The 57671-nt window shown below is 73.5% G+C and carries 48 protein-coding genes (2 of these 48 running past the window's edge); 21 read left to right on the top strand and 27 right to left on the bottom strand.

Annotation, left to right across the window (positions count from 1 at the left end):
- From Q2K16_RS26215 to Q2K16_RS26205, 3 genes are all read left to right on the top strand, one after another.
- On the top strand, positions 1–278 hold the 3' portion of the coding sequence (locus Q2K16_RS26215) for an Lrp/AsnC family transcriptional regulator (RefSeq protein WP_302740820.1). The gene continues 235 nt to the left of window position 1, outside the view; 278 of the gene's 513 nt are visible here — the last part of the coding sequence; its start codon lies beyond the left edge, outside the window; it ends in the stop codon at positions 276–278.
- A 278-nt stretch (positions 279–556) separates the two neighbouring features.
- Positions 557–1903: an aspartate aminotransferase family protein gene (locus tag Q2K16_RS26210; RefSeq protein WP_302740819.1), complete on the top strand. Its 1347-nt coding sequence runs from the start codon at positions 557–559 to the stop codon at positions 1901–1903.
- A gap of 29 nt (positions 1904–1932) precedes the next feature.
- A complete protein-coding gene (locus tag Q2K16_RS26205; protein ID WP_302740818.1) occupies positions 1933–3309 on the top strand; it encodes an NAD(P)/FAD-dependent oxidoreductase in 1377 nt (458 codons plus the stop codon).
- Between the two features lie 144 nt (positions 3310–3453).
- Here the strand turns inward: Q2K16_RS26205 and Q2K16_RS26200 are convergent, their stop codons facing one another.
- Complete coding sequence (locus Q2K16_RS26200; RefSeq protein ID WP_194822950.1) at positions 3454–3834, bottom strand: DUF3499 domain-containing protein; 381 nt, start codon at positions 3832–3834, stop codon at positions 3454–3456.
- Positions 3835–3988: 154 nt separating this feature from the next.
- Between Q2K16_RS26200 and Q2K16_RS26195 the strand changes: the two genes are divergently transcribed.
- The gene (locus tag Q2K16_RS26195) at positions 3989–4438 is read left to right on the top strand and encodes a metallopeptidase family protein (protein ID WP_145917997.1); all 450 of its coding nucleotides are present in this window, start codon (positions 3989–3991) and stop codon (positions 4436–4438) included.
- A gap of 182 nt (positions 4439–4620) precedes the next feature.
- Here Q2K16_RS26195 and Q2K16_RS26190 read toward each other — a convergent pair whose 3' ends face one another.
- From Q2K16_RS26190 to Q2K16_RS26165, 6 genes are all read right to left on the bottom strand, one after another.
- Complete coding sequence (locus Q2K16_RS26190) at positions 4621–4878, bottom strand: WhiB family transcriptional regulator (RefSeq protein ID WP_007455784.1); 258 nt, start codon at positions 4876–4878, stop codon at positions 4621–4623.
- Positions 4879–5353: 475 nt separating this feature from the next.
- Positions 5354–5647, bottom strand: a complete 294-nt coding sequence (locus Q2K16_RS26185) for a phospholipase (RefSeq protein WP_302746620.1) — start codon at positions 5645–5647, stop codon at positions 5354–5356.
- A gap of 70 nt (positions 5648–5717) precedes the next feature.
- Positions 5718–7115: a DUF4331 domain-containing protein gene (locus Q2K16_RS26180; protein ID WP_302740817.1), complete on the bottom strand. Its 1398-nt coding sequence runs from the start codon at positions 7113–7115 to the stop codon at positions 5718–5720.
- A 176-nt stretch (positions 7116–7291) separates the two neighbouring features.
- Complete coding sequence (locus Q2K16_RS26175; protein ID WP_088642933.1) at positions 7292–7570, bottom strand: hypothetical protein; 279 nt, start codon at positions 7568–7570, stop codon at positions 7292–7294.
- A 126-nt stretch (positions 7571–7696) separates the two neighbouring features.
- Entirely contained in the window at positions 7697–10219 is a 2523-nt protein-coding gene (locus Q2K16_RS26170; RefSeq protein ID WP_302740816.1) for a bifunctional FO biosynthesis protein CofGH, read from the bottom strand.
- Between the two features lie 132 nt (positions 10220–10351).
- Positions 10352–11407, bottom strand: coding sequence for a hypothetical protein (locus Q2K16_RS26165; RefSeq protein ID WP_302740815.1), 1056 nt, complete (start codon positions 11405–11407; stop codon positions 10352–10354).
- Between the two features lie 98 nt (positions 11408–11505).
- Between Q2K16_RS26165 and cofD the strand changes: the two genes are divergently transcribed.
- Positions 11506–12453: a 2-phospho-L-lactate transferase gene (cofD, locus tag Q2K16_RS26160; RefSeq protein WP_302740814.1), complete on the top strand. Its 948-nt coding sequence runs from the start codon at positions 11506–11508 to the stop codon at positions 12451–12453.
- Positions 12450–13643, top strand: a complete 1194-nt coding sequence (locus Q2K16_RS26155; protein ID WP_302740813.1) for a coenzyme F420-0:L-glutamate ligase — start codon at positions 12450–12452, stop codon at positions 13641–13643. The genes cofD and Q2K16_RS26155 overlap by 4 nt, the downstream gene beginning before the upstream one ends.
- A 185-nt stretch (positions 13644–13828) precedes the next feature.
- Here the strand turns inward: Q2K16_RS26155 and Q2K16_RS26150 are convergent, their stop codons facing one another.
- Complete coding sequence (locus Q2K16_RS26150) at positions 13829–14830, bottom strand: ArsR/SmtB family transcription factor (RefSeq protein ID WP_302740812.1); 1002 nt, start codon at positions 14828–14830, stop codon at positions 13829–13831.
- 279 nt (positions 14831–15109) lie between these two features.
- Positions 15110–16147, bottom strand: a complete 1038-nt coding sequence (locus Q2K16_RS26145; protein WP_302740811.1) for a hypothetical protein — start codon at positions 16145–16147, stop codon at positions 15110–15112.
- A gap of 39 nt (positions 16148–16186) precedes the next feature.
- Here Q2K16_RS26145 and Q2K16_RS26140 point away from each other — a divergent pair, with 39 nt between their 5' ends.
- Positions 16187–16828 (top strand): NUDIX hydrolase, encoded by a 642-nt coding sequence (locus Q2K16_RS26140; protein WP_302740810.1) that lies wholly within the window; start codon positions 16187–16189, stop codon positions 16826–16828.
- A gap of 83 nt (positions 16829–16911) precedes the next feature.
- Here the strand turns inward: Q2K16_RS26140 and Q2K16_RS26135 are convergent, their stop codons facing one another.
- A complete protein-coding gene (locus Q2K16_RS26135) occupies positions 16912–18003 on the bottom strand; it encodes a mannose-1-phosphate guanylyltransferase (protein WP_302740809.1) in 1092 nt (363 codons plus the stop codon).
- Between the two features lie 63 nt (positions 18004–18066).
- Positions 18067–19212, bottom strand: coding sequence for a glycosyltransferase family 4 protein (locus Q2K16_RS26130; protein WP_302740808.1), 1146 nt, complete (start codon positions 19210–19212; stop codon positions 18067–18069).
- A 151-nt stretch (positions 19213–19363) separates the two neighbouring features.
- On the opposite strand from Q2K16_RS26130, the gene Q2K16_RS26125 reads away from it, so the two are divergent.
- Positions 19364–20053: a TIGR03089 family protein gene (locus tag Q2K16_RS26125; RefSeq protein ID WP_302740807.1), complete on the top strand. Its 690-nt coding sequence runs from the start codon at positions 19364–19366 to the stop codon at positions 20051–20053.
- A gap of 156 nt (positions 20054–20209) precedes the next feature.
- Here the strand turns inward: Q2K16_RS26125 and Q2K16_RS26120 are convergent, their stop codons facing one another.
- Together Q2K16_RS26120 and Q2K16_RS26115 are read right to left on the bottom strand one after the other, a co-directional pair.
- Positions 20210–22186 carry an acetoacetate--CoA ligase gene (locus Q2K16_RS26120; RefSeq protein ID WP_302740806.1) on the bottom strand — a complete coding sequence of 659 codons (1977 nt, stop codon included), beginning with the start codon at positions 22184–22186 and terminating at the stop codon, positions 20210–20212.
- 490 nt (positions 22187–22676) lie between these two features.
- Complete coding sequence (locus Q2K16_RS26115) at positions 22677–23192, bottom strand: acyl-CoA thioesterase (protein ID WP_302740805.1); 516 nt, start codon at positions 23190–23192, stop codon at positions 22677–22679.
- Positions 23193–23215: 23 nt separating this feature from the next.
- On the opposite strand from Q2K16_RS26115, the gene Q2K16_RS26110 reads away from it, so the two are divergent.
- On the top strand, positions 23216–23890 hold the full coding sequence (locus Q2K16_RS26110; protein ID WP_302740804.1) for a hypothetical protein: 675 nt from the start codon (positions 23216–23218) through the stop codon (positions 23888–23890).
- Between the two features lie 248 nt (positions 23891–24138).
- Here Q2K16_RS26110 and Q2K16_RS26105 read toward each other — a convergent pair whose 3' ends face one another.
- Complete coding sequence (locus Q2K16_RS26105; RefSeq protein ID WP_302740803.1) at positions 24139–25302, bottom strand: acyl-CoA dehydrogenase family protein; 1164 nt, start codon at positions 25300–25302, stop codon at positions 24139–24141.
- Between the two features lie 249 nt (positions 25303–25551).
- Here Q2K16_RS26105 and Q2K16_RS26100 point away from each other — a divergent pair, with 249 nt between their 5' ends.
- Both Q2K16_RS26100 and Q2K16_RS26095 read left to right on the top strand, forming a co-directional pair.
- Positions 25552–26979, top strand: a complete 1428-nt coding sequence (locus Q2K16_RS26100) for a UDP-glucose dehydrogenase family protein (protein WP_302740802.1) — start codon at positions 25552–25554, stop codon at positions 26977–26979.
- A 155-nt stretch (positions 26980–27134) separates the two neighbouring features.
- Entirely contained in the window at positions 27135–32036 is a 4902-nt protein-coding gene (locus tag Q2K16_RS26095) for an SCO7613 C-terminal domain-containing membrane protein (RefSeq protein WP_302740801.1), read from the top strand.
- Positions 32037–32317: 281 nt separating this feature from the next.
- Here the strand turns inward: Q2K16_RS26095 and purE are convergent, their stop codons facing one another.
- From purE to Q2K16_RS26080, 3 genes are all read right to left on the bottom strand, one after another.
- A complete protein-coding gene (purE, locus tag Q2K16_RS26090) occupies positions 32318–32809 on the bottom strand; it encodes a 5-(carboxyamino)imidazole ribonucleotide mutase (protein ID WP_302740800.1) in 492 nt (163 codons plus the stop codon).
- A complete protein-coding gene (locus Q2K16_RS26085; RefSeq protein ID WP_302740799.1) occupies positions 32806–33966 on the bottom strand; it encodes a 5-(carboxyamino)imidazole ribonucleotide synthase in 1161 nt (386 codons plus the stop codon). Before Q2K16_RS26085 ends, purE begins: the two co-directional genes overlap by 4 nt.
- An 88-nt stretch (positions 33967–34054) precedes the next feature.
- The gene (locus Q2K16_RS26080; protein WP_302740798.1) at positions 34055–36139 is read right to left on the bottom strand and encodes a thioredoxin domain-containing protein; all 2085 of its coding nucleotides are present in this window, start codon (positions 36137–36139) and stop codon (positions 34055–34057) included.
- A 135-nt stretch (positions 36140–36274) separates the two neighbouring features.
- Between Q2K16_RS26080 and Q2K16_RS26075 the strand changes: the two genes are divergently transcribed.
- Positions 36275–37309: a phosphatidylinositol-specific phospholipase C domain-containing protein gene (locus Q2K16_RS26075; RefSeq protein WP_302740797.1), complete on the top strand. Its 1035-nt coding sequence runs from the start codon at positions 36275–36277 to the stop codon at positions 37307–37309.
- A gap of 110 nt (positions 37310–37419) precedes the next feature.
- Here Q2K16_RS26075 and Q2K16_RS26070 read toward each other — a convergent pair whose 3' ends face one another.
- The 3 genes from Q2K16_RS26070 to mca form a co-directional block, all read right to left on the bottom strand.
- Positions 37420–39894: a putative bifunctional diguanylate cyclase/phosphodiesterase gene (locus Q2K16_RS26070; protein WP_302746619.1), complete on the bottom strand. Its 2475-nt coding sequence runs from the start codon at positions 39892–39894 to the stop codon at positions 37420–37422.
- Positions 39895–40135: 241 nt separating this feature from the next.
- The gene (locus Q2K16_RS26065) at positions 40136–40411 is read right to left on the bottom strand and encodes a hypothetical protein (RefSeq protein ID WP_302740796.1); all 276 of its coding nucleotides are present in this window, start codon (positions 40409–40411) and stop codon (positions 40136–40138) included.
- Between the two features lie 50 nt (positions 40412–40461).
- Positions 40462–41343 carry a mycothiol conjugate amidase Mca gene (gene mca, locus Q2K16_RS26060; RefSeq protein WP_302740795.1) on the bottom strand — a complete coding sequence of 294 codons (882 nt, stop codon included), beginning with the start codon at positions 41341–41343 and terminating at the stop codon, positions 40462–40464.
- Between the two features lie 178 nt (positions 41344–41521).
- Between mca and Q2K16_RS26055 the strand changes: the two genes are divergently transcribed.
- Both Q2K16_RS26055 and greA read left to right on the top strand, forming a co-directional pair.
- The gene (locus Q2K16_RS26055; protein WP_302746618.1) at positions 41522–41956 is read left to right on the top strand and encodes a DUF4307 domain-containing protein; all 435 of its coding nucleotides are present in this window, start codon (positions 41522–41524) and stop codon (positions 41954–41956) included.
- 133 nt (positions 41957–42089) lie between these two features.
- Positions 42090–42590, top strand: coding sequence for a transcription elongation factor GreA (gene greA / locus Q2K16_RS26050; protein WP_088642909.1), 501 nt, complete (start codon positions 42090–42092; stop codon positions 42588–42590).
- 75 nt (positions 42591–42665) lie between these two features.
- Here the strand turns inward: greA and ilvA are convergent, their stop codons facing one another.
- The 5 genes from ilvA to Q2K16_RS26025 form a co-directional block, all read right to left on the bottom strand.
- Positions 42666–43886 carry a threonine ammonia-lyase gene (gene ilvA / locus Q2K16_RS26045; protein ID WP_302740794.1) on the bottom strand — a complete coding sequence of 407 codons (1221 nt, stop codon included), beginning with the start codon at positions 43884–43886 and terminating at the stop codon, positions 42666–42668.
- A complete protein-coding gene (locus Q2K16_RS26040) occupies positions 43883–45319 on the bottom strand; it encodes an amidase (RefSeq protein WP_302740793.1) in 1437 nt (478 codons plus the stop codon). The genes ilvA and Q2K16_RS26040 overlap by 4 nt, the downstream gene beginning before the upstream one ends.
- A 17-nt stretch (positions 45320–45336) precedes the next feature.
- Positions 45337–46476: a cystathionine gamma-synthase gene (locus Q2K16_RS26035; RefSeq protein WP_302740792.1), complete on the bottom strand. Its 1140-nt coding sequence runs from the start codon at positions 46474–46476 to the stop codon at positions 45337–45339.
- A 150-nt stretch (positions 46477–46626) separates the two neighbouring features.
- Positions 46627–46899, bottom strand: coding sequence for a hypothetical protein (locus Q2K16_RS26030; RefSeq protein ID WP_302740791.1), 273 nt, complete (start codon positions 46897–46899; stop codon positions 46627–46629).
- Between the two features lie 2 nt (positions 46900–46901).
- Complete coding sequence (locus tag Q2K16_RS26025; RefSeq protein ID WP_302740790.1) at positions 46902–47366, bottom strand: hypothetical protein; 465 nt, start codon at positions 47364–47366, stop codon at positions 46902–46904.
- Positions 47367–47482: 116 nt separating this feature from the next.
- Between Q2K16_RS26025 and Q2K16_RS26020 the strand changes: the two genes are divergently transcribed.
- The 5 genes from Q2K16_RS26020 (at position 47483) to Q2K16_RS26000 (ending at position 53693) form a co-directional block, all read left to right on the top strand.
- Complete coding sequence (locus tag Q2K16_RS26020; protein ID WP_302740789.1) at positions 47483–47896, top strand: HIT family protein; 414 nt, start codon at positions 47483–47485, stop codon at positions 47894–47896.
- A gap of 110 nt (positions 47897–48006) precedes the next feature.
- Positions 48007–48669, top strand: coding sequence for a peptide-methionine (S)-S-oxide reductase MsrA (msrA, locus tag Q2K16_RS26015; protein WP_302740788.1), 663 nt, complete (start codon positions 48007–48009; stop codon positions 48667–48669).
- A 229-nt stretch (positions 48670–48898) separates the two neighbouring features.
- Positions 48899–50689, top strand: coding sequence for an N-acetylglutaminylglutamine amidotransferase (locus tag Q2K16_RS26010; protein WP_302740787.1), 1791 nt, complete (start codon positions 48899–48901; stop codon positions 50687–50689).
- Between the two features lie 2 nt (positions 50690–50691).
- Complete coding sequence (gene ngg / locus Q2K16_RS26005) at positions 50692–52521, top strand: N-acetylglutaminylglutamine synthetase (RefSeq protein WP_302740786.1); 1830 nt, start codon at positions 50692–50694, stop codon at positions 52519–52521.
- The gene (locus Q2K16_RS26000; RefSeq protein ID WP_302740785.1) at positions 52518–53693 is read left to right on the top strand and encodes an osmoprotectant NAGGN system M42 family peptidase; all 1176 of its coding nucleotides are present in this window, start codon (positions 52518–52520) and stop codon (positions 53691–53693) included. Before ngg ends, Q2K16_RS26000 begins: the two co-directional genes overlap by 4 nt.
- Before the next feature lie 119 nt (positions 53694–53812).
- Here the strand turns inward: Q2K16_RS26000 and Q2K16_RS25995 are convergent, their stop codons facing one another.
- The gene (locus Q2K16_RS25995) at positions 53813–55531 is read right to left on the bottom strand and encodes an alpha/beta hydrolase domain-containing protein (RefSeq protein WP_302740784.1); all 1719 of its coding nucleotides are present in this window, start codon (positions 55529–55531) and stop codon (positions 53813–53815) included.
- 471 nt (positions 55532–56002) lie between these two features.
- On the opposite strand from Q2K16_RS25995, the gene Q2K16_RS25990 reads away from it, so the two are divergent.
- Both Q2K16_RS25990 and Q2K16_RS25985 read left to right on the top strand, forming a co-directional pair.
- A complete protein-coding gene (locus Q2K16_RS25990; protein ID WP_302740783.1) occupies positions 56003–56932 on the top strand; it encodes a ribonuclease Z in 930 nt (309 codons plus the stop codon).
- Entirely contained in the window at positions 56929–57444 is a 516-nt protein-coding gene (locus Q2K16_RS25985; RefSeq protein ID WP_302740782.1) for a GNAT family N-acetyltransferase, read from the top strand. Before Q2K16_RS25990 ends, Q2K16_RS25985 begins: the two co-directional genes overlap by 4 nt.
- Before the next feature lie 60 nt (positions 57445–57504).
- On the opposite strand, the gene Q2K16_RS25980 is transcribed toward Q2K16_RS25985, so the two are convergent.
- Positions 57505–57671 carry the 3' end of a cystathionine beta-synthase gene (locus Q2K16_RS25980; RefSeq protein ID WP_302740781.1) on the bottom strand. The gene runs 1204 nt beyond the window's last position, so the window shows 167 of its 1371 coding nt (coding positions 1205–1371); its start codon lies beyond the right edge, outside the window; it ends in the stop codon at positions 57505–57507.

Here is a 57671-nt window from a genome sequence, read left to right as displayed (position 1 = left end):
ACCCGCTCCAGCTCGGCTTCCCCCGCCAGGCCATGATCGGCCTGCGTACCGACGGCGACCTGGAGGCCGTCGCCGACCGGCTGGCCGAGTTCGACGAGATCGACTACGTGGTGATCACCGCCGGCTCGTTCGACCTGCTCGCCGAGGTGGTCTGCCGCAACGACGCCCACCTGCTGGAGATCCTGCAACGGCTGCGCTCGGTGCCCGGGGTGCTCGCCACCGAGGCGTTCGTCTACCTCAAGCTCCACAAACAGACCTACAGCTGGGGTACGGCCTGAGCCCCGTCCCTCGATCCACTCCTGGGAGCCGAAGTGGCGGCATTCCCACACCCGGACCCCGCCACGGGGTCGACATTGAGTCGATCATGCCGCCCGCCCCGGTCAGGCCACCCGCCACCCAGTGAGTACGAAATCCGTTGCCCTCGGATCTCACTCGCACTGAATCCGTTGCACCCAACATGAGTTGGGCTTGCATTTCGCGGCGAGGCTGTGGGATAACCGAGGGCAGAGCGGCCGGTTCCCCCTCCTGACCGGCCCGAGACCCGATGGGGCTGACAATGGCCGACGCCACCGACCACCTCTGGATGCACTTCACCCGGATGGCCAGCTACTCCGGCGGGGAGGTGCCGACCATCGTGCGCGGCGAGGGCGCGTACGTCTGGGACGCGCAGGGCCGCCGCTACCTGGACGGGCTCGCCGGGCTGTTCGTCGTCAACGCCGGGCACGGGCGCACCGAACTGGCCAGGGCCGCCGCGAAGCAGGCCGGCGAGCTGGCGTACTTCCCGCTGTGGTCGTACGCCCACCCGAAGGCCGTCGAGCTGGCCGAGAAGATCGCCTCGCTGACGCCCGGCGACCTCAACCGGGTCTTCTTCACCACCGGCGGCTCGGACGCCGTCGAGGCGGCGTGGAAGCTGGCCCGCGCCTACTTCAAGCGCACCGGCAGGCCGACCAAGCACAAGGTGGTCAGCCGGTACCTCGCCTACCACGGCACCTCGATGGGCGCGCTGTCGATCACCGGCCTGCCCGGCATCAAGAGCGACTTCGAGCCGTTGGTGCCCGGCGGGGTCAAGGTGCCGAACACCAACTTCTACCGGGCCCCCGAGCACGGCGACTCGCCCGAGGCGTTCGGTGCCTGGGCCGCCGACGAGATCCGCCGGGCCATCGAACGGGAGGGGCCGGACACCGTGGCGGCGGTGTTCCTGGAGCCGTTGCAGAACTCCGGCGGCTGCTTCCCGCCGCCGCCCGGCTACTTCCAGCGGGTACGCGAGATCTGCGACGCATACGACGTGCTGCTCGTCAGCGACGAGGTGATCTGTGCCTGGGGGCGGCTCGGCGAGTACTTCGGCGCCACCCGGTACGGCTACCGGCCCGACATCGTCACCACCGCCAAGGGCATCACCTCCGGCTACGCCCCGCTGGGCGCGATGATCGCCAGCGACCGGTTGATGGAGCCGTTCCTCACCGAGACCGGCATGTTCGCCCACGGGGTGACCTTCGGGGGCCACCCGGTGTCCTGCGCGGTGGCCCTGGCCAACCTGGAGTTGTTCGCCCGGGAGGACCTGGTCGGCCACGTCCGGGCCAACGAGGGCGCCTTCCGGACCACCCTGGAGAAGCTCACCGACCTGCCGATCGTCGGCGACGTCCGGGGCGACGGCTACTTCTACGGCATCGAGCTGGTCAAGGACAAGGCGACGAAGGCCACCTTCGACGAGGCCGAGTCGGAGCGGCTGCTGCTCGGCTTCCTGTCCTCGGCGCTGTTCGCGGCCGGGCTCTACTGCCGGGCCGACGACCGGGGTGACCCGGTGGTCCAGCTCGCCCCGCCGCTGATCGCCGGGCAGGAGCAGTTCGACGAGATGGAGCAGATCCTGCGCGCCGTCCTCACCGAGGCGTGGTCCCGCCTGTAGACCACCGACGCCCTCCCCCGGAGCCGCACGTGCGCTACCAGGAACTGTCCCACTGGCTGTCCACGGTGGACGAGCCGTTGACCCCGCGTCCGGCGTTGCCCGGCGACACCGACGCCGACGTGGTGGTCGTCGGCGCCGGCTACACCGGGCTGTGGACGGCGTACTACCTCGCCCGCGCCGATCCGACGCTGCGGATCGTCGTGCTGGAGGCCGAGATCGCCGGGTACGGCGCGTCCGGGCGCAACGGCGGCTGGTGCTCGGCGCTGTTCCCCACCGCGCTGCCGGCGCTGGCCCGTCGGCACGGCCCGGCGTCGGCGCTGGCGATGCAGCGGGCCATGCACGGCACCGTCGCCGAGGTCGGCCGGGTGGCCGCCGCCGAGGGCATCGACTGCGACTGGCGGCACGGCGGGACGGTGCTGCTGGCCCGCACCGACGTGCAGCTCGGCCGGGCCCGGGCCGCCGTCGCCGAGGCCCGGGAACACGGGCTCGACCCCGACGACCTGGTGCTGCTCGACGCCGCCGGGGCCGCCGCCCGGTGCGCCGCCGAGGGGGTACGCGGCGGCACGTACACCCCGCACTGCGCCGCCGTGCACCCGGCGAAACTGGTCCGGGGCCTGGCCCGCGCGGTGTGCCGGCTCGGGGTGCGCCTGCACGAGCGTTCCCCGGTCACCGCGATCCGGCCCGGCGCGGTGGTCACCCCGCACGGCACGGTACGGGCGGAGGTGGTCGTACGGGCCACCGAGGCGTACACCCCGGCGCTGCCCGGCCATCGGCGCACCGTCGCCCCGGTGTACTCGCTGATGGTGGTGACCGCGCCGCTGCCCCCACGTACGTGGGAGCGGATCGGGCTGGCCGACCGGGAGACCTTCTCCGACTACCGGCACCTCATCGTGTACGGCCAGCGCACGGCCGACGGGAGGCTCGCCTTCGGCGGGCGGGGTGCGCCGTACCATTTCGGCTCCCGGGTCTCCCCCGGGTACGACCGGGAGCCCCGGGTCTTCGCCGCGCTGCGCCGGACGCTTGGGGAGCTCTTTGCGGTGCTCGGGCCGGACGTGCCGGTCGAGCAGGCCTGGGGCGGCCCGCTCGGGGTGGCCCGGGACTGGTCCGCCTCGGTCGGGCTGGACAGGTCGACCGGGCTGGCCTGGGCCGGCGGCTACGTCGGCGACGGGGTGGGGACGAGCAACCTGGCCGGCCGTACCCTCGCCGACCTGGTCCGGGGCGTGGAGTCGGAGTTGACCGCCCTGCCGTGGGTGGGCCACCGCTCTCCCCGCTGGGAGCCGGAACCACTGCGCTGGCTGGCGATCAACGCCGGCCTCCGGGTGATGTCCTCGGCCGACGGGGTCGAACGCCGCACCGGCCGTCCCGCCCGCCGCGCCACCGCCCTCTCCCCCCTCCTGGGCCACTGACCCCACCCGGCCTCCCCTCCCCACCCGCTCACCCACCGCTGACGCCCCGGTGATCAAGAGGTTTGCGTCATAGTCGATCTTCAGACTGACGCAAACCTCTTGATCACCGGGGAAAGCGGGAGGCGGGGCGGGGGACAGCGGGGGTCAGTGGTTGGGGGGGATCACGCGGAGGTGGCCGCGGCGGCCGGTGGGAGGGGTCTGGGGGTTGGGGTGGTGGGGGTCGTGGTCGTCCTGGGGCGGGCGGGGGGCGACCGGGCGGGCCGCCTCGCGGACGGCTTCGGCCAGGGCGACCAGGTCGTCGGTGGTGGGCGGCGGCGGTTCGAACTCGCCCTCGTGCCGGACGACGTCCCAGCCCCGGGGGGCGGTCAGGCTCCGCGCGTGCTGCTCACACAGGTCGTACGTGTGCGGCTCGGCGAACGCCGCCAGCGGGCCCACCACCGCCGTCGACTCGTTGTAGACATAGGTCAATGTGGCGACCGCTTGCCGGGGGCAGCCGTTACGGGAGCAGCGCCGTGGTGACCTCACGTGCGGCAGGGTATCCCCATTACCGGGTCCGGCGCACCGGTTCGCTTTGCGACACGCCCGTCACCGTGATCACAATTCGCACCTGGTGCTCCCGCCGCGCCCGTCGACGCGCGCCGCCACGGGCCGGGGCGGGCCCAGGGCTACCCTTTGGCTCATGACGAGCCCGGAACACCGCCGCCCCGGCTCCGGCCGGCGCAACCACCGCGACCGCCACGGACGTGGCCTGCGCGGGCGGCTGGTGCCGGCGACCGTGCCGCTGGCCCGGACCAAGGCCGAGATCTTCGACGACCTGGTGCTGGACACGGTGGAGACGCTGGAGCGCCGGTTCGCCAAGGAACTGGCCGGCGTCGAGTTCGCCGTCGAGGACGTCCCCCCGGACCTGAACGTCTACGACTCCGACGTACTGGAGGACGGCGAGGTGCCGCTCGCCCGGCTGCTGCCCGGCCGGCCGGGCCGGCAGGAGGTGCCGCCCCGGATCGTGCTCTACCGCCGGCCGCTGGAGTTCCGCGCGATGGACCGTGAGGACCTGGCCGACCTGGTGCATGACGTGATCATCGAGCAGGTGGCGAACCTGCTCGGGGTCGACCCGGACGAACTGGCCTGACCTGCTCCCCGGACCACCCCACCGGCGGACCGGCGGTCGGCCGCTCCCCCGTGGACCCGACCGGTCGTCCCTCATGGAGGTGGCCGGCACCCCCGGCCATATCGGCCCGACGTCGGTCACCCCCGCGACCTCCGTCGGGCGTGAGCCGGGCGGCCCCCACCGCCCCGGCCCGACCCGTCGACTCAGGCGGCCCGCCGCTTGAGCTTGCGCCGCTCCCGCTCGGAGAGCCCACCCCAGATCCCGAACCGCTCGTCGTGCCCGAGAGCGTATTCGAGGCATTCCGTCTTGACCTCGCACCGCGAACAGATCCGCTTCGCCTCGCGGGTCGAGCCGCCCTTCTCGGGAAAGAACGCTTCCGGATCGGTCTGCGAGCACAGTGCCCGCTCCTGCCACTCCGGCGCGTTTCCGAGCAGGTCGGCCACCTCAAGCTGGCCGTCCATCAGATGCCTCCTTGTCGCGCACCGACGTCACCGCCGCTGCAACCCCCCACGCGAAAGGCGTGCTTGTCCGTCCGGTCCCTATTTGTTGCGTTCCGCGCGAACAACCCCATCGAAATTACACGCGTGTAATGCGTGCGCCGTCAAGCCGAACTTGATAATGGAGTCGTCCTCCCGACACGCCGCCGGACGGTCACCGGACCACCCGGCCCTCGCAACCTGCCCTATCGATTCAGACCCCGGGCGAGTAACGCCCTCTCCGGCGAGTTGCCCCAGATTTCTGCCGTGGCGTCGCCGCCCCGGACGACACCCGGGAACGCCGCCGGACGCTCCGTCCGACCGTCTCGTCAAGATCATGAGCATGGTGGGGGACAGGTTAACGCGGTTGGCCCCGGACCGCCCGTCCGGCCGGAAATGACGACAGCGCCCCGTCCACAATGTGGACGGGGCGCTCGGGTCGGTACGCCTGTCGCGGCGCTCAGGTCGACCAGGGTGGGCTGCTCGGCCAGACGAATTCGGCAATCGCCCCGCCGGTGACGGAGATCGTTCCGGCGGGCGTCTCCTCGTCCCACCAGACGGTATAGAGACCCGCCGTCAGATCCGGGTAGACGGCACTGTGGAACACCCCGTCCCGGACGATCCGCTCCCGGACGGCCGAGTGCGTCCGCACCGCGCCGTCCTGGTCGCTCCGACTGATCTCGATCTCCCGACCGTGTAGGTCACGCCCCGTGTAGATGATCAGGGCACCCGTCTCCCCGCCAACGTCGAGCATCACCGTGCCGCTCTCCGTCGGCCCGTACCGGTGATGGTGGTGGTGTCCGTTCACGCCGTGCTCCGTCCGCTCAGGAGTCCGCCGCGGGCGGGTTGTTGAACCCGTCGTACGGCGTGCCGAGGAAGGGGAAGTCCCGCAGGAACGGCGCGGTCACGTCGGCGGCGCTCAACCCCGGGGTCACCGCGCCGGCCGCCGCGTCCGGCTTGAACTTCTTGTCCACCAGCGGCACGGTCACCCCGGCCACCGCCCGCAGCGCGATGCTCACCACGTCGTCGACGACCCGGCGGCCGTTGGGGAAACCGGCCAGGTCCCCACCGAGCAGACCGAACTGGTTCGGCTTGCTGCTCGGCCTGATCGCGGTGTTCAACCGCAGCATGTCGGCCTGCACGTCACCGGTGAGGTTGGTGAAGCCGTCGATCAACCCGGACGGGATACCGGTCAGCAGGATGGCGAGCAGGTCGGCCCGGGGCTTCTTGGACCTGTTCAGCGCGTCCAGGTTCGGGAACACCCCCGGGTAGAGCACCGGCAGCAGCGCCGCCAGTTCCGGCTGCTCGACGAACCTGGCGAAACGCTTGTCCTCGGTCGGCGGCAGCGTGTTCCACAGGTCCTTCTTGGACATCGGCACGATGACCTCGTTGAACAGCGGGTTGCCCAGCCGGGACACCTGGGTCCACGGGCCGACCGCCGCGTCCGCCGCGACCCTGTCGCCGAGCACCCTCACCTGCTGCCGGGAGGCAGTCGTCCACACCCCGATCGTCGAGGCCCGGTCACCCACGCCGTACCGGTTGGCCCGGCGGCGCACCCTGCCCAGCGGCACCTGCACCGCGATGCTGTGCACGTTCATCCGGTCCACCGCGTTGACCGGCTCACCCTCCGCCTTGAACAGCTTCTTGCCGGCCACGTGCAACTGCTGGAACGGCCGCAGCGTGCCCAGATCGAAGATCGCGCCCAGGTCGACGAAGAAGCCGTCCGCGCGCTGCCCGGCGAACACCTTCTCCCCCGTCGACAGCTTGAACGTCGCCTGCCGGACCAGGTCGTTGTACCTGGGGATGGAGAGCGGCCCGACGTTGCACGGCGGGCAGGGCAGCTTGTGCGCAAGCACGTGCTCCTTGCCGTCGGTCACCCGGGTCAGCCTGTAGAACTGCCGCCGGTTCCAGTTCTTGCTGTCCAGCGAGTCGATCGGGCCGGTGTTGTAGAGAAAACTGTTCTGGTTCGTGATCTCGGTACGGAATTCGAACCGGTAGGTCACGTCGGGATGGCCGTCACCGTCGTTGTCGATATGGATCTCGTACCGCACGTCGTCGCCGAACTCGAAGAAGTTCGGGCCGCCCGAGGGGAGCTGCAACGGCACGTAGTTGGCGATCAACGTCACCGAGTCGGACCGGTCGGGGCTGACGAAGGCGTAGAGGTCGGAACTGTCGGCGACCGGGTCCTTGCTTATTTCCGGCGCTTCGCGGTGGGACGACATGGCGGACCAACCTTTGCGGGATCATGAGGAATCAGGGCATGACGAACCGGGCGCGGGAGCCTGCGCCTGGCGGTGAAGGGGAAGGGACGCGGCCGGTCGACGCCGCGCGGCGGAAGCGGACGGGTCAGGCCACCCGCTGACAACGGTCGGGGCGGTCCGCCCGGACGGCGGACAGGTCAGCCGCGCCCGGCGGCACGACGCAACCGGTCGGCCAGTCCCCGGTCGCGTACCTCGATGCGGGACGAACCGACGAAGACGTCCATCGTCCCGGACCTGGCGTCCCGCAGGTGGACCACGATCGGGCCGTCCGCGCCGGCCGCCGCCGGGGAGTTCTGCGCCACCGACACACCGGTGACCGTCAGGGCCGCCGCACCCAGCGTGGCGCTCGCCGCGGCGGTCAGTGTCTGCCGGCGGGTCAGTCGCGGCCAGGAACGCTTCCGCACTTCACTCGTCATGGGGAACCTTTCCTCCGGCGGCGCGTGAGCGCGCGCGGTGTGGAGCGCGAGGTTGCCGGCGGCGGCCCTCGCCTCAACCGCCGCCGGCGAACACTGGTACGGCCCGCACGCGCGAAAGGTTCGATGTCAACGCGACGGATGACCGTACGCGGTCGTCCGTTTCCGGGCCGGTCGTCCGGCGGCGGCGGCGATCGCCCGCAACTGCTCCTCGGTACGCGCCGACCCGTTGCCCGAACCCGCCATCCGGGAGATCGTCTCCTCCATCAGGGTGCCGCCCAGGTCGTTGCAGCCGCCCCGCAACATCGCCACCGTGCCCTCGTCGCCGAGCTTCACCCACGAACACTGGATGTTGTCGATCCGACCGTGCAGCAGCAGCCGGGACATCGCGTGCACCACCCGGTTCTCCCGCCAGGTCGGGCCGGGCCGGGCGATGCCGGCCAGGTAGATCGGCGCGTTGGTGTGCACGAACGGCAGCGCCACGAACTCGGTGAACCCGCCGGTGCGGTCCTGCACGCCGGCCAGCACCCGGAAGTGGGCCAGCCACTGCCCGGGGTGGTCGACGTGCCCGTACATCATCGTGGAGCTGGAGCGGATGCCCAGCTCGTGGGCGGTGGAGACCACCTCGACCCAGGCGGCGGCCGGCAGTTTGCCCTTGGTGAGCACCCAGCGCACGTCGTCGTCGAGGATCTCGGCGGCGGTGCCCGGGATGGTGTCCAGGCCGGCCTCGCGCAGCATCGACAGCCACTCCCGCACCGGCACGCCCGCCTTGGCGGCGGCGGTGACGATCTCCATCGGCGAGAAGGCGTGCACGTGCATGCCGGGCACCCGGGCCTTGATCGCCCGGACGATGTCGGCGTACCCGGTCACCGGAAGTTTCGGGTCGATGCCGCCCTGGAGGCAGACCTCGCCCGCGCCGGCCGCCCACGCCTCCTCGGCCCGGTCGGCCACCTGCTCCACCGACAGCCGGAACGCGTCGGCGTCCCGCTCCCGCTGGGCGAACGCGCAGAACCGGCAACCCACGTAGCAGACGTTGCTGAAGTTGATGTTGCGGTTGACCACGTAGGTGACGTCCTCGCCGACGGTGTCCCGCCGCACGTCGTCGGCGAGCCGGCACAGCTCGTCCAGGGCCGGGCCGTCCGCGCCGAACAGCGCCAGCGCCGCGTCGGCGTGCCGGGGCTCCAACAACGCCGCCGGATCGTCGGCCGCCAGCCGCAGCCCCGCCCGCAGGTCACCGTCGGCACCCGCCGTCGGTGCGGCCGACGCGGCCGGGTTCACCTTGCCGGCGACCTCCGCCCAGTCGCCGTAGACGCTGTCGAAGTCGCCCCGTCTGTCGTCGGTCCGGCCGGCGGTGTCGATGGTGGCGTGCAGATCCACCCGGCCGCCACCGAAGACCTCCTCCGGCTCCTGCCACGGACGGCCCACCGGCCGGGCCGCCTCGACGGCCAGCCCGGTCGCCGGGTCGGCGAGCGCGCCGACGTGCGGCGACAGCCGGGGATCGAGCCACGGGTCGCCCGCCCGGACGTACTCCGGGTAGATCGTCAGCCGCTCGCGCAGGGTGAAGCCGGACTTCTCGGTCTGCCGGGCCAGCTCGTCGAGCTGCGGCCAGGGCCGCTCCGGGTTGACGTGGTCCGGGGTGAGCGGGGAGACGCCGCCCCAGTCGTCGATGCCGGCCCGCAGCAGCAGGTCGTACTCGTCCTCGATCAGGTTGGGCGGGGCCTGCAGCCGGGCCTTCGGGCCGAGCAGCAGCCGGGCCACCGCCACGGTGGCCGCCAGGTCGTGCAGCTCGGCGTCGGGCAGGCCGCCCATCGCCGTGTCCGGCTTGGCCCGGAAGTTCTGCACGATCACCTCCTGGAGGTGGCCGTACTCCCGGTGCGCCCGGCGGATCGCGAACAGCGCGTCGACCCGCTCGGCAGGCGTCTCGCCGATGCCGATCAGGATGCCGGTGGTGAACGGCACCCCCACCCGGCCGGCGTCGTCGAGCACCCGCAGCCGCACCGCCGGCTCCTTGTCGGGCGAGCCGAAGTGCGGGCCACCCGGCTCCGACCAGAGCCGGGTGGCGGTGGTCTCCAGCATCATCCCCATGCTCGGCGCGACCGGCTTGAGTCGTTGCAGCTCAGACCAGGAGAGCACCCCCGGGTTGAGGTGCGGCAACAGGCCGGTCTCCTCCAGCACCGCCACCGCGCAGGCCCGCAGGTAGTCCACCGTGGAGTCGTAGCCCCGCTCGTCCAGCCAGGCGCGGGCCGCCGGCCAACGCTCCTCCGGCCGGTCACCGAGGGTGAACAGGGCCTCCTTACAGCCCAGCGCCGCGCCCTGCCGGGCGATCGCCAGCACCTCGTCGGTCTCCAGGAAGGCCGCCGGCAGCCGGTGCGGCACCGTGGCGAAGGTGCAGTAGTGGCACCGGTCCCGGCACAGCCGGGTCAACGGAATGAAGACCTTCTTCGAGTACGTCACCACGCCCGGCCGCCCGGCGTCGCGCAGCCCGGCGTCCCGGACCTCCCCGGCGATCCGGAGCAGCTCGTCCAGCTCGGGGCCGCGCGCGGTCAGCAGCGCGCTGGCCTCGTCGACGTCGAGCGCCCGCCCGGTGGCGGCCCGGCGCAGCGCCCGACGTACAGCCGCCGGGGTCGGGCCGGAATCGGTGCGGTCAACCATCCGCCCAGCCTAGGCGCTTCCGGTGGCGATCCGGCAGGCACGCGAGGCGGGTGTGACATCTTCCCGCCCGGCGCGGTGCCGGCCGGGTCGGCACCGCGCGCCGCAGCGCGTCGACCGACCCGGCCGGGTGGCTCAGTGCGGCGTGTTGGGGTCGTCGTGGCGGAAGGTCCGGGTGCGGTCGCCGTCGGTGTCCGCCGGACCGGTGGTCGGCTCGCCCGGCTGCCGCGGGATCGCCTGGGTCGGGTCGGCCGACGGGGGCTGCCCGAACGGCGGGGCCACCGGCGGCCCGAACTGCGGCGCACCGAACGACGGGCCCGGCTGCGGGGCGCCGAACGGCGGAGCCGACTGGGGCGCGCCGAACGGCGGAGCCGACTGGGGCGCGCCGAACGGCGGAGCCGACTGGGGCGCGCCGAACGGCGGAGCCGACTGGGGCGCGCCGAACGGCGGAGCCGACTGGGGCGCGCCGAACGGCGGAGCCGACTGCGGCGCGGCACCGGCCGGCGGGGCCGACTGCGGGGCACCGAACGGCGGAGCTGACTGCGGCGTACCGAACGGCGGAGCCGACTGCGGCGGGGCGAAGCCGGGCTGGCCGTACTGCCCGGCACCGGGCTGACCCGGGTAGCCGGCACCCGGGTAACCGCCCTGCGGCTGCCCCCAGCCCGGCTGGGGCTGCCCGTAGACGCCGGGCTGCGGCTTCGGCTTCGGCACGTGGTAGAGGGTGCGCCAGATCCGGTAGACCACGAAGGCGGCCACCCCGAACAGCGCGAACCAGGCGGCCCGGGTCAGCATGCCGAGCAGGGCGTCCAGCACCTCCGCCTCGGCCAGCCGGCCGACCAGCCAGATCAGGAAGGTCAACACGCCGAACAGGGCGGCGAAGGCGTACTCGCCGATGGCGATCTGGGTGAACTGCCGGGCCCGGCCGGAGACCGGCGAGAGGTGGGTGACCAGCAGCACGGCCAGCAGCGGCAGCACCGTCGACTCGACGCCGACGAAGGCGAAGAACTCGCTCCCCGCCCGCCCCGAGAAGGTGCTGTAGTCCGATGTCGGCACGAGCAGCCGGACGAACCCGACGAAGAGCAGCACGGCGTTCGCGCCGAGCAGGACGAGCGCGGCGAGTTCGCGCAGGGGTGCGGTGATCTGGCGGGCCTGCGACGCGTCGTGCGACGCGGGCTCGGCGGGGCTGGTCACGAACTCTCCCTCGGGGCGAAACGGACAGAGGCCGACGTGAGCCTAGTCTCCCGGGCCGCCCGGCGGCGGGACACGTCCCGTACGGGAGGATGGACGGCATGCGCATCGTGGTTCTGACCGGCGGGATCGGGGGCGCCCGATTCCTGCTCGGCGTCCGGGCGTACGCCCGCGAGGTGGGCGCCGAGGTGACCGCCGTGGTCAACGTCGGCGACGACCTCTACCTGCACGGCCTCAAGGTCTGCCCCGATCTGGACAGCGTCCTCTACACCCTCGGCGGGGGCGCCGACCCCGAACGCGGGTGGGGGCGGGTCGGCGAGAGCTGGACGATCAGGCAGGAGCTGGCCGCGTACGGGGCCGAGCCGGGCTGGTTCAACCTGGGTGACAAGGACGTCGCCACCCACCTGGTGCGCACCACCATGATCAACGCTGGCTATCCGTTGTCGCAGGTCACCGAGGCGCTGGCCGCACGCTGGCAGCCAGGCGTACGGCTGCTGCCGGCCACCGACGACCGGCTGGAGACGCACGCGGTGGTCGACCTGGACGGCGACCGGCGGGCCATCCACTTCCAGGAGTGGTGGGTCCGGTACCGGGCGGGCGTGCCCACCGACCGGTTCGTCTTCGTCGGCGCGGACAGCGCCAAACCGGCCCCCGGGGTGACCGAGGCGCTGGCCGCCGCCGACGTGGTGCTGGTCGCGCCCAGCAACCCGGTGGTGAGCGTCGCGCCGGTGCTGGCGGTCCCCGGGCTGCGCGACGCGGTCGCCACCGGCCCCGCCCCGGTCGTCGGGGTGTCCCCGATCATCGGCGGCGCACCGGTACGCGGGATGGCCGACCGCTGCCTGGAGGTCCTCGACGTCGAGTGCAGCGCGGCCGGGGTGGGCCGGCTCTACGGCGGGCGCAGCGAGGGCGGCCTGCTCGACGGCTGGCTGGTCGCGCCCGAGGACGACGGGGTGACGGTGCCCGGGGTGACCGTCCGCGCGGTTCCGCTGCGGATGACCGACGAGACGGCGACCACGGCGATGGTCCGGGCCGCGATGGAGCTGGTGTGAGACTGGAGATCCTGCCGGTGCACGGCATCGGCGACGTGACCGAGGGCGACGACCTGGCGGTGCTGATCGGCACGGCCGCGCCGTGGCTGCGCGACGGCGACGTCCTGGTGGTCACCAGCAAGATCGTGTCGAAGGCGGAGGGCCGGCTGGTGGACGTGCCGGCCGACGGGCCGGAACGGCTCGCCGCCCGGGACGAGGTGCTCGCCGCCGAAACCGCCCGGGTGGTGGCGACCCGGGGGGCGACCCGGATCGTGCAGACCCACCACGGCTTCGTGATGGCCTCCGCCGGGATCGACGCGTCGAACGTCGACAAGACCCGGCTGGTGCTGCTCCCGGTCGACCCGGACGCGTCCGCCCGGGCGCTGCGCGCCGCCCTGCGGGACCGCTACCGGCTCGACGTCGCGGTGATCGTCAGCGACACGATGGGCCGGCCCTGGCGCAACGGGCTGACCGACGTGGCGCTCGGGGTCGCCGGGATGGCCGCGATCCGGGACCACCGGGGCGAGGTCGACCCGTACGGCAACGAGCTGCAACTGACCCAGATGGCGGTGGTCGACGAACTGGCCGGCGCGGGTGAACTGATCAAGGGCAAGTGCGACCAGGTGCCGGTGGCGGTGGTCCGCGGCTACCTGCCCGCGACGTCATCGCCGGCCGACGGTGTCCGGGAGCGCCCGCCGGCCGACGGCGACGGCGTGGGCCCTCGGTCGGCCGAGGGCGACGGCCGGGACGACCGGCCGGCGGTCCGACTGGTCGACGACGGCGTCGGAGCCGCCGCCCTGGTGCGGGAGAGCGCGCTGGACCTGTTCTCGCTCGGCACCGCCGAGGCGACGGCGGCCGGCCTGCGGGCCGCCGCGACCCTCGCCGACGGACCCGGCGCGACACCCGCCGACCCCGCCGCCGTCGACCGGGCCATCGCCGCCGTGGCGACGGTCGTCGCCCCCGGCACCATCTTCACCCACGTCACCGACGACGAGGCACGCGCCGGCCTCGCCGCCACCGTCGACGGATGGCCGGCCGGGGCCACCGGACTGGTGCTCGGCGCGGCACCCACCCCGGTCGACCAGCCCGATCTGGTGCGCTTCGGTGCCGACCTGCACCGGCTGCGGATCGCGCTGGCCGCCGAGGGCGTCCCGTCCACCCTGCTGCCACCGCCGACGGGCAGCATCGCCAGCGCCTGCCTGGCTCTCTGACCGGCCGGGCCGACCCGTCGGGCCGGCCGCCCGACGGCCGGGCCGGCGGTGATCGGGCCGACGGCCGATGGCCCGGCGGTGATCGACACACGGTCACCGACGTTGCGGTATCCGCTCCACGGGACACCGCAACTTCCGCACCATTGAGCCGCCCCGCCGCCCCGCCGCCCCGCCGCCCCGCAGGGTCAGGCGTCGAGCATGGCCCGACCGAGCGGGGTCAGGGTGTGTAGGACCGTGTTGCGGTCCCGCCGGCTGACCAGCAGGCCGGCGTTGCGCAGCACGGCGGTGTGCTGGCTGGCCGCAGCGGCCGAGATGTGCAGCCGGCGGGCCACCTCGCCCGTGGTCGCGCCGTCGTCGCTGGCTTCGAGCACCGCCGCGCGGGTGCGGCCCAGCAGCGCCGCCAGCGCCTCCCGGCCGCCGCCCCCGGCGGGCCGGCCGCCCTCCCCCGGTGGCGGGTCCAACCCGCCGAGCCGGTCGGCCGGGTAGACCAGCACCGGCGGCAGCGCCGGGTCGAGCAGCGCGACCGGGGTACGCGCGCAGAAGAACGACGGCACCAGCAGCAGCCCCCGACCGTCCAGGTGCAACTCCCGCCGGTTCGGATAGTCCACGACCTGGAGCACGCCGGAATCCCAGCGCATGCCCGGCCGCAGGCTCGCCAGCAGCCCCTCCGCGCCACCGTCGAGCAGCGCCCGGGCCCGGACCGCGCGGTCGGCCTCCACGGCTGCCCTGATCCGACCCCAGTACGGGTCGATCGCCACCGACCGGTACTGCGTCATCGACTCGGTCAGGTGGCGCAGCACCTCCGGCTCGCCCCGGGCGAGCGCGGCGGCCGACGACGGCAGCGGGTTCGTCTCGGCCAGCAGGTTCAGATCGCGGCGCAGCAGCTCGGTCGGGGTGGACCGGACGGCGTCCAGGCCCGCCTCGAAACCGCCGAGGCTCTGGTAGGGGGTGAGGAAGTCGGGGAAGTAGCCCCGGGGCGGGTTCAGCGCGAACAGCAGCCGGAACTGGTCGGCTGCGGTGTCCCGGCGCAACCCGGCGGCGACCCCCTGACGCCAGCGCGCCATCAGCGGGTCGCGGGTCCGCCCCTGAAGCAGGTGCAGGCTGAGGACCAGCTCCCAGACCGGGTCGGCGGCGGGGGCGACCCGGGTCCGGAGGATGTCCTCCCGGGAGAAGTGGATGGTCAGCATGGAGCGCTCCTGGGGCGGGGCAGGGGGAGGCCCGCCGACCCACTGAACTGTACCGGGCGGCACTTATCTCCACTTTTAAGCGTGGACTGAAAGACCTCGACGCCCGTCCCGCCGGTTGGCATGCTCCTACTGCCCGGTACGACACGCGGGGTTCTTCTCGCTGCCGGTCGGGCGGGTCGGGGTCCACCGAAGGTGGCGCCCGGGAGGCACTACGAGGGTCTGCGGCCCTGGTTCCGCAGAGGTGTCACCCGGGCCCCACCGCCCCTGTGGCGGGTGGGGTCAGCCGATCCAGAGCGCCACCCGGTGGTCCTCGTCGGTGACGTAGAAGCTGCGTCCGTCCATCTCGGCCACCCCCTCGACGTGCCGGAACGGTGCCAGCTCGGCCACCACCTCGCCGGCGATCCGGCCGTCGTCGGTCGGCTCCCACCGGAACCGGACGTGCCGCGAGGTGACCTCGCCGCCGGTGGGGTGGTCGTCCAGCAGCACCGATCCCTTGCCCAGCGCGTCGATCGAGCCGACCACCGCCGCGTACCCGCCGTCGGCGGTCGGGGTGACCGCGCGGAAGCCGACAAGCGCACCGGGCGGGGTCACCCCGGTCAGCACGTACGCGCGGCCGGCACGCGGCCAGCCGCCGCCCGGGGTGAACATCTCCGGCACCCCGGCCAGCTCGACCAGGACCGGTTCCCCGTCCACGGTCACCGGGAAACGCAACCCGAGCAGCACCGTCCCCGCCGGGGTGAACGCCGCCGCCTCCACGTTCAGCGGCAGGTCGTCGTCGGCCAGCCGGCGTACCCAGGACTTGGCCCGCGCGGTGCCCCGGGCCACCGTCTCGCCGATGAACCGCTGGCGCACCCGCGCACCCGGCGGCAACGGGGTGAACGCCGCCTTCACCAGCACGTCGTTGACCGCCCGGTGCACCCGGAACCGGTTGCGGACCACCTGCACCGGCAGCGTCCCGGTGGCCGCGTCGTCCTCGCGGAAGCGGGCCACGAACGCCCGGCGGGGGCGCAGCGGGCCGGCCTTGGACCCGAAGTGCGACCCGAAGACGTACACCCAGCCGTCGTGTGCGGCAAGCGCCTCGCCGTCCTCGGTGCGGCCGTTCTCGACCCCGGCGTCGGCCTGCACGTGGTGGGCGACCCACTCGCCGTCGGTACGTTCCAGCAGCAGGGCCAGACAGTGCTCCACAGGCCCCTCGTCGAGCACCGTCCAGAAACCACGTACGGCGTCGTGCGCCCGCAGCAGCGACCGGGAGCGGACCGGCAACAGGTCGCTGGCCTCGTTGCCGGCGACCACGAACTCCAGAAGTCTCAGGCTCACCGCGCCAGGGTACGGAGCGCGCGCTCGTAGAGTGTCGGAATGCCCGACGCCTTCCCCACCGTCCCCGCCCGTCCCCCGGCCGCCGCGACCACCCCGCCCCACCCCGCCGGGCCGCCAGGTGCCGGCGGGAACGTGGCGCTGCACGCGGACGCGGTGGCGGTGCTGACCGGATGGACGCCGACCGGGCCGGCCGCCGCCGGGGCCCGGGACCGCACCCTCGACCTGCTCGCCGACGGCCCGGTCGCGCTGACCCGCCACCACCTGCCGGGTCACCTCACCGCGAGCGCGCTGATCCTGGACGCCGCCGGGGAACGGGTGCTGCTCTGCCTGCACGGAAAGCTGCACCGCTGGGTGCAGTTGGGCGGGCACTGCGAACCGGGTGACGCGACGCTGGCCGGGGCGGCACTACGCGAGGCCACCGAGGAGTCCGGCATTCCCGGGCTGGTCATCCACCCCGTACCGATCGACGTGGACATCCACCAGGTGCGCTGCCAGGGCGGTTCGCTGCACCACGACGTCCGGTTCGCGGCCTTCGCCCCGCCGGGCGCGGTCGAGCAGGTCAGCGACGAGTCGGAGGCGCTCGGCTGGTTCCCCACCGGCCGGCTCCCGGAGCCGCTCGCCGGCGGGACCGCCAAGCTCGTCGCGCCGGCCCTGGCCGTCCACGCCCGCCGGCCCCGCTGACCGCGCTCCGGCCCCGCCCGCGGTCGGGCCGCCCGGCGGTCGGAGCGTGCCGCCGCCGGGCGGGGGTCGGGCCGTCCGGTGGTTCAGACCAGGCCGTCCTCGCCCCGGGCCTTCAGCTCGTCGACCAGGGCCTTGACGTCCTGCGCCCGGTCACGCGGGCACACCAGCACCGCGTCGGGGGTGTCCACCACGATCAGGTCACGGACCCCGAGGGCGGCCACCAGCCGACCCGACTGCGGCACCACCACCAGGTCGTGGGCGTCGTGCAACAGCACCCCCGGCTTGGCGTCGGCCCCCAGCACCACGTTGCCGTCCGGGTCTGCCGGCAGCACCTCGCCGAGGGTGTGGAAGTCGCCGACGTCGTTCCAGCCGAAGTCGCCAGGCACCGTGGCGACCCGGCCGGCGGTGGCCGCGCCCTCCATCACCGCGTAGTCGACGGAGATCTTCGGCAGTGTCGGCCAGACCGTGCCGAGGACGTCGTCCTGCTCGGGGCCGCCCCAGGCCGCCGCGATCGCGGTCACCCCGGCGTGCAGGTCCGGCTGCTGGCGGGCCAGCTCGGCGAGGAAGACGTCCACCCGCCAGACGAACATGCTGGCGTTCCAGAGGTGCCGACCCGAGCGCAGGTACGCCTCGGCGACCGGCGCGGCCGGCTTCTCCTTGAACTCGGTCACCGGGCGCAGCGGCCCGTCACCGGTCGGCTCCCCGGTCTCCAGGTAGCCGTAGCCGGTCTCGGCCCGGGTCGGGGTGATCCCCACCGTCATCAGCAGACCCTGCTCGGCCCCCTGGACCGCCGCCCGGACGGTCCGCACCCAGGCGGCCGGGTCCCGGATCAGGTGGTCGGCGGCGAACGAGCCCATCACCGCCGACCCGTCGCGTCGGGCGATCACCGCCGCCGCCAGCGCGATCGCCGCGCAGGAGTCCCGGGGGGACGGCTCCACCAGGATGTTCTCCTCGGGCACCCCACGCAGTTGCCGGGCCACCGCCGCCGCGTGGGCGACGCCGGTGACCACCAGGACACGCTCCGGTGTGGTCAGCGGCGTCAGCCGGTCGACGGTCGCCTGGAGCAGCGACGCGTCGGTGCCGGTGAGCGGGTGGAGGAACTTGGGGTGCCCCGCGCGGGACAGCGGCCACAACCTCGTGCCGCTGCCACCCGCCGGGATGACGGCGTAGAGCATCAGCACATCATGCCCGAACCGTCCCAGGTCGGATGGCGGCTCGGCCGTACCGTCAGGGACCACTCAGGAACGGGCCCGGCTCCACGCGGCGATGTGCACCTCGGCGCTGGACGCCCAGGTGAACTCCTTGGCCCGGTCGAAGCCCGCCTTGGCCAGCGACAACCGGCGCTGCTCGTCGTCGAGCAGGGCGGCCAGGTCGGTGGCGATCTGGTCCGCGTCCTCGCTGGTGTAGGCGACCGCGTCGCCGCCCACCTCGGGCAGCGACAGCCGGGGCGTGGTGAGCACCGGCGCGGCGCAGGCCATCGCCTCCAGGATCGGCAGACCGAACCCCTCACCGTACGACGGGTAGGCGGCGACCAGCGCGCCGCCGAGGAATCCGGGCAGGTCGGCGTAGCGCAGGTAGCCGGGGCGTAGCAGCCGCAGGTGCGAGGGGACCTCGGCCACCGCGCGGTCGATGTCGTCGTCGTGCCCCTGGCCGCCGGCGACCACCAGGGCCGGCGGGTCCGCCCGGTCGGCCACCGCCCGCGCCCAACCCCGGATCAGATTGGGTACGTTCTTGCGCGGCTCCTTGGCCCCGAGGAAGGCGACGTAGCTGCTGCCGCCGAGCCCGAGCCGGGCCCGTACCCGGGCCTTCTCCTCCTCGCCCGGGGCGTGGAAGGCCTGCTGGTCGACCCCGTGGTAGGCCACGTCGATCCGGGTCGGGTCGGCGTCGAGCAGCCGGATCAACTCGTCGCGGGTGGCCTTGCTCGGCACGATCACCCGGTTGGCCCGGCGCAGCGACGTCTTGATCGCGCTGCGGAAGAACGTCCGGCGGGACTTGTCGTAGTGCTCCGGCTCGGTGAAGAACGTCGCATCGTGCACGGTCACCGTGACCGGGCAGCCGGCCCGCAGCGGGCAGGTGTAGAACGGCGAGTGCAGCACCTCGGCACCGACCTGCTGGGCGAGCAGCGGCAGGCCGGTCTGCTCCCAGGCGAGCCGGGCCGGGCGGTGGGCGACGGCGGCCGGGGCGGGGATCACCTCGGCCCCGGGCAGCATCCGGGCGTAGCGCTCCAGGTCGGTGCGGAGGCTCACCACGACCAGGTCGACCGTCTGACCGCACACTGTGCCCAGGGCGCCGAGCAGGCCATCGACGTATCTACCGACGCCGCCTCGGTCGGCGGGGACACTCGTGGCGTCGATGAGCACGCGGGGCGGGCGACCGGCGGTCACGGGGCGACTCCTTGCAGTGGCGGGTCTGTGGGGAACAACACTCCGGGCAAGCCTACGCCGGAGCGCGGCGCGGACGCTGACTCCGACCCGACCGTACGCCGACTTGTCATCGCCATCGGATACGGACGGCAGGGGCGTATCGTTCGCGCCGATGGCCGACAACATTGCCCGGGTGTTCGCCGCCGCGATCGCGGCCGACCCCGCCCGCCCCCTGCTGACCTGGTACGACGACGCCACCGGCGAACGCACCGAACTCTCCGGCGCGACCCTGGCGAACTGGGTGGCCAAGACCGCCAACCTGCTCGTCGACGAGCTGGCCCTGAGCCGCGGCGATTCGGCCGGGGTGCTGCTGCCGCCGCACTGGCAGACCGCCGCGGTGCTGCTCGGCTGCTGGTCCGCCGGGTTGACGGTGCGTGACGAGCCGGCTGCCGTGGACGTGCTCTTCGCCGCCGCCGACCGGGTGGCCGAGGTGGACGCCTGGCCGGCCGGCGACCGCTACGCGCTGGCGCTCGCCCCGTTCGCCGCCCCGCTGCGCGAGGTCCCCGCCGGGTTCGCCGACTACGTGGTCGAGGTACGCACCCAGGGTGACCACTTCACGCCGTCCACCCAGGGCGATCCGGCCGAGGCGGACCTGCTGGCCGAGGCGGAGGCCCGCGCCACGGCCCTCGGCATCTCCCCCGGCGACCGGCTGCTCGTCGACGCGGCGGTCCACCCCGACCCGCGCGACTGGCTGCTCGCCCCGCTGCTGCGGGGGGCGACGGTCGTGCTGACCGGCAACGCCGACCGCTCCCGTCTCCCCACCCGCGCCGAAACCGAACGCACCACCCACACCCTGCCCTGACTCCCCCTCCCCCGCCCTCCCCTCCGACGCTGAGTCGATCATGGAGTAATGGTGGGAGAAAATTAGCCTTTCGCCCCTTTTGCGGGGCACCACAACTCCATGATCGACGGGGCGGGGCGGGGCGGGGCGGGGCGGGGCGGGGCGGGGCGGGGCGGGTTACGGGGCGGGGCGGGTTTGGGCGAAGGTGGCGAAGGCGGTCAGGGACTCGGGGTTGGCAAGGGCGCCCTTCGCGGCGGCCGACTCGACCGGGGTGCCGGTGAGGATCTTCTTGACCGGAACCTCCAGCTTCTTGGACGACAGGGTGCGGGGCACCGCCCTGACCTGGTGGATCTCGTCGGGGATGTGCCGGGGCGACAGCGCGGTACGCAACTCCCGGGCGATCTTCCTACGCAGCGCGTCGTCGAGTTCCAGACCCTCGGCGAGCACCACGAACAGCAGCAGCTCCCCCGCGCCGCCCTCGTCGTCCTCCAGGTGCACCACGACCGAGTCGACCACCTCGTCGAGGCCCTCCACCACCGAGTAGAACTCGGCCGTGCCGAGCCGTACGCCGCCCCGGTTGAGGGTGGCGTCGGAGCGGCCGGTGATCACGCAGCCGCCCCGCTCGTTGATGGTGATCCAGTCACCGTGCCGCCACACACCGGGATAGACGTCGAAGTACGCCTCGGCGTAGCGGCTGCCGTCCGGGTCGTTCCAGAACCCCACCGGCATGCTCGGCATCGGCGCGGTGATCACCAACTCGCCCAGTTCGCCGAGGACCGGGGTGCCGTCGGACGAGCGGGCCTCCACCTTCGCCCCGAGCGCCCGGCAGGTGATCTCGCCGGCGTGCACCGGCAGCAGCGGCACCCCGCCGACGAAACCGGTGCAGACGTCCGTCCCACCGGACAGGGACTGGAGCTGGAGGTCGGTGCCGACCGTGTCGTACACCCAGGTGAAGCCCTCGGCGGGCAGCGGCGCGCCGGTGGAGCCGACCCCGCGCAGCGCGGACAGGTCGGCGACGTCCCTCGGCACCAGGCCGGCCTTGCGGCAGGCCAGCAGAAACGGCGCGGACGTACCGAAGTAGGTGGTGCCGGTCTCCTCGGCCAACCGCCACAGCGCACCCAGGTCGGGGTGGCCGGGGTTGCCGTCGAACAGCACGATCGTCGCCCCGACGGCCGGCCCGGAGACCAGGAAGTTCCACATCATCCAGCCGGTGGTGGTGAACCAGAAGAACCTGTCGGCCGGGCCGAGATCGTGGTGCAGGGCCAGCATCTTGAGGTGTTCCAGCAGGATGCCGCCGTGGCCGTGCACGATCGGCTTCGGCAGCCCGGTGGTGCCCGATGAGTAGAGCACGTAGAGCGGGTGGTCGAACGGGACCGGGGTGAAGGTCAACGGCTCGTCGGTCTCCGCCGCCAGCTCGGCCCAGCTCAGACCATCCTGCGGTACGTCGGCGGAGCCGGTCGGGTGCAGGTAGGGCACGTGGACGGTGTGGGTCAGCGACGGCAGGGCGGCCCGGATGGCGGCCACCTCGGCCCGCCTGTCGACCGGCTTGTCGCCGTACCGGTAGCCGTCCACGGCCACCAGGACCTTCGGGGCGATCTGCTGCCAGCGGTCGACGACACTACGGGTGCCGAACTCCGGGGCGCAGGACGAGAAGATCGCCCCGAGGCTGCTGGTCGCCAGCAACAGCACGTACGTCTCGGGGACGTTGGGCGCGTACGCGGCCACCCGGTCCCCGGCGACGACGCCGAGCCGGCGCAGCCCGGCCGCCACCCGGCGGACCTGCTCCCGCAGCTCGGCGGCGGTCAGGGTGACCGGCGGGCGGGTCTGGGAGTGCGCGACCACCACCGGATCGTCGTCGGCCCGGCCGGGCATCCGCAGCACGTTCTCGGCGTAGTTGAGCGTCGCGCCGGGGAACCACCTGGCACCGGGCATCGCCGCCTCGCCCAGGGTCGCCGTCGGCGGGGTGTGCGCCACCACCGCGAAGTAGTCCCAGATCGAACGCCAGAAGGCGTCCAGGTCGGTGACCGACCACTGCCACAGCGCGTCGTAGTCGGCGAAGTCCAACCCCCGGTGCTCCCGCAGCCACCGCAGGTAGCCCCCGATCCGGGACCGCTCGCGTACGTCCACCGGCGGCGTCCACAGCACGTCACCCACCGCTCCACCCTCCCTGAGGCCCCACACGGCACTGTGTCCGGCCATGCCGCCATCTTGCCTACCTCGCAGCGCCATCATCCACACCGGGACCCGACACGGAAACGTGCCCCGCGCACACAATCCGTCCCCACCTGCACACACAGCCCTCCACCCCAGGGGCCGGCCTCGGGCTGGAGGCCGGGCTCGGCCGGGCTGAACTGGGCGTGGGCCAGGCCGGGGCTGGGGCTGGGGCTGGGGGCCAGGGCGCAGCCTGGGACTGGGGCTAAGCCGGGCCCGAGGCCACAGCCGGGCTCGCTCGGCCGGGCTCGGTGATCAAGAGATTCGAGTCAGCTCTCAGCCTGAAGTTGACGCAAACCTCTTGATCACCGACCCACTCCCCGGTGATCAAGAGGTTTGCGTCAGTCTCGCGCCGCACACTGACGCAAACCTCTTGATCACCGGGGCGAAAGCGGGCGGGGCGAAAGCATGCGGGGTCAGGAAGCGGGCGGGGTCAGGAGGCGCGGTGGGCTTGGATGGCGCGGCGTTTGGCGAGGCGGTGGGCGCGGCGGATCTCGGCCTCCTTGTAGCGGCGTTCGTCCTCGGCGGTCTCCGTGAGCACCGGACGGACCGCCCGGGGCGCGCCGCTCACGTCCACCCCCACGAACACCAGGTACGCGGTGGCCACCCGGACCGGTTCGTCCTCGGCCGAGTCCCACCGCTCGGCGACCACCTTCACGCCCACCTCCATCGAGGTGTTGCCGGTCCAGTTGACCTGGGCGTGGGCGTGTACCAGATCGCCCACCCGGACGGGTTCGGAGAAGACGATCTCGTCGATCGAGGCGGTCACCGCCGTACCGCCGCTGTGCCGGGCCGCCGCCGCTCCGGCCACGTCGTCGACGAACTTCATCAACACCCCACCGTGCACGGTCCCGTACAGATTGACATCGACGGCGGTCATGATGCGACTCAGCGTGACCCGGGAGTACGACGTCGGCTTGCCGGCGGGGGTGGTGGGGTGCTCGGTCATGGCAGAAACGGTACGGTGCGCCAATGCGACATCTCTGGAGCTTCCTCGCCGGGTTGGTGGTGGCGCCCGTCACGTGGGTGTTGATCACTCTCGGGCAGGACGGGTCGGGCCGGACCGTGGACCGCTGGGTGGAGATCGGCACGTACAACACGGCCAACCTGATCGAGCCGGCCGTCTACCTCGGCGTCGCCGGCATCCTGCTCGGCCTGGTCGGCACGCTGCGCACCTCGCCGGTCGGCCCGCTCGTCGCCGGGCTGCTGCTGGTCACCCCGTACGTCGGGATGTTCATCGCACCGTTCACCGTGCTCGACCGGATCCCGAGCGACTGGAAGGTGCTCGGTGACCCGCTGCCGCTGCGCCAGCCGGTGCAGGACGGCACTCTGTTCCTGATCGGCCTGCTGCTGCTGATGGCCGTGTTCAGCGCCCAGCGGTGGCGGCGCTGGCCGCAGCCGGCGACCGGCGCGGAACCGGCCCCGGCCCCGGCCGACGACGCCCCGCCGCCGCCCGGTTTCGCCGCGAGCGACTGGCCGCCGCCCCCGCCGGCCCGCAGCGAGCCGGACACCGCCCCGCTCACCCTGGGCTACCCCGATCTGGACACCCCGACCGAGCCGCTGCCCCGGCGGACCAGCAGCGAGTCGCCGTGGTCCGCGCCGCCGCGCTACGGCGCGAAGCCGGAGAGCAGCACCGACAACCGTTGACCGGCACGGGGTGGGCCGGTCGACCGGCCCACCCCACACGGATCGGGCGGCGGCACCGCCGTCGTCCAGCCGCAGCCCCGGATGAGCCGACACGAGCCCGGAGGCAGCCGGCACGAGCCCGGATGGGCCGAGACGAGCCCGGATGAGCTGAGACAGGACCGGGTGTGCCGGCACGAGCCCGGATGAGCCGGCACGAGCCCGGAGCGGCAGACGAGGGACCGGAGCGGCCGACACCGGGCCGGGCGTGGTCAGTTCTTGAGGAGTTGGCGGGCCATGACGATGCGTTGGACCTGGTTGGTGCCTTCGTAGATTTGGGTGATCTTGGCGTCGCGCATCATGCGTTCGACGGGGTAGTCGCGGGTGTAGCCGTAGCCGCCGAGCAACTGCACCGCGTCGGTGGTGATCTCTATGGCGGCGTCGGAGGCGAAGCACTTGGCCGCGGCGCCGAAGTAGGTCAGGTCGGCGTCACCGCGTTCGGACTTCCCGGCCGCCGTGTACGTCAACTGCCGGGCGGCTTCGAGTTTCATGCCCATGTCGGCGAGCATGAACTGCACCCCCTGGAACTCGGCGACCGGTTTGCCGAACTGTTGGCGTTCCTGGACGTAGCCCTTGGCGTAGTCGAGGGCGCCCTGGGCGATCCCGACGGCCTGGGCGGCGATGGTGACCCGGGTGTGGTCCAAGGTCCGCATCGCCGTGCCGAACCCGGTCCCCGGCTCCCCGATGATCCGGTCGGCCGGAATCCGCACGTTGTCGAAGTACACCTCGCGGGTGGGGGAGCCCTTGATGCCGAGTTTCTTCTCGGGTGCGCCGAAGCTGACCCCGGGGTCGGACTTCTCCACCACGAACGCGGAGATGCCCCGGGAGCGGGCCGCCGGGTCGGTGACGGCGAACACGGTGTAGAACTCCGAGACTCCGGCGTTGGTGATCCACCGTTTCACGCCGTTGAGGACCCAGTGGTCCCCGTCGCGGACGGCCCGGGTGGTCATCGACGCCGCGTCGCTGCCGGCCTCGGGCTCGGACAGGCAGTACGAGAACATCGCCTCCCCCGCCGCCACCGGCGTCAGGTACCGCCGCTTCAACTCCTCCGACCCGGCCAGCAGCAACGGCATCGTGCCCAGCTTGTTCACCGCCGGGATCAGCGACGACGAGGCGCAGGCGCGGGCCACCTCCTCGATGACGATCGCGGTGGCCAGAGCGTCCGCACCCGCGCCGCCGTACTCCACGGGGACGTGCGGGGCGTGGAAATCGGCGGCACGCAACGCCTCGTACGACGACCTGGGAAACTCCCCCGTCTCGTCGGCCTCGGCCGCGTACGGGGCCACCTTGGCGGCACAGACCTCACGGACCGCCTCACGGACCGCGTCATGCTCCTCGGGCAACCGGTAGACGTCGAACGTCTGATCTGCGGCCATGTCGGCCCTCCCCTTTCACCGCTATCATGCGCAGTCTGTGTGCCGTCTTCAGGCCGCCGACTGCCGCAGACTGAAGGATAGCCATCGTGGCCCCCCACCACGTTACCGGCCGGTAGGATCGTGCCGGGCAGGCGCCGACAGCGCACAACTACGCTGACCGAACGACAGGTTTTCCATCGGTGCCCGGCCAGGCGCCGCAGCCGATTGCGACGCAGTGAAGCGCCGCCAGTGCGAGCGGAGAAGACAGGCGTGACGATCCCGTACCCGAACATCCAGCCGGCGCCGACCATCTCCCCGGTGACGCCCCCCTCGGGTGCGCCGCGTCCCCGGGTGACCTTCCTGGGCACCGGCTACCTCGGCGCGACGTACGCCATCTGCTACGCAGAACTCGGCTACGAGGTGCTCGGCTACGACGTCGACGCCGACAAGATCGCCAAGCTGAACGCGGGCGAGGTGCCGATCCACGAACCGGGCCTCGACGAGCTGCTGCGGCGTAACCTGGCCGCCGGCCGGCTGCGGTTCTCGACCGACATCGCCGAGACCGCCGACTTCGGCGACGTGCACTTCATCTGCGTCGGCACCCCCCAGCGGGCCGACGGCATGGGCGCCGACCTGTCGTACGTCGAGGCGTCGGTGACCGCCCTGGCCCAGCAGCTCACCCGCAAGGCGCTGATCGTCGGCAAGTCCACCGTGCCGGTCGGCACCGCCGAGTGGGTGGAACAGCTCGTCGGCAAGCACACCCCGACCGACCTGGCCGTCGAGGTGGCCTGGAGCCCCGAGTTCCTCCAGGAGGGCTTCGCCGTCGACGACGTGCTGCGCCCCAACCGGATCGTGGTCGGCGTCAAGACCGAGTGGGCCAACGCCATGCTCTACGCCGCCCACAAGGGCGTCTTCGACCTGGCCGCCACCGAGGACCGGGAGGTCCCCCTGGTGGTCACCGACTTCGCCACCGCCGAACTGGTCAAGGTCGCCGCGAACGCCTTCCTCGCCACCAAGATCTCCTTCATCAACGCGATGGCCGAGGTCTGCGAGGCCAGCGGCGGCGACGTCACCCAGCTCGCCCGCGCCATCGGCTACGACCCCCGGATCGGCAACCGGTTCCTCCAGGCCGGACTCGGCTTCGGCGGCGCGTGCCTGCCCAAGGACATCCGCGCCTTCCAGGCCCGCGCCCAGGAGCTGGGCGCCGGTGAGGCGCTGCGCTTCCTGCACGAGGTCGACCTGATCAACCTGCGTCGCCGTACCCGGGTCCTCCAGCTCGCCTCCGACCTGCTCGGCCGCCGCTCCGGCCCGGCCGGCCCGGACTTCTCCGGCACCCGGATCGCGGTGCTCGGCGCGACCTTCAAACCCAACACCGACGACGTCCGCGACGCCCCGGCCCTCGCCGTCGCCGCACTGCTCGCCAAGGCCGGGGCCGACGTGCACGTGTACGACCCCCAGGGCACCGAGAACGCCCGCCGGATCGCCCCCGAGCTGGTCTACGAGTCCAGCATGAACGACGCCGTCTCCGGGGCCGACCTGGTCTGCGTACTCACCGAGTGGGCGGACTTCCGCAACGCCGATCCGGTCGCCCTCGGCGAGCTGGCCGCCGGCCGTCGGGTCGTCGACGGCCGCAACTGCCTCGACGCGGCACTGTGGACGCAGGCCGGCTGGGATTACCGGGGCATGGGCCGCCCCTGACGACACCGCGACGCGCCGGCGTGGGAGGTGATCCTTCCCGCGCCGGCGCGTTTTTGTACCCCTAACGGAGCGGCAGGTGTCGAAATCCACGCCCGCTCAGGGCATGCTGCGTGGGGGCGGCGTCCACAGTGCGTCCGGCCGGGTGGAGGGATGTCGTGGAGAGCTTCCAGTGCTCCTCGTGCGGGCGGCAGATCAAGCCGGCGGCCCGCTGCCCCAACTGCGGGGCCGAGCAACCGCAGTGGCGCGAACACCTCGCCGAGATCGAACGCTCCATCGCCGAGATGAAGGCCCGCGACGCCGAGATCGCGCGGGAGCAACGGCAGATCGCCGCCAAGATGCAGGCCGCCCTCTTCCAGCGGGACATCCTCGCCCACGCCGGTGAGGAACGCATCAAGCAGGCCACCAGGCCGCGCCGGGTGCTGCGCCGCAAGGCGGACCGGCGACCGCCCACCGCCACCACCGGGGCACCGCCCCGGGTGCCCCGGCAGGGCACCGCCGCCGGACCGGCCGGCCCCGACGAACCACCGCTCCCACCGCCGTACCGGACCGCCACCTGGCTGGGCGCGGACAACCCGGAACACCCCGCCGAGGCCTCGTCCCGGGAGGTGCAGAACATCCCGCTCGGGCTGGGCGCGCTGGTGCTGGCCGTGGCCGCGGTGGTCTTCGCCGCCGTCGCGACCAGCTCGATGGACGCCCTCGCCCGGCTCGGCATCCTGCTGGTCGCCACCGTCCTGCTGCTGCTCGCCCCGCCGGTGCTGGCCCGGCGGGGGCTGACCTCCACCGCCGAGACGATCGCCACGGTCGGCCTGCTGCTGGTGCCGCTGGCCGGGTACGCGCTGTGGGCCGTGGACCGGATCGGCGCGTCCGGGGCCGTCTTCTCCGGCGTGATCTTCGCGCTGACCACCGGCGTCGCCCTCGCCTACACCCTGGGCACCGGCCTGCGGGCACCCCGGTTCGCGGCGGTGCTGGCCGCCCAACCCGTGGTGCCGCTGCTCGTCTACGGGTGGATCAGCGGCCCGAGCGGCTGGGCGGTGGTGCTCACCGTGGTGGCCGTGCTCGACCTCGCGCTGGTCCGCTCCGGCATCATGCGGGAACGGCAGGCCCCGCCGGAGTCCACCGCCGACCGGCCCGCCGGGCCGCCCCGGCAGCGGGTCGCCCCGGACGGCCGGCCGGAGGCGGCACCCGAGGAGTCGGGCGAGGTGCTCGACGGCACGGCGGCCACCCCGGCCGGCGCCCCCCGGCCGGTGCCGTGGCTGCCCCAGATGACCTGGCTGCTGCACGGGGTGGCGGTGGCCCTCGCCCTGGCGTACGCGGTCACCGCGCTGCTGCGGGCGCAGACCGTACCCGCGGCCACCGCCGCCGGCGCGGCGCTGCTGCTGGCGGCGACGGTGGGCCTGGCCGGCACCCTGCTGCTGCGCCGCCCACCGTTGCCCGACGTGGGCGCGGGCCTCCTCACCCTGGCCGTGATCGGCGCGCTGGGCCGGATCGCCTCGGTGGCCTTCCCGGGCCGGGCGCTGCTGCTGATCGCCGCGGTCATCACGCTGACCGGACTGGCCGTGCGGGCCGTACCGGAAGCCGCCCGGCGGGGGCCGCAGCTCGCCTCCGCCGCGGCGCTGACCGTCAGCGGCCTGGTGGTGGCCGGCGGCGCGCTGCGGGCGGGGCTGGCACCGGTCGAGGCAGCGCTGCCCGCCTGGCGGGCCGACCTGGCCGCGTTCCCCGGGGAGGTGGCGGCGGCAGCCGGCCCGGCCGCCGGGCAGCTCGCCGCCAGCGCCCTGCTGCTCACCATCGCGGCGGTGCTCGCCCTGCCGCCGGAGATCCGCCGCGAGTTCGCGGTGGTCGGCGCGGGACTGACCGCGCTGGCGGTGCCCGCCTCGCTGGGTCTGGGCTGGGCGACGGCCCCCTGGCCGATGGTGCTGGCGGCGGTCGCGATCGGCGTCGCCGGGCTCTGGGCCGACACCACCCGGGCGGCCGTGGTGCACGCCGGCGCCGCCACCGTGGTCGGGTTCCTCGGGGCCGGTGCCGCGCTGAGCCGACCGGCACTGACCGCCGCCGCCCTGGCGGTGCTGATGCTGGCGGGTGTACTGGTGGCGCTCGCGCCCCGGGTCCGGATCGCCCCGGCCGCCGCCGACGTCCTCTCCGGCTGGGCGGCCGGCGGCGCGGCGTTCGCGCTGCCCGGCGCGGTCGCCGCGTTCGTCGCGGCCACCGAACCGTCCGGGCCGGTGCTCACCCCGGCGGTGCTCCGGGAGCTGACGGTGCCGATTCTGGCGGCGGGTTTCCTCGCCGTCTGCGTCACCCTCGGCTACGCGGCGATGATGCAGGTGTCGCAGCGGCACCTGAGCCTGCCGCACGCCGTGGGCACCGGGCTGGGCGCGCTGGCGGTGATCGGGGCCGCCTTCTTCGCCCCGGGCCGCACGGCCGCCGACGCCTGGCTCGGCGGGCTGGTGCTGATCGCCACCGTACTGCTGCTCTTCGCCGGCCGGATCGACGCGCGTCGCCCTTCGGATCTGGCGTTCGACGGTGCCGACCTGGCCGCCGCCGCCGTCACCACGGCGCTGATCGCCACCCTGGCCCGGATCACCGCCGTGATCTCCCCCGGCGGGCAGCTCGCGGTCGCCGCCGTGCTGGTGCTGGCGGTCGCCGTCGCCGCGCGGGCGATGCCCGAGGAGTGGCGTCGTGGGCCGGTGCTCGGCATCGCCGTCGGCGCCGCCCTGATCGGCGTGCTGGCCGGCTGGTCGGCGCTGCGCGGCGGGGTGGGCGTGCTGGCCATCCCGGGCCCGATCTGGGCCGGTGACCTCACCGGTTGGCCGGCCGCGCCGACCGGCGGCTCCACCTGGCAGGCCCCTGTCGCGCTGGCGCTGCTCGCGCTGGCCGCCGCGATCCTGCTCCCCACCCCCTGGAAGTATGACGTGGCCGGGATCGGTGTGGTGCTGGCCACCGTCGGCGTCCCGGCCGCCTTCGACCTGCCGTGGTGGTCCCCCGTCCTGGTGGGGCTGACCGTCGCCACCGTCTTCGGCACGGCGGCGGTGGCCTCCGCCGACCCGCGTGCCGGGCTGTCCCGGGCGACCGTGGCCGGGGTGGTCGCGCTGCACGCCGCCGGGGCCGGGTTGGTGCGGCCGTGGACCACCGCGCTCGCCCTGGGCGGCATCGCGCTGATCGGCCTGATCGTGGCGGCGACGGCCCGTTCCCTGGCCCCCTCGCTGGTCGAGGACGTCGAAACCGAGGGAATGCCGCCGCACCTGGTGCAGATCGGCGGGGCGGCGACGGCTGCCGCGCTGCTCGCGCTCCCCGGCGCGGTGGCCGCGCTGGCCGCCGAGTTCGGCCACGGGGCGCAGGTGGTGCTGACCGCCGCGCTGGCCGCGTCCAGCTTCGGGCTCGCTGCGGTGGCCGCCGTCCGCCGGCAGGTCCCGCAGTATCTGCCGTACGCGAGCGCGGCGGTCGCCGCCGGGGCGACCGTCAGCGCCGTGGCCGCCATCTTCGTCGACCTCCCGTCCGGGGTGTTCGCCGCTGCGGCGGCGCTGCTCGGGGTCCTCGCCGAACTGGTTCGGGCGGCGACCGTGCCACCGGTCGGGTCCGCCCAGCCGACGCGCCGCTGGGCGGTCCTGCTGGACGGTGCGCTACGCCGGCTGCCTGACGACGGTACGCAGCGACGCTGGCGGATCGACCCCGCCGCCGGGGCGCTGGCCGCCGCGGCCGTGCCCACCGTGCTGGCTCTGCTGTCCCTCGCGCCGCTGCTGTTCGTGGCGCTGGTCGAGCCGCACCGGATGCTCGCCCACGTCTGGCAGGGGCCGCCGCCGCAGTTGCGGACCCCGCCACCGGAGCTGGTGGACCCGACGCACGTGCTCACCGCGCTGCTGCTCACCGGCACCGCCGCGCTGGCCGCCACCGGTCTGGCCGGTGGCCGCCGGTCCCGGGCGGTACCGGTGGTGCTGCCCGGTCTCGCGGTGACGCTGTTGATCACCCCGATCGCGTTGGGCATGGCGTGGCCGCAGAACGCCCTGGCCGCCCTCGCCGTCTTCACCATCTCGATGCTGGGGCTCGCGTTGACCCCGCCGCCCCCGCTGGCCGAGCGGGCCCGGTCGCTGCGGCTGGCCCGGGTGCTGGTCTTCCTCATCGGGCTGGCCGGTGGCGGTGCGGGGCTCGCCGGCAGCCTGGCCAGCCGGGGGTTGACGCTGTTCACCCTGGGTGGCGCGGTCGGCGTCGGGGTGGTCGCCGCGCTCTTCGGCACCACCGGGCGGGCCCGCATCCTCGGCTGGCTGTTCGCCTCGCTGATGGCGCAACTGTTCGTGCTCACCGCCGGTCTGGTGGCCGGCTTCCCGGCCGTCTGGTCGGCCTTCGGGGTGCTCGCGGTGGGCGCGGCGTTGCAGGTCTTCGCCGCGACGCTGCCCCGGCTGCGGCGACCCGAGGCGTACCGGGAGGCCGCCACGGTCGAGTGGAGCGGGTACGCCGCCGCGCTCATCGCCCTGGCGTTGGCGTTCGACTCGCCCCGGCACATCGCCGCCCTGCTCGCCGCCTGGGGTGCCGTGCTGGGGGTGGCCGCCATCCGACCGGGGCGGCGACCGGTGGAACGCCGCATCCTGTTCTGGGGGGTGGTCGCCTGCGAGATCGTCGCCTGGTGGATCATGATGCGGGTCGCCGACGTGGCGCTGCCCGAGGCGTACACGCTGCCGTTCGCGGCGCTCGCCCTGCTGGTCGGCATCCTCGAACTACGCGACCGCCCCGACCTGTCGAGCTGGGTGGCGTACGGCCCGGCGCTGATCGCGGCGTTCGTGCCGACGCTGGCGATCGTCCTGGCCACCGACTCCAGCATGCTGCGCCAGGTGCTGCTGCTGCTCGGCGCGGTCGCGGTGCTGGTGTACGGCTCGACCAGCCGACAGCAGGCCCCGGTCATCGTGGGCGCGGCGGTGACCGCGGTCGCGGCGGTGCACGCCCTGTTCAGCCTCGGCCCGTGGCTGGTGCTCATCCCGGTCGGCCTGGTGCTGCTGGTGCTCGGGGCGAGCAACGAACGCCGCCGCCGCGCCCAGGACCGGCTCCAGACCGCCCTGCGTTCCATGAGATGAGTCGGAGGGTCACGGCAGGGTCGGACGTGGTCCGGTCGAGTGAGCCCGGGTGGTCGTGGGCGGGCACGACCTGGCCGGGTGGTCGTGGGCGAGTGCATCCCGGCCAGGGGCGGACCGGGCGGTCGCGCCCCGGCCGGGGCGGCCCAAGGCCGGCCACGGCGATCGACTCGCTTGAGGCGATGGTGCGGTAACGACGCGCCCGGATGCCGCATCATCGCCCGCGTTGCGCGGACAGTCCTCCGCGCGGGCAGCTCCGCCTCGCGGTCAGCCCCGCCCCAAGGTCAGGTCAGGGAGGCGCGGAGGGCGGCGTCCTTCTCGGCGACCAGGTCCTCCAGGTCGGCCTGGAAGGCGGTCATCCGGGCGCGCAGGGCCGGGTCGGTCGCGGCCAGGATGCGGACCGCGAGCAGGCCGGCGTTGCGGGCGTTGCCGATCGACACGGTGGCCACCGGGATGCCCGCCGGCATCTGCACGATGGACAGCAGCGAGTCCATCCCGTCCAGGTGCTTCAGCGGCACCGGCACACCGATCACCGGCAGCGGGGTGACCGAGGCGACCATGCCGGGCAGCGCGGCGGCCCCGCCCGCCCCGGCGATGATGACCTTGAGTCCCCGGTCGGCGGCGTCCCGGCCGTACTCGATCATCTTGACCGGGGTGCGGTGCGCGGAGATCACCGCCACCTCGTACGGGACGTCGAACTCGTCCAGGGTGTCGGCGGCGGCCCTCATCACCGGCCAGTCCGAGTCGCTGCCCATGATCAGCCCGACGGTGCTCACCCGTGCCCCTCCCGCAGCCAACGGGCGGCCCGCGCCGCCCGCGCCCGTACGTCGTCCAGGTCATTGCCGAGCACCGTGACGTGCCCGATCTTGCGGCCGGGGCGGGCCTGCTTGCCGTACAGGTGGACCCGGGCGCCCGGTTCGGCGGCGAAGAGGTGGTGCAGCCGCTCGTCGAGGGAGATCCCGCCCGGCTCGCCGCCGAGCACGTTCGCCATCACCACCACCGGGGCGGCGAGCGAGGTGTCACCCATCGGGTAGTCGAGCACCGCCCGCAGGTGCTGCTCGAACTGGGAGGTCCGGGCCCCCTCGATGGTCCAGTGCCCGGAGTTGTGCGGGCGCATCGCCAGCTCGTTGACGACCAGCCCGGCGTCGGTCTGGAACAGCTCCACCGCCAGCAGGCCGACCACGCCGAGCGCGGTGGCCAGGTCGATGGCGAGCTGCTGGGCGGCGACGGCCGACTCCTCCGCCAGGTCGGGCGCGGGGGCGAGCACCTCGACGCAGATCCCGTCCCGCTGCACGGTCTCCACCACCGGATAGACGGCGACCTGCCCGAACGGCGAGCGGGCCACCTGCACCGCCAACTCCCGGCGCAGCGGCACCCGCTCCTCGACGAGCAGCGTGGTGCCCCCGGCGAGCAGGGTGGCGGCCAGGTCGGCGGCCTGCCCGGCGTCGTCGACCAGCCACACGCCGCGCCCGTCGTAGCCGCCCCGGGCCGCCTTGAGCACCACCGGCCAGCCGTGCTCCGCGCCGAAGGCGAGCAGGTCCGCCGGGTCGTCCACCGGCCGCCAGGCCGGGTTGGGGGCGCCCAGCGCGCCGAGCCGCTCCCGCATCACCCGCTTGTCCTGGGCGTGCAGCAACGCGTCGGCGGGCGGGAACAGCTTCACGCCCTCGGCGGCGAGGGTGCGGATGTGCTCGGTCGGGACGTGCTCGTGGTCGAAGGTGACCACGTCGCAGCCCTTGGCGAAGGTACGCAGCGCGGCGACGTCGGTGTGGTCGCCGTACTGCACGTCGGCGGCGACGAGCGCGGCGCCGTCGTCGGGGGCGAGCGCCAGCACACGCAGTGACTGGCCGAGGGCGATGGCGGCCTGGTGGGTCATCCGGGCCAGTTGGCCGCCACCCACCATGCCGACGACGGGCAGACCGGTACGGGAGTCCATAGCGCCGCCAGCCTAACCGGGCCGACCCGCCGGCCGACCCGAGGGCCACCCCGGCCCGCGGGTCGGCGTCCGCCGGGGCCGGGCCGGCTCAGCCGAGCTGGGCGACCAGGTCGTCGACCGAGGTCACCGGCCGCTGGCAGACGAACCCCCGGCAGACGTACGCGGTGGGCCGCCCGTCGACCAGCGGCCGGTCGGCGAGCAGCGGCACGCCGGGCTGGTCGGGCCGGCCGGCGACCACCACCGCGCCGGGTGGGGCGTGCCGGTGCGCGGCGGCGACCAGCGGGTCCCCGGCCGGGTCGTCGGTGACCACCGCGATCTCGTACGGCCCGGACAGCAGCGCCTCCCCGGTGGTGGCCGCGTACCCGGTGAACCGGGCGTGCCGGCCGACGATCGGCGCGACCGTGGACAGGGCCGCCTCGGCCGCCTCCCGGTAGCGGGTCTCCCCGCTCAACGCCGCGTACGCGGTCAGCGCCGCCGCGATCGCCGACCGGCCCGACGGGGTGGCGTTGTCGGTCGGGTCGGCCGGCCGGGCGACCAGCCGTTCGGCGTCGTCGGCGGTGTCGTAGAACCCGCCGTCTCCGGCGGCGAACCGGGCCAGCGCGACGTCGAGCAGGCCACCGGCCAGTTCCAGCCAGCGTCCCTCGCCGGTGAGCTGGTGCAGCGCGCAGAACGCCTCGGCGACGCAGCCGTAGTCCTCCAGCACGCCGGCCGGTTCGCCGACGACGCCGTCGCGGGAGGCCCGCCGCAGCCGGCCGTCGACCAGGTGCACGCGGGCCAGGTGCTCGGCGGTCTCCCGCAGCGTCCCGTCGGCGACGATGGCGATCCCGTCCATCAGGTTGGCGTCCTCGTCGGCGGAGGTCACCCGGATCGCGACGACCTGGAGGAACTCGACGAGCGCGGTGATCGCCAGGCCGTTCCAGGCGGCCACCACCTTGTCGTCGCGGGCCGGTTGGGGCCGGGTGTCCCGGGCGGCCAGCAGCCGGCCCACCACGCTGCGCCAGCGGTCCCGGATCTCCGGGTCGGCGTCGTCGACGTCCCGGGCCAGCCGCAGCACGCTGGTGCCGGCGGTGCCGTGCCCGGCGGCGTCCGCGTGTGACCCGGCGGCCGGGTGGGGTTCGAAGGTGCCGACCTCGGTGACGTCGAACAGGTCGGCGGCCCAGCGGCCGTCGTCCTCGCCGAGCGCCGCGACGAGTTGCGTCGGGGTCCAGACGTAGGTGAGGCCCTCCACCCCGTCGGTGTCGGCGTCGAGCGCGGAGGCGAACCCGCCACCGGGGCGGTGCAGTTCGTCGGCGAGGAACCGGGCGGTGTCCCGGGCCACCCGGCGGGCCAGCCGGTCGCCGGTGAGCCGCCACAGCTGGGTGTAGACCCGCAGCAGCAGGGCGTTGTCGTAGAGCATCTTCTCGAAGTGCGGCACCGTCCAGTTGGCGTCCACCGAGTAGCGGGCGAACCCGCCGGCGAGCTGGTCGTGCAGGCCGCCCCGGGCCATCGCCTCGGCGGTGTGCCTGACGATCTCCAGGCTGCGCGCCGAGCCGGTCCGCCGGTGGTGCCGGAGCAGGAAGAGCAGGTTCATGTGCGGGGGGAACTTCGGCGCGCCCCCGAAGCCGGCGTCGGTTTCGTCGTACTCGGCGGCGAGCTGGTCGGCGGCGGCGTCGAGCAGGTCGGCGGTGAGCGGGGCGGTGGGGCCGCCGACGGCCTGGGCGCCGCCGATCGCCTCGACCACCGCGGCGCCCTGCCGCAGCACGGCCTCCCGCTGTTCCCGCCATGCGGTGCCGACCGACTCCAGCAGCCGGACGAAGTTGGGTCTCGGGAAGTAGGTGCCGCAGAAGAACGGGGTGCCGTCGGGGGTGGCGAAGACCGTCATCGGCCACCCGCCCTGGCCGGTCATCGCCTGGGTGGCGGTCATGTAGACGGCGTCGACGTCGGGGCGCTCCTCACGGTCCACCTTGATCGCCACGAACCCGGCGTTGACCAGCGCGCCCACCGTGTCGTCCTCGAACGACTCGTGGGCCATCACGTGGCACCAGTGACAGGCGGCGTAGCCGACCGAGATGAGCACCGGGACGTCGCGCCGTCGGGCCTCGGCGAACGCCTCGTCGCACCACGGCCACCAGTCGACCGGGTTGTCGGCGTGCTGGAGCAGGTACGGCGAGGTGGCCTGGGCGAGTCGGTTCACCCGACGACCCTATCCACCCCCGGGCGCACCCGCCGGGGCCACCGTCCCGCCGAAACCGGGCCTTCCCTCGTTCACATTCATCGTCTTTGATCTGTGCGGGTGCGGTGACCGGCACCGCCCTGCGAGGAGGTACCCATGCGCGGTTCCCGTCTCCTGTCGGCGCTCACGTCGGTCGCGGTGGTCGCGGCGGTGTTCAGCACCGCCGCCCCCGCCTCGGCCGCGGTGGACCCCGCCACCCGGGTCTCGGCGACCACCGTGGTCGGTACGCACAACGCGTACGAGCGCGGGACGTACACCTATCTGGCGCAGGCGCTCGACGCCCGCCCCGGCCTGATCGAGCTGGACGTCTGGCCGGACATCATCACCAGGCAGTGGCGGGTCAGCCACTCCAACCCGCTGGGCAACGACAACAACTGCGTCGCGGCCACCACCCCCGCGCAGCTCTACACCGGCACCCGCAACAAGAACCTGGAGAACTGCCTGGACAACATCCGGCTCTGGTTCGACGCCCACCCCGACGCCGGACCGCTCCAGCTCAAACTGGAGTTGAAGACCGGCTTCAGCAGCCGTACCGGGCAGGGGCCGGTGCAGCTCGACGCCGTGCTCGCCGCCCGGCTCGGCAGCCGGGTGTTCCGCCCCGCCGACCTGCGCGGCGGGTACCCCACCCTGGATGCCGCCGCCCGCGCGAACGCCTGGCCGACCCGGGGGCAGCTCGCCGGGAAGGTGATCGTGGAGCTGATCCCCGGCACCGTCGAGGAGGGCAACCCCACCGACACCCTGTGGACCGACATCGAATACGCCCAGCACCTCGTCGGCCTGGCGGCGGCCGGCACCCTCGGTCAGGCGCAGGCGTTCCCGGCGGTGCACCGGGCCCAGTCCGGCGACCCGCGCACCAGGTACGCCGACACCGGCCTGCGCCCGTGGTTCGTGCTGTTCGACGGTGACGCCAGCGCGTACGTCACCGGCGGCATCGACACCTCCTGGTACGACACCAACCACTACCTGCTGGTGATGACCGACGCGCAGAACGTCCCCCCGGCGGTCGGCAACACCGACCCGACGGCCGCCCGCGCCCGCCTCGCCCAGCTCGCCGCCGCCCACGCCAGCGTCGCCTCCGCCGACTGGGCGGCGATGCCGGCGGTGGTCGGCGAGGTGGTCGCCCGGGGTTGACCGGGCGATTCTGCGCTGTGTCGCCGATGTGGCGGTGTCCCTTCACCGGGATGCCGCTACATCGGCGTCACTGAGTCGATCCCACTCGACGGGGACCGGCGCTCGCCCGGTCAGGAGGCGCCGTCGGCGCGCAGCGGAAAGACGTTCGACTCGGCGGAGTCGCGCAGCGAGCCGAGCACCGCGCCGATCTTGTCGGCGGGCATCGGCTTGAAGAAGTGGTAGCCCTGGGCGGCGGTGCAGCCCAACGCCACCAGCGCGGCCCGCTGCTCGGCCGTCTCCACCCCCTCGGCGACCACCCGCAACCCCAGCTCGTGGGCGAGCCCCACGGTGGCCCGGACGATCGCCGCCGCCTCCGGCGAGTCGGCCATCCGGATCACGAAGGAGCGGTCCACCTTCAGCTCGTCCACTGCGATCCGGGTCACGAACGACAGCGACGAGAAGCCGGTGCCGAAGTCGTCGACGGCCAGCTGGACGCCCATCGTGCGCAGGGTCGCCAGCACCTCGTCGATCACCTCCAGCTCGCTCATCACCACCGTCTCGGTGATCTCCAGGACCAGCCTGTGCGGCGGCACCTGGTGCCGGCGCAGCGCGTCGGCGATCTCCGCCGGCAGCCGGGGGTCGAGCAGGCTGCGCGCCGAGAGGTTCACCGAGATGGGCACGTCCAGCCCGTCCCGGGCCCACCCGGCGGCCACCGAGAGCGCCTTGTCCAGCACGTACCTGGTGAACGTGCCGAGCTGTTCGCTGTTCTCCACCGGACGGATGAAGTCGGCCGGGCCGAGCCAGCCCCGCCGGGGGTGCTGCCAGCGGATGAGCGCCTCCACCCCGGTCGGCGCTCCGGTGGCCAGGTCGACCGCCGGTTGCAGGGCCAGCACCAGCTGGTCGTCGGCCTGCAACGCCTCCCGCAGCTCGGCCAGCAGGGCCAGCTGGTCGGTGCTGGCGGCGTCCCGGGTGCTGTCGTACGCGGCGACGCTGCCGCCGCCCTCCTTCGCCTGGTACATGGCGATGTCGGCCCGGCGCAGCAGCTCGGTCAGGTCGGCGGTGCCCGCCCCGGCCACCACCACCCCCACCGAGACCTCCACCGACATCCGTACCCCGGCCACCTCGGTCGGCGCGGCCAGCCGCTCGGCGATCTCCCGGGCCTGCCGCAGCGCGTACGCCATCGGGGCGGCCCGGTCGCCGATCACCGGGACCGACGTCAGCAGCAGCGCGAACTCGTCGCCGCCGAGCCGGGCGAGCAGGTCACCGGGGCGGGCCAGGGTGCCCAGCCGGTTGCCGGTGAGCCGCAGCAACTGGTCACCGGCGGCGTGCCCGAGGGTGTCGTTGACCTCTTTGAACTGGTCGATGTCGAGCAGCAGCAGGGCCACCGGGCGGTCATGGGCGAGCTGCCGCAACGCCTGGTCGCCCTTGCTCAGCATGGCCGTACGGTTGACCAGCCCGGTCAACGCGTCGTGCACCGCGTCGTACGACGAGCGGGCACTGACCAGTCGCAGCTCCCGGTGGGTGGCCGCGTCGTGCAGGGCGGCGGCCAGGGCGTCGGAGTAGGCCGCCAGCGCGTCCCGTTCCCGGTCGTCAGGCGGCCCGGAGACGGGGAACCGGACCCGGATCTGCCCGACCTGGATGTCGCCAACGGCCAGCGGCCGGACGAGTTCGTGGGCGTCCGGGGCCGCGCCGGCCGGCGGCCCGGCCTCCCGGTCGCGTACCCGGCCCGAGGAGTCCCCCCGGTAGCGCCGCCACCGGCCGTCGCCCCGGGCCACGTCGACGTCGACCAGTTCCGCGCCGAACAGGGCCAGCGCGCCGGTCACCGCGGCGGTGGCCACCCCGCGCTCGTCGAGCTGGTTGAGGGCGGCGGTGGCCTCGGCGAACGCGCGCCAGGTGCGTTGTTCCTGGTCGGCGCGCAGCCGGTGCCGGTAGGTCTGCTGGAGCAGCCAGAGCAGCGGCGGGAGCAGCAACAGCCAGCGCGGATCGACCTCCAGCAACGCCACCACGACCAGTCCGACCATCACGTTGCCGACGAACATGAGCACCTTGCCGCGCAGCGCGACGAGCAGTGCCGGGCCGACCGCCACACCGTGCCGCAGGGCCAGGGTGGCCCCGCCCAGCCCGGCGGTGGTGAGCAGGTAGGTGACCGCACCGGCGACGAGGGCGGGCACGAGCGTCGGGGTGGGGCCGGCCAGGAACGGCTCACCCAGCGCGGTGGCGACGACGACGGCGAGCGCGGTGGCCGCGGTCAGCGAGGCGGCGATCCGGACCAGCTCCACCGGGGGACGGCGGTCGGCGGCAAGCGACATCACCGTCCAGGCCACGCCGACGCCCAGCAGCGCGGCGGCCGGCAGCCAGCCGGCCGGCGCCAGGTAGAGGCAGACGATCAGGGCGGCCTCGCCCCAGGTGATGCTCACCATGCCGGTGGCGGTGCGGAACCGCAGCCGGGCGAGCTGGGCCAGGGCGAACACGGCGGCGACGATGCCGAACCGGGCGACGGCCGGGAGCGGATCGTCGACCGGCAGGGCGGTGGGCAGGCGCAGGCCGACCAGCGCCGCCACCAGGGCGGTCACCGTCACGGCGAGGGTGAGGACGCGCACCCGCAGCGGGGTCCCCGGCGGCGTCGGCCCGTCGTCGGACGCGCCGGCCCTGCCGGAGGTCACCGCCCGGCTCCGTCCGCGGGGCCGTCGACGGCGCGACGGACGAACGCGGCTACGACGGTCATGGCACCCCCTCCCGCGCACGGCTCAGGGACTTACGTCCCCCGGCGGAAGGCTAAGCCAATCCGGGTGGCCGCAACAGGGGGCGACGACCCGGATCGGCGTGATTCACGCTCCGGTCACCCACTCAGGGCTGCTGGTGGCCGCTGGGCGGGTTCGTACGTGATTCCTGCCCCGTCGTCCCGTCCGACGGACCGGTGGCCGACGAATCGGCCCCGACCGGACCTCCCTGGTGGGGGAACCGCTCGGGCAGCCGGCGCAGCCGGGAGTTCATGTTGCGGATGAGCAGGACGGTGGCGGTGCCGAGGAGCACGATGAGGAAGAGGCCCATCGGCCCGGCCAGGCCGCCCGTGCGGGTGTCACCGAAGTTGTTCTCCGCGAGCACCTGGACAGCGTTCAGCATGGTGTTTTCTCCGATGTGCGGTGGAGTGTCAGCGTAGCCCCGTACCCCGGTCACCCGGCACGGGCGGCTTCGCGTACCCCGGCGAACAGGTCGGATTCCGGCAGCGGGGAGTCGACAGTCGAGCGGACGAGCTGGAAATCCTCCGTCGGCCAGGCGCGCTGCTGCAACTCGATCGGCACGTGGAACCAGAAGCCGTCCGGGTCGACCTGGGTGGCGTGGGCGCGCAGCGCGTCGTCGCGGACCGGGAAGTAGTCGGCGCACTCGACCCGGGTGGTGATCCGGGTGCCCTTGTCCGGCCGCTCGTCCCACCGCTTGAGCCACTCGTCGTACGGCGAGGTGAGGCCGGCGGCCAGCATGCCCTCGTGCAGGGCGGTGATCTTGCCCTTGGAGAAGCCGATGTCGTAGTAGAGCTTCAACGGCTGCCAGGGGGTGCCCAGCTCCGGGTAGCGATCGGGGTCGCCGGCCGCGTCGAACGCCGCCACGCTGACCCGGTGGCACATGATGTGGTCGGGGTGCGGGTAGCCGCCGTCCTCGTCGTAGGTGGTGACGACGTGCGGACGGAACTCCCGCATCAGCTTCACCAGCGGCCCGGCCGCCACCTCGACGTCCTGGAGGGCGAAGCACCCCTCGGGCAGCGGCGGCAGCGGGTCGCCCTCGGGCAGGCCCGAGTCGACGAAGCCCAGCCAGGCCTGCTCGACGCCGAGGATGGCCCGCGCGGCGTCCATCTCGGCCCGCCGGATCTCGCCGATGTTGGCCCACACCTCGGGGCGGTCCAGCTTGGGGTTGAGCACGCTGCCCCGCTCGCCGCCGGTGCAGGTCACGACCAGCACGTCCACCCCCTCGGCGACGTACTTCGCCATGGTGGCGGCGCCCTTGCTGGACTCGTCGTCCGGGTGTGCGTGCACGGCCATGAGACGCAGCTTCTCTGCCAACGTGGGCGCTCCTCGTCTGTGCCCGTCGGCGGCCCGCTCCGGGTCGCTCGCCCGACCTGTCGTGTGACCTGCCGGCGCGGTTGCCGACCTGCCGGGCCGGGCTCGGCCCCGGGCTGGGAAGATGGACCCTGTCATTCTTGCCGATGCCGCCGACAACAACGCCAGGAGATACCCGCCGGTGACCGAGACGCACGCCACAGTTCCCTCGGCCGCGCCGGTGTTCCCGCCCGGCCGGTACGGACGCCGGCGGGAACCCGAGCGCCGCCGCCCCCTGCTGCGCTGGGTGCTGGCGGCGACCCTGATCGCAGGTCTGGTGCTGGCCTCGACGCAGCTCTACCAGCGCTACGGCGACCCGGAGTACAAGCCCGAGGTGATCACCTACGCCGATGTCGACGACACCGGCGTCCGGGTCGACTTCCGGGTGACCGTGCCCGCGGGCGGTGCGGCGGTGTGCCTGGTGCGGGCCCGCTCGCACGCCGGGGCCGAGGTGGGCCACGAGGAGGTCACGGTGACCGCGGCCCCCGGCCAGCGGCACGTCACCACCCGGCACCGGGTCACCACCGCCGAACGCCCGTTCATCGGCGAGGTGGTCCGCTGCCGTCCGGCCGGCTGAGCGACGACGGGACCGGGTCGGGCGGGCCGCCGGACGTCCCCCGACCGAGTGATCGACGACGCCCGGAAGTGCGGGCCACTGGTAGGTTGGTAAGTCACCTGTCAGCCAGCACGCACATCCGAGGAGTACGCCTGTGTCCACCAATGACCACAAGGCGCCCGCCACCTGGCTGTCCCAGGACGCGCACGACCGCCTCCAGGCCGAGCTCGACGAGCTGATCGCCAACCGGCCGGTCATCGCCGCCGAGATCAACGCCCGGCGGGAGGAGGGCGACCTGCGGGAGAACGGTGGCTACCACGCCGCCCGCGAGGAGCAGGGCAAGGCCGAAGGCCGCATCCTCTACCTCAAGGAGCTGCTGCGCACCGCGCAGGTCGGCGAGGCGCCGTCCGCCGACGTGGTGGCGCCGGGCATGGTCGTGACGATCTACTTCGACGACGACGAGGGCGACACCGAGACGTTCCTGCTCGGGTCGCGGGAGATCGCCGCCACCACCGAGCTGACGGTCTACAGCCCGGAGTCGGCGCTCGGCAAGGCCATCCTGGGTGGCCGCCCCGGTCAGGCGTGCACCTACACCGCGCCCAGCGGCGCGGACATCAAGGTGACGATCGTCAGCTTCGAGCCGTTCTCCGGCTGAGCCGCTCCGCCGCCGGGTCCACCGGACCCGGCGGCGTCCTCAGGCACCCGCCGGGGCGTGGCGTCCGGCTCCGGCTCACGCCTCGGCCGTGAGGGCCACCTGGTAACCGCTGGCCCGCAGGGCGCTGATCAGCGTGTCGGAGTGTTCTACGCCCCGGGTCTCCACCGACAGCGCCACCTCCACCTCGCCGAGCCGCAGGTGCGGGTTGGCCCGCTGGTGCTCCACGTCGACCACGTTCGCCCGGTGCTCGGCGATCTCGGTGAGCAGTGAGGCGAGCTGACCGGGCCGGTCCGAGCAGCGGACGGTGACCCGCAGGTAGCGGCCGGCGGCGGCGAGACCGTGCTCGATCACCCGCATCATCAGCAGCGGGTCGATGTTGCCGCCGGAGAGCACCGCCACGGTCGGGGTGCGTACCTGCACCGCCCCGGCGAGCAGCGCGGCCACCCCGACCGCCCCGGCCGGCTCCACCACCTGCTTGCCCCGTTCCAGCAGCATCAGCAGCGCCCGGGAGATGTCCTCCTCGGCGACGGTGACCATCTCGTCGACCAGCTTGCGGACGTGGTTGAAGGTGATCTCGCCGGGCCGGCCGACCGCGATGCCGTCGGCGATCGTGGCGAACGCCGGCAGCCGGACGGGTTCGCCGGCGGCCAGGGAGGGCGGGAACGCGGCGGCGCTGGCCGCCTGGACGCCGACGATCCGCACGTCGGGCCGCAGTGCCTTCGCCGCCACCGCCATCCCGGAGATCAGGCCGCCACCGCCGACCCCCGTGATGATCGTCTCGACCTCGGGGCACTGTTCGAGGATCTCCAACGCGACGGTGCCCTGCCCGGCGATGACGTCCGGATGGTCGAACGGGTGGATGAACACCGCGCCGGTCCGCTCCGCGAAGGTCTGCGCGGCCACCAGCGACTCGTCGACGGTGTTGCCGATCAGCTCGATCCGCGCGCCATACCCCTTGGTGGCGGCCACCTTCGGCAGCGGCGCGTTGACCGGCATGAAGACGGTGGCGTGGGTGCCGACCAGGCCGGCGGCGAGCGCCACCCCCTGGGCATGGTTGCCGGCGCTGGCGGCGACCACGCCCCGCTCCCGCTCCCGCGCCGACAACCGGGAGATCCGCACGTACGCGCCGCGCACCTTGTACGAGCCGGCGCGTTGCAGGTTCTCGCACTTGAGCCACACCGGCCCGGCCAGCGCCGCGCTCAACGGCCGGGACGGCTCCAGCGGGGTGGTCCGGGTGACCCCGGCGAGCAGCTCCCGGGCGGCCCGTACGTCGGCGAGGTCGACCAGTTCCGTCATGCCCCGATCGTGCCACCAGCCCTCGGCCCCACGGCCGGGGAGGGCGTGTCGACCCGGGGATAGCCGGGCGCGTGCCGGGTCCACGGGGCCTGCATCTCGAACTGCCCGGCCACCCCGAGCAGCAGCAGCTCCGAGCCGGGCGGGCCGACCAGTTGCGCGGCGACCGGCAGGCCGTCCGGGCGGCGCCCCACCGGCACCACGATCGACGGCAGGCCGGCGACGTTCCACGGGGCGGCGAACGGGGCGTACCGGATGTTGGTCCGCATGTTCGCCAGCCAGGAACGGCCGGACCAGGCGGCGGCCTCCGGCGGCGGCCCGGCCAGCGCCGGGGTGAGCAGCAGGTCGATCCCGTGGTCGGTGAAGAAGCCGACGGAGCGGTCCCGCCAGGCGGCCCGGTCGGCCTCCCGCACGTACCCTCGGCGTTGCGCCCACTCCCCCAGCGCGACGTGCCGGCGGCTGCGCCGTTGCAGGCCGCGCCGGTCGATGCCGGCGACCCGCACGTCGGCCGCGGCGGCGGCGAGCCAGGTGGCGATGCCCTGGAGGCCGAGCGCGGTCGGGTAGACCGGGTCGGCGGGCACGGTGTCGTGCCCGGCGGCGGCGAGCAGGCGACCGGCGGCGGCCACCGCGTCCCGGTTGGGGGCGTCCGGTGCGACGCCGCGCACGGGGGAACGCAGCGACACGCCGACCCGCAGCCGGGACGGCGGGACGAGGGTGTCGGGGCGTCGCCCGGCGAGCACCTGGAAGCCGACGGCGGCGTCGGCGACGGTGGTGGTGAGCATGCCGTGCTCGGTCAGCCCGAACCAGTCCTCCGCGCCGAGCTGGCACGGGATCACGCCCCGGCCGGGCTTGAGCCCGACCAGGCCGCAGCAGGCGGCCGGGATGCGGATCGAGCCGAGCCCGTCGTTGCCGTGCGCGATCGGCACCAGCCCGGCCGCGACCGCCGCGGCGGCCCCGCCGGAGGACCCCCCGGGGGTGTACCGCAGGTCCCACGGGTTGCGGGTGACGGCGCTCGCGTCGTCGGTGATCGCCCAGAGTCCCAGCTCCGGCATCCGGGTCACCCCGATGATCACCGCGCCCGCGCCGCGCAGCCGGCGCACCACCTCGTGGTCGGCCTCCGCCACTGCGGTACGCGCCGCGACCGACCCGTTCCAGGTGGGCAGGCCGGCGACCGGGGTGTTCTCCTTGACCGCCACCGGCACCCCGGCGAGCGGGAGGTTCGCCAGCTCCTCCTGCTCGTCGACCTTCTCCGCCTCGGTGATCGCCTCGCCGCCCCGGACCACCCGGAACGCGCAGAGGGCGCCGTCGACCCGGCCGACGTGGTCCAGGTGGTCGGCGACGACCTGGGTGGCGGAGACGTCACCCCGGCGTACGCCCCGGGCGATCTGCTTGGCGGTCGCCCCCACCCAGGTCGGCATGATGTCCTGCACGGCCACCTCTTCCCAGCCCGCGGTCAGCCCAGCGCCTGCTCCAGATCGGCGAGCAGGTCGTCGACCGTCTCGATGCCGACAGACAGTCGCACGAGATCGCCGGGAACTTCAAGCGGCGAGCCGGCAGCACTTGCGTGTGTCATCCGGCCCGGGTGCTCGATCAGCGACTCCACCCCGCCGAGCGACTCGGCGAGGACGAACAGTCGAGCCCGGTTGCAGATCTGCACGGCGTGCTCCTCGCCGCCGGCGGCCCGGAAGGAGATCATCCCGCCGAACCGGCGCATCTGCTTGGCGGCCACCTCGTGCCCGGGGTGCGCCGGCAGGCCGGGGTAGATGACCTGGGCGACCCTGGCGTGCCCGTCGAGGAAGGCGGCGATCCGTTCGGCGTTGTCGCAGTGCCGGTCCATCCGCACCCCGAGGGTCTTGATGCCGCGCAGGGTGAGCCAGGCGTCGAACGGGCCGTTGATCGCGCCCATCGCGTTCTGGTGGTAGCGCAGCTCGTCGCCGAGGGTCTGATCGGCGACGACCAACGCGCCACCGACCACGTCGGAGTGCCCGCCGACGTACTTGGTGGTGGAGTGCACCACCACGTCCGCGCCGTGCGCGAGGGGCTGCTGAAGGTACGGCGAGGCGAACGTGTTGTCGACCACCAGCAGCGCCCCGGCCTCGTGCGCGACCCCGGCCAGGGTGGCGATGTCGGCGATGCCGAGCAGCGGGTTCGTCGGCGTCTCCACCCAGACGATCTTCGTCTCGGGGCGAATCGCCGCCCGGACGGCGTCGACGTCGGAGACCTTCGCCGGGGTGTACGTCAGCCCCCACCGCTCGGCGACCCGGGCGAACAGCCGGTACGTGCCGCCGTACGCGTCGTCGGGGATCACCACGTGGTCCCCGGGCGAGCAGACCGTCCGCAGCAGGGTGTCCTCGGCGGCCAGGCCGCTGGCGAAGGCGAGCCCGACCCGGCCCCCCTCCAGCGCGGCCAGGCACTCCTGGAGGGCGTCGCGGGTGGGGTTGCCGGAGCGGCTGTACTCGTAGCCCTGCCGGGGCGCGCCGACGGCGTCCTGGGCGTACGTGCTGGTCTGGTAGATCGGGGGGATCACCGCGCCGGTGCGGGCCTCCGGGTCCTGGCCGGCGTGGATGGCGAGCGTCTCGAAGCCGTGACTCATCCCGCAGACGTTAGTCCGCCGCGCACTCCCGGTCACCGGGAACCTGAACCGGGGGCTCGCCCTGCCCGGACTAGTCGGTCAGCTTGGGGTGGCCCGGCCCGGCTGCCACGATCCAGACGACGCGCTTGTCGGGGTCGGGGCAGCACCAGATCAGACCGCCGCCGTGACCTCGTACTGCCACTGGGCGAGGGTCCTGCCGCCGACCTGGCGAGTGGCGAGGGTGCCCCGCAGGCGATGCTGACGGGCGGAGTTCTCCGGATCGACGGGGCGCTCGGTGAGCACCACCCAGGCTTCCCAGGTGTTGGCCCGAGCCGTCTGACAGCGCTGCTCCCACCCCATGGCCGCCTCGGACGAGGCGAAACGGGCTTCCCAGCCGCCGGGACGGCCGGGCGGCGCGACCCGCTCCCCCCGTTTGGGCGCCACGGTCACGCCTCGGTCGGGCCGGGAACCGGCCCGTGATCGTCAGACAGTGGGGCGGTCAGCTCGTGGACCAGCGCCGGATCGGTGTAGACGGCGGCAGTGGCCTTCCACTCCCGGATCGTCTGGGCCAGGACCGACCACTGCCCGAGATCTGCCGAGATCCTGGCGGCATTGACGAAATCGGACACGAACTGCGGGCGATCCGCTGGGGGAAGCAACTCGATCCACGGGAACTCCTCCGCAAGAGCCTCGACGGCCACGTCTCTCGGGAGATGGGCGAGCGCGTTTCGGAGGGTTCTGGCCGCCGCCACCGCTCCCTCACCCGCCGCGAGAACGCGGTCCTCCCTGGTCAACAGCAAGGCAGCTCCGTCACGACGTCGCACCCGCACGTCGCCGGCATCTGCAAGCGCCGCCACGCTCTTGGGATCGCGCTGCAACTCACTCCACTGCACTTCCCGGGTAGTCACCACGAGACAATTCTGAACTTTTTCAGAAGAGTGTGCAACCCATCGGCCGAGCCAGCGGGCCCGCCCCGGCGGCCAGGCGTCCCGCTGCCGTTGTCGTACGAGGGCTTTAGGCTGCGCGGGTGAGCGGGTGTGTGTTCTGTCAGATCGTGGCCGGGGAGGTGCCGGCGTTCCGGGTGGCCGACGAGCCGGACGGCGTGGCGTTCCTGGACACCCGGCCGGTGTTCAAGGGGCACGTCCTGGTGGTGCCCCGCGCCCACCTGGTCACCCTGACCGACCTGCCGGTGGCCGACCTGCCCGGCTACTTCGGGCTGGTGCAGCGCCTGGCGGCGGCTGTTGAATCCGGTCTGGGGGCCGGCGGGACGTTCGTGGCGATGAACAACCGGGTGTCCCAGTCGGTGGCGCACCTGCACACCCACGTGGTGCCGAGGACCAGGGGCGACGGCCTACGGGGCTTCTTCTGGCCGCGTACCCGCTACGCCGACGACGCCGAGGCAACCTCCTACGCCGATCGGGTCGCCGCCGCCCTGGCCTGAGACCAGCCGACATTCGGCGGGGCCCGGCGGGCGAGAGCCGGGGCCCAGCGGGTAAGGAAGGTGTGCCCGCCGGCGTTGCATGCGGGGAGAGGTACGAGAGGAGTTCCACCGTGTTCCTTCGCCGCATGAAGGCCGAGATGATCAGCCCCGACCAGGCCCTGCCCGGCCGCCCGATCGCGATGCCGATCGGGGACCGGCACGAGGTGCTGGCGTCGTCGCTGAAGGGCCCGTTCCCGGAGGGCGCCCAGGTCGCCGTGTTCGGCATGGGGTGCTTCTGGGGCGCCGAGCGGCTGTTCTGGACCCTGCCGGGGGTGCTCACCACCTCGGCCGGTTACGCGGGCGGCTACACCGCCAACCCCACGTACGAGGAGGTGTGTTCGGGGATGACCGGGCACGCCGAGGTGGTCCAGGTGGTCTACGACCCCGCCGTGATCAGCTACGAGGACCTGCTCAAGGTGTTCTGGGAGAACCACGACCCGACCCAGGGCATGCGCCAGGGCAACGACGTCGGCAGCCAGTACCGCTCGACGATCTACACCACCACCGACGCGCAGTTGGCCACCGCGCAGGCGTCCCGGGACGCGTTCGCGCCGATCGTGGCGCGGGCCGGCAAGGGCGAGATCACCACCGAGATCGCCCCGCTGGGCGACTACTTCTTCGCCGAGGACTACCACCAGCAGTACCTGGCCCCGACGAAGAACCCGAACGGCTACTGCAACCACGGCCCGAACGGGTTGAGCTGCCCGGTCGGGGTGGCCCGCACCGCCGGCTGACCCGCCGACGTCCGGCCGTCGGGCGACCCGCCCGGCGGCCGTTTTCCGGGCCTGCGGTGTTTGTCACATCGTGGGCCCGGGGCGAATCGGGCACCGGCCGGGCCCCGGGCAGGAACGTCGGCCCGCGCGGGGCCGTCACGGTGAGTGGCGCACATCCTAGCAATCCCGTAACACGGCCGACATCAGCTCAACAGGCGAAGTGCAACAACCTCTGGCAGCATTGGCTGGCATGTGCGGACTTGCGGGAGAGTTCCGCCGTGACGGTTCCCGGGCCGACGTGTCGGCGGTGGAACGCATGGCGGCCACGATGAGTGACCGGGGGCCCGACGACAGCGGAGTGTGGTCGCAGGGAGCCACCGCCCTCGGGCACCGCCGCCTCAAGATCATCGACCTCTCCGCCGCCAGCGGGCAACCGATCGTCGACCCGGCCGCCGGTCTCACCGGCGTGTTCAACGGCTGCATCTACAACTACCGCGAGCTGCGCCAGGAGTTGCAGGGCAAGGGGCACCGCTTCTTCTCCTCCGGGGACAGCGAAGTGGTGGTCAAGGCGTACGCCGAGTGGGGGCTCGACTTCGTCGACCACCTGATCGGCATGTTCGCCGTCGCGATCAGCGAACGGGACACCGGCCGGCTGGTGCTGGCCCGGGACCGGCTCGGCATCAAGCCGCTCTACCTGGCCGAGACGCCGGGCGTGGTGCGGTTCGCCAGCACCCTGCCCGCCCTGCTGGCCGGCGGCGGGATCGACACCGGCATCGACCCGGTGGCGCTGGCCCACTACCTCAGCTTCCACAGCATCGTGCCGCCGCCGCGCACCATCCTGCGCGGCGTCGCGAAGCTCCCCCCGGCCACCGTGCGGGTCTACGAGCCGGACGGCCGTACCCACGAACGGGTCTACTGGGACCCGTCGTTCACCCGGGACACCGCGCGCGCCGACTGGTCGGAACGCGACTGGCAGGACGCCCTGCTGGAGTCGCTGACCACCGCGGTACGCCGACGGATGGTCGCCGACGTGCCGGTGGGGGTGCTGCTCTCCGGCGGCCTGGATTCCAGCCTGGTGGTGGCCCTGTTGGCCGGCGAGGGGCAGACCCGGTCCGGGCTGTCCACCTTCTCCATCGGCTTCGACGCCGTCGGCGGGCGCGAGGGCGACGAGTTCGTCTACTCCGACCTGGTGGCGCAGACCTTCGGCACCGACCACCACCAGCTCAAGGTGGCCGCCGGTGACCTGGTGCCGCCGCTGGAGGCGGCGGTGGCCGCGATGAGCGAGCCGATGGTCAGCCACGACTGCGTCGCGTTCTACCTGCTCAGCCAGGAGGTGTCCCGGCACGTCAAGGTGGTCCAGTCCGGCCAGGGCGCGGACGAGATCCTCGGCGGCTACCACTGGTACCCGCCGCTTGCCGGCATCGACCGGGAGCAGGCGCTCGACACGTACGCGCAGGCGTTCTTCGACCGGGACGCGGCCGGACTGGCCCGGGTGCTCAACCCGGCGTGGCTGGCCGACGGCGACCCGGCGCGCGAGTTCGTCGCCGCCCACCTGGGCCGGGCCGGCGCGCAGACCGCCGTCGACGCCGGCCTGCGGATCGACACCCAGATCATGCTCACCGACGACCCGGTGAAGCGGGTCGACAACATGACCATGGCGCACGGCCTGGAGGCCCGGGTGCCGTTCCTCGACCACGAGTTCGTGGAGCTGGCGGCGAGCTGCCCGCCCGAGCTGAAGCTGGCCCAGGGCGGCAAGGGCGTGCTCAAGGAGATCGGCCGCCGGGTCCTGCCGCCCGAGGTGATCGACCGCCCCAAGGGCTACTTCCCGGTGCCTGGCCTGACCCACCTGGAGGGCAAGCTCCTCGACCGGGTCCGCGACGCGCTCACCGCGCCGCAGGCCCGCCGCCGCGACCTGTTCCGTGCCGACTACGTCAATGCGCTGCTCGCCGAACCGAACGTCGAACTGACCCCGTTGAACGGAAACAAACTGTGGCAACTGGGACTTCTGGAAATGTGGCTCCAGAGCCACGGAATCGACTGACCGTGAACGAGACCCTCGCGACCGGCACGGCCCGTACCGACCGGGAGCGGGTGCTCGGCCGCCGCCGGGAACGGATCGGTCCCGGCGGTGACCCGGTCGCCCCGGGGGCCGCCCCGGAGCCGCGCCGGGAGCCGGCCGGGCCGTCCGACGTGGTCCTGGACTGCGGCTGGGGGCGGCTGGTGTTCGGCCAGACCTTCCACGAGCAGGTCGCGGTGGCCCACGTGCTGCGGTCCGAGGCGGCCGGGGCCCGGGACATCTGCATCTACCTGCGGGACCCGCACGTGCTGGTGTCCCGGCTGCCCGACGAGCTGTTCATCGACCCGTCGCTGACCTACCGGCTGCCGCTGGGCGAGCGCCGCCCGGAGGCCACCGAACGGATGGAGATCCCCGGGCTGGTCGTCCGGCCGCTGCGCGACGCCGACGACGCCGACGCCGTGAACCGGATCTACGCCCGCAACGGCATGGTCACCGCGCCGGTGGAGGTGCTCGTCGACAACGCCGGCACCGACCGGTTCCTGCACCTGGTGGCCGAGGCGAGCACCGGGGAGATCGTCGGCACCATCACCGGCGTCGACCACGTGGCGGTCTTCGGCGACCGGGAGAACGGCGCGAGCCTGTGGTGCCTGACCGTGGACTTCAACACCGCCCCGCCCGGCACCGGCCAGGCCCTGCTCACCGAGCTGGCCGACCGGCTCGACGAGCGGGGCCGGGCGTTCGTCGACCTGTCGGTGCTGGCCGAGAACTCCGGCGCGATCCGGCTCTACGAACGGTTGGGCTTCCACCGCACCGGGACGCTCTGCGTCAAGCGGAAGAACCCGATCAACGAACGGCTGTTCCTGCCGTCCGCCCCGGCGGGCTACGACGAGCTGAACCCGTACGCGAAGATCGTCGCCGACGAGGCGATGCGACGCGGCATCCGGGTCGAGGTCACCGACGCGCACTGGGGTGAGCTGCGGCTGACCAACGGCGGCCGGACGATCGTCACCCGCGAGTCGCTGTCCGAGCTGACCTCGGCGGTGGCGATGAGCCGCTGCGACGACAAGCGGGTCACCAGACGCATCCTCACCGAGGCGGGCCTGTCGGTGCCGCGCGGCCGGACCGCCACCGGAGACCCCGACGACCTGGCCTTCCTCACCGACGTCGGCCCGGTGGTGGTCAAGCCGGCCCGGGGCGAGCAGGGCAACGGCATCACCGTCGGGGTACGCACCGCCGAGGCGCTGGCCGCCGCCGTCGAGCTGGCCCGCCGGTTCTGCCCCGACGTGCTGATCGAGGAGCTGCGCGCGGGCGAGGACCTGCGGGTGATCGTGATCGACCACGAGGTGGTGGCCGCCGCCGTCCGCCGGCCGGCGCAGATCACCGGCGACGGGGTGCACGACGTCACCGAGCTGATCGAGCGGCAGAGCCGACGCCGGGCCGCCGCCACCGGTGGCGAATCCCGCATCCCCATCGACGACATGACCCGCGAGGTGGTGGCCGAGGCCGGGCACCGGATGCACGACGTGCTGCCCGAGGGGCAGGTGTTGGCGGTGCGCCGGACGGCCAACCTCCACACCGGTGGCACAATCCACGACGTGACGGCCGAACTGCACCCGGCGATCGCCACTGCCTGCGTGGCGGCGAGCCGGGCCCTGGACATTCCGGTGACCGGGCTGGACCTGTTGGTCCCCGCCCCCGACCAGCCCGAGCACGTGTTCATCGAGGCGAACGAGCGGCCGGGGCTGGCCAACCACGAGCCCCAGCCGACCGCCGAGCGCTTCGTGGACCTGCTCTTCCCGGGCACCCGGGCCCCGCAGCGCCTCTGGAGCCCGGCCGGGCCCGGAGGGGTCGCGTGAGCCTCAAGCCCCTCGACATCGATCTGGACTACCTCCGTCAGGTGCTGGTGGAGCTGCTGGACATCCCCAGCCCGTCGGGGCGTACCGACCACGTGCAGCAGTACGTGGGGGAACGGCTCTCCGCGCTGGGCATCCCGTCCACGCTGACCCGGCGGGGGGCGCTCAGCGCCTGCCTGCCCGGCCCCCGGCAGACCGGGGCCGACCGGGCCATCGTGGTGCATACCGACACCATCGGCGGGATGGTCAAACGGCTGAAGGAGAACGGCCGGCTGGAGCTGAAGACCATCGGCACCCACTCGGCCCGGTTCGCCGAGGGCGCGCACGTACGGATCTTCACCGACGACCTGGACCGGGTGGTCACCGGGCAGGTGCTGCCGTTGAAGGCCAGCGGGCACCGCTACAACGACGACGTCGACCTGCAGGGCGTCGGCTGGGAACACGTCGAGGTCCGGGTCGACGAGCCGGTCGAGGACATCGCCGGCCTGCGGGCGCTCGGCATCGACGCGGGCGACTTCGTGGCGTTCCTGCCCAACCCGATCGTCACCCCGTCCGGCTACGTGAAGTCCCGGCACCTGGACGACAAGGCCGGGGTGGCGGCGGTGCTGACCGCGTTCAAGGCGGTGGTGGACGCCGGCATCACCCCCACCGTCACCGCGCACCTGTTGGTCACCGTCACCGAGGAGATCGGCCACGGGGCCAGCCACGGCCTGGACCCGGACGTCGCCGAGATCGTCTCGGTGGACGCGGCGGTGGTCGCGCCGGGCCAGCAGTCCCGGGAGAACGCGGCGACCCTGGCGATGGGCGACGGGGTCGGCCCGTTCGACTACCACCTGACCCGCAACCTGGCCGCCATCGCCCGGGAACACGGGGTGGACCTGGTGCGCGACGTCTTCGACTACTACCGCTCGGACGTGGCGGCGGCGGTCGAGGCGGGCGCGCACGCCCGGGTGGCGCTGCTCGGTTTCGGGGTGGACGCCACCCACGGTCACGAGCGCACCCACCTCGACGGGCTGCGCCACCTGACCCAACTGCTCTGCCTCTATCTCCAGAGTGATCTGGTCTTCCCCGAGTGGGACGCCGAGCCGGAGGGTGACCTGGCCGACTTTCCGTCGCTGGCGGTGCAGCCGGCGGGCGGGGACGGCCCCCGCGAGGGCCCGATCGGCATCGACTGACCGGCTGGTGGCCGCACTGCCCGAGCAACAGGTGAACGGCGGGCACGACAGCGCGCGTCGCGCCCGCCGTTCACCGAACGCCCCGGCCCCTCACCGTGGCGTCGGTCCGTGCGGTCAGGTCACCGGTTGCGGCGTTCCGCCGCGTCGAGCAGGGCGATCAGCGCCTCGGTCACCCGCAGCACGGCGTCCCGGGCGGCCGGGTCACCGGTGATCCGCTGCCGCGCCCGGTCGGCCAACTGCCCCAGTAGTTCACCGGCGCGGGCCGCGTTCCCGGCGGTGCCGGCCTGCTCGGCCCGCTGGAGCCGGTCCTCCAGCCGGGCCGCCACGTACTCGGTGATCCGGCCGGCGGCGACGTACTCGGTGACGAGGTCACGCAGGTCGGAGTACCAGGCGGGATCGCGGGTGAACGACGCGGGCAGGTAGCCGGCGTCGGCGGCGGCGAGGGTCGCCGCGACGCTGGCGTCCACGTACGACGCGACGGTCGGGTAGCGGGCGGCGACCTGCGCGTCGGTCAACGGCACCGAACTGCCGTCGAGGAAGCAGAAGCCGGGCCCGGTGTTGCTGCCGCTGTTGACCCGCAGCGGCACCTCGTGCTGGGCGAGCCGGATGCCCCCGAGGGCGAGTCCCAGCTCGTCGCGGGCGACGGCCGGCGGGGTCGTCGTGGTCGTCCGGATCGGCGGGGCGCCGGGCGGGGCCACCTGCTGGGCGACCCAGGCGACGGTGTGGTCGTAGACGGCGTTCTGCACCATGTGCTGCGGGACCCGCGACAGCGAGGGCAGCGTGCAGGTCTGCGGTTCGCCCGGGTAGCCGCCCGGGTAGCTGCCGATGTCCCGCTTGCGCAGCGGCCCGTAGTCGGTGATCAGCTTCCAGTCGCCGTGCGACGCGCCGGCGACCTCCCAGGAGCGCAGGACCGGCGAGTCGGCCTGGGCGCGGGCCGCCGCCGGCAGGATGCCACTGGCCACGTCCCCCTCGGAGTTGATCCGGAACACCGGCGTCGTCAGGTCGGTGCGCAGCACCCCGCCGCCACCGTGCAGGACGACCGCGTCGAGCACGTTCGCCGACTGCTGGACGCCGTTGTAGTAGTTGGCGAGGCGGCCGGCCGACTGCGAGTGGCCGGTGGCGATCACGTACTGCGGGGCGGGCAGCTTGCCCAGCGGGTCGACCCCGGTCGGGTTGCGGACCGCCTTCACCGCCTGGCTGAAGATGTCGTACGAGAGGCTGTCGTCGGTGACCGTGCCGCCCACCGTGACGTCCAGCGGGCCGTACCGGCTCGGGCTCCACGCCTTGAGCCCGGTGGCCGAGTGCAGCCCGGCCCGCTGGGCGGAGACCCCGACCCAGGCGTAGCCCGAGCGGATCAGGTGCTCGTGCGACTGGAACCAGTCGACCTCCTGGTCCCACTGGTTGCTGACGTTGTTCCACTCGGCGATCACCACGCCGTTGAACTTCTTGGTGTTGGCCGGCCGGCGGACCACCAGCCGGGTGCCGTACGGCTGGTCGGTGGCGATGGTCGTCGCGTTCTGGGTGCCCTGCACGGCGTACCGGGTGGCGGTGCCGAACAGGAAGAACTCCTCCTCGACGTAGCCGGCGGCGGCCAGGTTGACGTCGGTGGCGAGGAACGGGTAGCCGTGGCCGGGGTCGCCGACCGGGGTGGTCCGGGCGATCGGCCCGGCGACCACCGGGTTCGCCACGTTCGCGCCGGTGGCGGTGGACGGCCGGGTGGTGGCCGGCGCGGCGGCGTCCGCCGGGGCGGCCGGACCGGCGGCGACGGCCAGTGCGCCGACCAGGCCGAGGGTCAGGGATCGTCGGGTGTTCCTGCGGGTGGTGGACGGTACGGGCACGGTTCACCTCACGGGGGAGCGACCGAGGGGACGACTCGGGCGGGCAGCGGCGGGAGGTGGCCACTGTGGGGCAGAGAGTAATGCTCACTTCAGGCGAAAGATAGGCCAGATGAGCACGAACTTTCGCTTCGTTCAGCAAAAGTTGCCCCCGATCTCCCGACCGGCTACCGACGACACCCGGCCGCAGGACCGCGCGAAAAATCACTACCGGCACCCGGGGTGCAGTGGGTAGCGTGGCGGTACACGGGAAAGGAGGTGGTCCAGACTTGTATAGCAATCGGACTCGTGAGGTGGCTGTCCGCTAGCCGCTGTCCTCGACAGTGAACGACCTGCATGATCGTCGAGACCGTGTGGCAGCGGTGCGGCGAATCCACGACAGCCACCCGACCCCCGGGGTGCCGACCCAGTCCAGTCGGCCCGTGCGCGAGCACGGAAGCCCCGGGGGTCGCTTCGTCTCCGGGGAGGCCGGCGGTGTCCATGCGGGAGCTGACGGTGCTCGGCACGGCCAGCCAGACCCCCACCCGGCTGCGCAACCACAACGGCTACGTGCTGCGCTGGGACGACGAGGTGATCCTCTTCGACCCGGGCGAGGGCAGCCAGCGGCAGCTCCTGCACACCGGGACCACCGCCACCGACCTGACCCGGATCTGCGTCACCCACTTCCACGGCGACCACTGCCTCGGCCTGCCCGGCACCATCCAGCGGCTCTCCCTGGACCGGGTGCCGCACCCGGTGGCGGTGCACTTCCCCGCCGGTGGCACGGAATACTTCGCCCGGTTACGGCACGCCAGCAGCTTCCACGAGACCGCCGAACTGGCCGTCGAGCCGATCACCGCCGACGGGCAGCGGATCATCCTGGGCGTCGGCACGTTGGAGGCCCGCCGGCTGCGGCACCCGATCGAGACGTACGGCTACCGGCTGGTCGAGCCGGACGGCTGCCGGATGCTGCCGGAGCGGCTGTCCGCGTACGGCATCGCCGGGCCGGCCGTCGGCGAGCTGCAACGCGCCGGCCACCTGGACGTCGGCGGACGCCGCGTCACCCGGGACGAGGTGAGCGTCGTCCGGCCCGGGCAGCGGTTCGCCTTCGTGATGGACACCGGCCTCTGCGACGGGGTGTACGCCCTCGCCGAGCACGCCGACCTGCTGGTCATCGAGTCGACGTTCCTGGCCTCGGAAGCCGCCCTCGCCGCCGAGGTCGGCCACCTGACCGCCGGCCAGGCCGCCCGGGTCGCCGCCGAGTCCGGGGTACGCACCCTGGTGCTCACCCACTTCTCCCAGCGGTACGCCGACCCGCGCCGCTTCCACGACGAGGCCCGCGAACACTTCACCGGTGAACTGGTGATCGCCGAGGATCTGACCACCGTGCCGGTCCCGCCCCGGCGGGTAGCCTCGGCCGGGTGACCGTCACGCTCCGTCCCGCCGTCGCCGACGACCTGATGCCGGTGGGCGCCCTGCACCAGCGGTCCCGGGTCGCGGCGTACTCGTCGTTCCTGCCACCCGGGGCGTTGGCCGACCCGACGCCCGAGGCGATGGGCAGCTACTGGGTCGAGCGGTGGACGTGGGAACGCGACGAGCACCTGATGACCGTGGCCGAACGGGACGGCCGGCTGGTCGGGTTCAGCTATCTCGGCCCGGACGACGCGGGCGACCCGGCGACCGGCCTGCTCAACGCCATCCACCTCGACCCGGCCGAACGGGGCCGGGGGACCGGCCGGGCGTTGATGGTCGACGCGTTGGACACCATGCGCGCCCGGGGCTGGCGTCGCGGGGTGTTGTGGGTGCTGGAACGCAACCTCGCCGCCCGGCACTTCTACGAGCGCGGCGGCTGGCGGGCGACAGGCGAACGCCGGGAGGAGCGGATCGGGCGCGCCCCCACCGCACAGCTCCGCTACACCCGGCAGCTACCGGACTGAACGGTCGCCCCGGACACTGCGGGCCCCTCCCACCGGAAGGGGCCCGCAGGTGCGTCCGGATCAGTGCGCGCCGAGGTGGGCGAGCAGGTCCTGCCGGGTCAGCACGCCCTTGGGCTTGCCGTCGACCAGCACCAGCGCCGCGTCGGACTTCTCCAGCATGCCCACCGCCTCGCTCACCGGCTGACCGCCGCCGATCATCGGCAGCGGGTCGGCCATGTGCCGTTCGA

The sequence above is a fragment of the Micromonospora cynarisoli genome (assembly GCF_030518815.1).
In the GTDB taxonomy this organism is placed as follows: Bacteria; Actinomycetota; Actinomycetes; order Mycobacteriales; family Micromonosporaceae; genus Micromonospora; species Micromonospora wenchangensis.
Note: the sequence above shows the minus strand (reverse complement) of the source record. Positions and strands in the feature narration are given on the sequence as shown.

Bases quoted from the DNA above. Each gene is read 5' to 3' on its own strand.
- Q2K16_RS26210 (WP_302740819.1), top strand. From the start codon at position 557: ATGGCCGACGCCACCGACCACCTCTGGATGCACTTCACCCGGATGGCC.
- Q2K16_RS26195 (WP_145917997.1), top strand. From the start codon at position 3,989: ATGACGAGCCCGGAACACCGCCGCCCCGGCTCCGGCCGGCGCAACCAC.
- Q2K16_RS26190 (WP_007455784.1), bottom strand. From the start codon at position 4,878: ATGGACGGCCAGCTTGAGGTGGCCGACCTGCTCGGAAACGCGCCGGAG.
- Q2K16_RS26185 (WP_302746620.1), bottom strand. From the start codon at position 5,647: ATGCTCGACGTTGGCGGGGAGACGGGTGCCCTGATCATCTACACGGGG.
- Q2K16_RS26180 (WP_302740817.1), bottom strand. From the start codon at position 7,115: ATGTCGTCCCACCGCGAAGCGCCGGAAATAAGCAAGGACCCGGTCGCC.
- Q2K16_RS26175 (WP_088642933.1), bottom strand. From the start codon at position 7,570: ATGACGAGTGAAGTGCGGAAGCGTTCCTGGCCGCGACTGACCCGCCGG.
- Q2K16_RS26170 (WP_302740816.1), bottom strand. From the start codon at position 10,219: ATGGTTGACCGCACCGATTCCGGCCCGACCCCGGCGGCTGTACGTCGG.
- cofD (WP_302740814.1), top strand. From the start codon at position 11,506: ATGCGCATCGTGGTTCTGACCGGCGGGATCGGGGGCGCCCGATTCCTG.
- Q2K16_RS26150 (WP_302740812.1), bottom strand. From the start codon at position 14,830: ATGCTGACCATCCACTTCTCCCGGGAGGACATCCTCCGGACCCGGGTC.
- Q2K16_RS26140 (WP_302740810.1), top strand. From the start codon at position 16,187: ATGCCCGACGCCTTCCCCACCGTCCCCGCCCGTCCCCCGGCCGCCGCG.
- Q2K16_RS26135 (WP_302740809.1), bottom strand. From the start codon at position 18,003: ATGCTCTACGCCGTCATCCCGGCGGGTGGCAGCGGCACGAGGTTGTGG.
- Q2K16_RS26125 (WP_302740807.1), top strand. From the start codon at position 19,364: ATGGCCGACAACATTGCCCGGGTGTTCGCCGCCGCGATCGCGGCCGAC.
- Q2K16_RS26115 (WP_302740805.1), bottom strand. From the start codon at position 23,192: ATGACCGAGCACCCCACCACCCCCGCCGGCAAGCCGACGTCGTACTCC.
- Q2K16_RS26110 (WP_302740804.1), top strand. From the start codon at position 23,216: ATGCGACATCTCTGGAGCTTCCTCGCCGGGTTGGTGGTGGCGCCCGTC.
- Q2K16_RS26105 (WP_302740803.1), bottom strand. From the start codon at position 25,302: ATGGCCGCAGATCAGACGTTCGACGTCTACCGGTTGCCCGAGGAGCAT.
- Q2K16_RS26085 (WP_302740799.1), bottom strand. From the start codon at position 33,966: ATGGACTCCCGTACCGGTCTGCCCGTCGTCGGCATGGTGGGTGGCGGC.
- Q2K16_RS26075 (WP_302740797.1), top strand. From the start codon at position 36,275: ATGCGCGGTTCCCGTCTCCTGTCGGCGCTCACGTCGGTCGCGGTGGTC.
- Q2K16_RS26065 (WP_302740796.1), bottom strand. From the start codon at position 40,411: ATGCTGAACGCTGTCCAGGTGCTCGCGGAGAACAACTTCGGTGACACC.
- ilvA (WP_302740794.1), bottom strand. From the start codon at position 43,886: ATGACGGAACTGGTCGACCTCGCCGACGTACGGGCCGCCCGGGAGCTG.
- Q2K16_RS26035 (WP_302740792.1), bottom strand. From the start codon at position 46,476: ATGAGTCACGGCTTCGAGACGCTCGCCATCCACGCCGGCCAGGACCCG.
- Q2K16_RS26010 (WP_302740787.1), top strand. From the start codon at position 48,899: ATGTGCGGACTTGCGGGAGAGTTCCGCCGTGACGGTTCCCGGGCCGAC.